Source organism: Pantoea sp. EKM20T, from assembly GCF_011800485.1.
GTDB lineage: Bacteria > Pseudomonadota > Gammaproteobacteria > Enterobacterales > Enterobacteriaceae > Pantoea > Pantoea agglomerans.
On sequence record NZ_JAALFW010000006.1, the window covers coordinates 57,672 to 114,417 of the forward strand.

54 protein-coding genes, 1 other RNA gene and 1 pseudogene (2 of these 56 only partly in view) are annotated in these 56,746 nt (G+C 55.6%); 23 read left to right on the forward strand and 33 right to left on the reverse strand.

Annotated features, from left to right (window positions below; genetic code table 11):
* From zapA to HFD94_RS12365, 3 genes are all read left to right on the forward strand, one after another.
* Position 1, forward strand: partial view of a cell division protein ZapA gene (zapA, locus tag HFD94_RS12355; RefSeq protein ID WP_008925677.1) — a 1-nt sliver only. The gene continues 329 nt to the left of window position 1, outside the view; only 1 of the gene's 330 nt is visible here; the start codon falls outside the window, past its left edge; its stop codon straddles the left edge of the window (only 1 of its three bases is visible, at position 1).
* Positions 2-40: 39 nt separating this feature from the next.
* Positions 41-223: non-coding RNA, 6S RNA (ssrS, locus tag HFD94_RS12360), on the forward strand.
* A gap of 92 nt (positions 224-315) precedes the next feature.
* Positions 316-909: a 5-formyltetrahydrofolate cyclo-ligase gene (locus HFD94_RS12365; RefSeq protein WP_010671060.1), complete on the forward strand. Its 594-nt coding sequence runs from the start codon at positions 316-318 to the stop codon at positions 907-909.
* Positions 910-1,253: 344 nt separating this feature from the next.
* Here the strand turns inward: HFD94_RS12365 and serA are convergent, their stop codons facing one another.
* Together serA and rpiA are read right to left on the reverse strand one after the other, a co-directional pair.
* Entirely contained in the window at positions 1,254-2,492 is a 1,239-nt protein-coding gene (gene serA / locus HFD94_RS12370; RefSeq protein WP_010248817.1) for a phosphoglycerate dehydrogenase, read from the reverse strand.
* A 279-nt stretch (positions 2,493-2,771) separates the two neighbouring features.
* Positions 2,772-3,431 carry a ribose-5-phosphate isomerase RpiA gene (rpiA, locus tag HFD94_RS12375; RefSeq protein WP_010248819.1) on the reverse strand — a complete coding sequence of 220 codons (660 nt, stop codon included), beginning with the start codon at positions 3,429-3,431 and terminating at the stop codon, positions 2,772-2,774.
* Positions 3,432-3,613: 182 nt separating this feature from the next.
* Here rpiA and HFD94_RS12380 point away from each other — a divergent pair, with 182 nt between their 5' ends.
* Complete coding sequence (locus tag HFD94_RS12380) at positions 3,614-4,519, forward strand: LysR family transcriptional regulator ArgP (protein WP_010248822.1); 906 nt, start codon at positions 3,614-3,616, stop codon at positions 4,517-4,519.
* A gap of 256 nt (positions 4,520-4,775) precedes the next feature.
* Here the strand turns inward: HFD94_RS12380 and HFD94_RS12385 are convergent, their stop codons facing one another.
* From HFD94_RS12385 to tkt, 7 genes are all read right to left on the reverse strand, one after another.
* Positions 4,776-5,498: an oxidative stress defense protein gene (locus tag HFD94_RS12385; RefSeq protein ID WP_010248826.1), complete on the reverse strand. Its 723-nt coding sequence runs from the start codon at positions 5,496-5,498 to the stop codon at positions 4,776-4,778.
* Between the two features lie 143 nt (positions 5,499-5,641).
* Complete coding sequence (gene argO, locus HFD94_RS12390) at positions 5,642-6,265, reverse strand: arginine exporter ArgO (protein ID WP_010671062.1); 624 nt, start codon at positions 6,263-6,265, stop codon at positions 5,642-5,644.
* 124 nt (positions 6,266-6,389) lie between these two features.
* Positions 6,390-7,271, reverse strand: a complete 882-nt coding sequence (mscS, locus tag HFD94_RS12395; RefSeq protein ID WP_010248833.1) for a small-conductance mechanosensitive channel MscS — start codon at positions 7,269-7,271, stop codon at positions 6,390-6,392.
* Between the two features lie 190 nt (positions 7,272-7,461).
* A complete protein-coding gene (gene fbaA / locus HFD94_RS12400; protein WP_010248835.1) occupies positions 7,462-8,541 on the reverse strand; it encodes a class II fructose-bisphosphate aldolase in 1,080 nt (359 codons plus the stop codon).
* Between the two features lie 105 nt (positions 8,542-8,646).
* Positions 8,647-9,810, reverse strand: coding sequence for a phosphoglycerate kinase (gene pgk, locus HFD94_RS12405; protein WP_010248837.1), 1,164 nt, complete (start codon positions 9,808-9,810; stop codon positions 8,647-8,649).
* A 51-nt stretch (positions 9,811-9,861) separates the two neighbouring features.
* Positions 9,862-10,881, reverse strand: a complete 1,020-nt coding sequence (gene epd, locus HFD94_RS12410) for an erythrose-4-phosphate dehydrogenase (RefSeq protein ID WP_122889641.1) — start codon at positions 10,879-10,881, stop codon at positions 9,862-9,864.
* Between the two features lie 314 nt (positions 10,882-11,195).
* Positions 11,196-13,190, reverse strand: a complete 1,995-nt coding sequence (tkt, locus tag HFD94_RS12415) for a transketolase (RefSeq protein WP_033785631.1) — start codon at positions 13,188-13,190, stop codon at positions 11,196-11,198.
* 271 nt (positions 13,191-13,461) lie between these two features.
* Between tkt and HFD94_RS12420 the strand changes: the two genes are divergently transcribed.
* Positions 13,462-14,217 carry a M48 family metallopeptidase gene (locus tag HFD94_RS12420; RefSeq protein ID WP_031592558.1) on the forward strand — a complete coding sequence of 252 codons (756 nt, stop codon included), beginning with the start codon at positions 13,462-13,464 and terminating at the stop codon, positions 14,215-14,217.
* 55 nt (positions 14,218-14,272) lie between these two features.
* Here HFD94_RS12420 and HFD94_RS12425 read toward each other — a convergent pair whose 3' ends face one another.
* The 3 genes from HFD94_RS12425 to speA form a co-directional block, all read right to left on the reverse strand.
* Positions 14,273-14,683: a YidB family protein gene (locus HFD94_RS12425; protein ID WP_010248845.1), complete on the reverse strand. Its 411-nt coding sequence runs from the start codon at positions 14,681-14,683 to the stop codon at positions 14,273-14,275.
* A gap of 197 nt (positions 14,684-14,880) precedes the next feature.
* Entirely contained in the window at positions 14,881-15,801 is a 921-nt protein-coding gene (speB, locus tag HFD94_RS12430; RefSeq protein ID WP_167433177.1) for an agmatinase, read from the reverse strand.
* 169 nt (positions 15,802-15,970) lie between these two features.
* The gene (gene speA / locus HFD94_RS12435; RefSeq protein ID WP_010248849.1) at positions 15,971-17,947 is read right to left on the reverse strand and encodes a biosynthetic arginine decarboxylase; all 1,977 of its coding nucleotides are present in this window, start codon (positions 17,945-17,947) and stop codon (positions 15,971-15,973) included.
* A gap of 843 nt (positions 17,948-18,790) precedes the next feature.
* Between speA and metK the strand changes: the two genes are divergently transcribed.
* Together metK and HFD94_RS12445 are read left to right on the forward strand one after the other, a co-directional pair.
* Positions 18,791-19,942 (forward strand): methionine adenosyltransferase, encoded by a 1,152-nt coding sequence (gene metK / locus HFD94_RS12440; RefSeq protein ID WP_010248851.1) that lies wholly within the window; start codon positions 18,791-18,793, stop codon positions 19,940-19,942.
* A 535-nt stretch (positions 19,943-20,477) separates the two neighbouring features.
* Positions 20,478-21,875 carry a sugar porter family MFS transporter gene (locus HFD94_RS12445; protein ID WP_010248855.1) on the forward strand — a complete coding sequence of 466 codons (1,398 nt, stop codon included), beginning with the start codon at positions 20,478-20,480 and terminating at the stop codon, positions 21,873-21,875.
* Between the two features lie 81 nt (positions 21,876-21,956).
* Here HFD94_RS12445 and HFD94_RS12450 read toward each other — a convergent pair whose 3' ends face one another.
* Both HFD94_RS12450 and HFD94_RS12455 read right to left on the reverse strand, forming a co-directional pair.
* Positions 21,957-23,189, reverse strand: coding sequence for an O-antigen ligase (locus HFD94_RS12450; protein ID WP_082204009.1), 1,233 nt, complete (start codon positions 23,187-23,189; stop codon positions 21,957-21,959).
* Between the two features lie 25 nt (positions 23,190-23,214).
* Complete coding sequence (locus HFD94_RS12455; protein ID WP_122889639.1) at positions 23,215-24,363, reverse strand: glycosyltransferase; 1,149 nt, start codon at positions 24,361-24,363, stop codon at positions 23,215-23,217.
* A gap of 141 nt (positions 24,364-24,504) precedes the next feature.
* Here HFD94_RS12455 and HFD94_RS12460 point away from each other — a divergent pair, with 141 nt between their 5' ends.
* The 6 genes from HFD94_RS12460 to ruvX all read left to right on the forward strand — a co-directional run bounded on the left by HFD94_RS12460 (position 24,505) and on the right by ruvX (position 28,721).
* A complete protein-coding gene (locus HFD94_RS12460; protein WP_010671067.1) occupies positions 24,505-25,017 on the forward strand; it encodes a SprT family zinc-dependent metalloprotease in 513 nt (170 codons plus the stop codon).
* A gap of 76 nt (positions 25,018-25,093) precedes the next feature.
* A complete protein-coding gene (gene endA / locus HFD94_RS12465; RefSeq protein WP_010671068.1) occupies positions 25,094-25,798 on the forward strand; it encodes a deoxyribonuclease I in 705 nt (234 codons plus the stop codon).
* A 70-nt stretch (positions 25,799-25,868) separates the two neighbouring features.
* Positions 25,869-26,600 carry a 16S rRNA (uracil(1498)-N(3))-methyltransferase gene (gene rsmE, locus HFD94_RS12470; protein ID WP_010248866.1) on the forward strand — a complete coding sequence of 244 codons (732 nt, stop codon included), beginning with the start codon at positions 25,869-25,871 and terminating at the stop codon, positions 26,598-26,600.
* A 106-nt stretch (positions 26,601-26,706) separates the two neighbouring features.
* Positions 26,707-27,651 (forward strand): glutathione synthase, encoded by a 945-nt coding sequence (gene gshB, locus HFD94_RS12475; protein ID WP_010248868.1) that lies wholly within the window; start codon positions 26,707-26,709, stop codon positions 27,649-27,651.
* 87 nt (positions 27,652-27,738) lie between these two features.
* Entirely contained in the window at positions 27,739-28,302 is a 564-nt protein-coding gene (locus HFD94_RS12480) for a YqgE/AlgH family protein (RefSeq protein WP_010248870.1), read from the forward strand.
* Positions 28,302-28,721: a Holliday junction resolvase RuvX gene (gene ruvX, locus HFD94_RS12485; protein ID WP_003853387.1), complete on the forward strand. Its 420-nt coding sequence runs from the start codon at positions 28,302-28,304 to the stop codon at positions 28,719-28,721. The genes HFD94_RS12480 and ruvX overlap by 1 nt, the downstream gene beginning before the upstream one ends.
* A 5-nt stretch (positions 28,722-28,726) precedes the next feature.
* Here ruvX and HFD94_RS12490 read toward each other — a convergent pair whose 3' ends face one another.
* The gene (locus HFD94_RS12490; protein WP_167433178.1) at positions 28,727-29,722 is read right to left on the reverse strand and encodes a type IV pilus twitching motility protein PilT; all 996 of its coding nucleotides are present in this window, start codon (positions 29,720-29,722) and stop codon (positions 28,727-28,729) included.
* Between the two features lie 14 nt (positions 29,723-29,736).
* Here HFD94_RS12490 and HFD94_RS12495 point away from each other — a divergent pair, with 14 nt between their 5' ends.
* Genes HFD94_RS12495 through hemW form a run of 4 tightly spaced genes read left to right on the forward strand, consistent with a single transcriptional unit; the run spans position 29,737 to position 32,758 of the window.
* Positions 29,737-30,444, forward strand: coding sequence for a YggS family pyridoxal phosphate-dependent enzyme (locus HFD94_RS12495; RefSeq protein ID WP_010671071.1), 708 nt, complete (start codon positions 29,737-29,739; stop codon positions 30,442-30,444).
* Positions 30,445-30,456: 12 nt separating this feature from the next.
* Entirely contained in the window at positions 30,457-31,011 is a 555-nt protein-coding gene (locus HFD94_RS12500) for a YggT family protein (protein WP_010248879.1), read from the forward strand.
* Between the two features lie 21 nt (positions 31,012-31,032).
* Positions 31,033-31,626, forward strand: coding sequence for an XTP/dITP diphosphatase (locus HFD94_RS12505; RefSeq protein WP_122889638.1), 594 nt, complete (start codon positions 31,033-31,035; stop codon positions 31,624-31,626).
* On the forward strand, positions 31,619-32,758 hold the full coding sequence (gene hemW / locus HFD94_RS12510) for a radical SAM family heme chaperone HemW (protein ID WP_122889637.1): 1,140 nt from the start codon (positions 31,619-31,621) through the stop codon (positions 32,756-32,758). Before HFD94_RS12505 ends, hemW begins: the two co-directional genes overlap by 8 nt.
* Before the next feature lie 36 nt (positions 32,759-32,794).
* On the opposite strand, the gene HFD94_RS12515 is transcribed toward hemW, so the two are convergent.
* The 3 genes from HFD94_RS12515 to trmB all read right to left on the reverse strand — a co-directional run bounded on the left by HFD94_RS12515 (position 32,795) and on the right by trmB (position 34,622).
* Entirely contained in the window at positions 32,795-33,511 is a 717-nt protein-coding gene (locus HFD94_RS12515) for a DUF2884 domain-containing protein (RefSeq protein ID WP_010248885.1), read from the reverse strand.
* Positions 33,512-33,576: 65 nt separating this feature from the next.
* Entirely contained in the window at positions 33,577-33,903 is a 327-nt protein-coding gene (locus tag HFD94_RS12520) for a YggL family protein (RefSeq protein WP_003853403.1), read from the reverse strand.
* Complete coding sequence (gene trmB, locus HFD94_RS12525) at positions 33,903-34,622, reverse strand: tRNA (guanosine(46)-N7)-methyltransferase TrmB (RefSeq protein WP_010248887.1); 720 nt, start codon at positions 34,620-34,622, stop codon at positions 33,903-33,905. Before trmB ends, HFD94_RS12520 begins: the two co-directional genes overlap by 1 nt.
* Before the next feature lie 154 nt (positions 34,623-34,776).
* Here trmB and mutY point away from each other — a divergent pair, with 154 nt between their 5' ends.
* From mutY to mltC, 3 genes are read left to right on the forward strand one after another with little or no spacing between them, the layout of a single operon-like run.
* Positions 34,777-35,862, forward strand: a complete 1,086-nt coding sequence (gene mutY, locus HFD94_RS12530; protein WP_033780716.1) for an A/G-specific adenine glycosylase — start codon at positions 34,777-34,779, stop codon at positions 35,860-35,862.
* Positions 35,862-36,134 carry an oxidative damage protection protein gene (locus HFD94_RS12535; protein ID WP_003853409.1) on the forward strand — a complete coding sequence of 91 codons (273 nt, stop codon included), beginning with the start codon at positions 35,862-35,864 and terminating at the stop codon, positions 36,132-36,134. The genes mutY and HFD94_RS12535 overlap by 1 nt, the downstream gene beginning before the upstream one ends.
* Positions 36,135-36,188: 54 nt before the next feature.
* On the forward strand, positions 36,189-37,268 hold the full coding sequence (gene mltC / locus HFD94_RS12540) for a membrane-bound lytic murein transglycosylase MltC (RefSeq protein ID WP_010248892.1): 1,080 nt from the start codon (positions 36,189-36,191) through the stop codon (positions 37,266-37,268).
* A 1,153-nt stretch (positions 37,269-38,421) separates the two neighbouring features.
* Here the strand turns inward: mltC and HFD94_RS12545 are convergent.
* Entirely contained in the window at positions 38,422-40,575 is a 2,154-nt protein-coding gene (locus tag HFD94_RS12545) for an ornithine decarboxylase (RefSeq protein WP_022623848.1), read from the reverse strand.
* Between the two features lie 565 nt (positions 40,576-41,140).
* On the opposite strand from HFD94_RS12545, the gene HFD94_RS12550 reads away from it, so the two are divergent.
* Positions 41,141-42,124: an MDR family oxidoreductase gene (locus tag HFD94_RS12550; protein ID WP_122889635.1), complete on the forward strand. Its 984-nt coding sequence runs from the start codon at positions 41,141-41,143 to the stop codon at positions 42,122-42,124.
* A 27-nt stretch (positions 42,125-42,151) separates the two neighbouring features.
* Here HFD94_RS12550 and HFD94_RS12555 read toward each other — a convergent pair whose 3' ends face one another.
* The 6 genes and pseudogenes from HFD94_RS12555 to HFD94_RS12580 form a co-directional block, all read right to left on the reverse strand.
* The gene (locus HFD94_RS12555; RefSeq protein WP_010671076.1) at positions 42,152-42,649 is read right to left on the reverse strand and encodes a CinA family protein; all 498 of its coding nucleotides are present in this window, start codon (positions 42,647-42,649) and stop codon (positions 42,152-42,154) included.
* A 91-nt stretch (positions 42,650-42,740) separates the two neighbouring features.
* A complete protein-coding gene (locus HFD94_RS12560) occupies positions 42,741-43,517 on the reverse strand; it encodes a heme ABC transporter ATP-binding protein (protein WP_122889634.1) in 777 nt (258 codons plus the stop codon).
* Positions 43,517-44,515 (reverse strand): iron ABC transporter permease, encoded by a 999-nt coding sequence (locus tag HFD94_RS12565; RefSeq protein WP_167433180.1) that lies wholly within the window; start codon positions 44,513-44,515, stop codon positions 43,517-43,519. The genes HFD94_RS12560 and HFD94_RS12565 overlap by 1 nt, the downstream gene beginning before the upstream one ends.
* Positions 44,508-45,329, reverse strand: a complete 822-nt coding sequence (locus tag HFD94_RS12570) for a hemin ABC transporter substrate-binding protein (RefSeq protein WP_122889632.1) — start codon at positions 45,327-45,329, stop codon at positions 44,508-44,510. Before HFD94_RS12570 ends, HFD94_RS12565 begins: the two co-directional genes overlap by 8 nt.
* Positions 45,326-46,346: pseudogene (locus HFD94_RS12575) on the reverse strand (hemin-degrading factor). The gene HFD94_RS12570 and the pseudogene HFD94_RS12575 overlap by 4 nt, the downstream one beginning before the upstream one ends.
* Positions 46,347-46,395: 49 nt before the next feature.
* The gene (locus tag HFD94_RS12580) at positions 46,396-48,768 is read right to left on the reverse strand and encodes a TonB-dependent receptor domain-containing protein (RefSeq protein WP_167433181.1); all 2,373 of its coding nucleotides are present in this window, start codon (positions 48,766-48,768) and stop codon (positions 46,396-46,398) included.
* Positions 48,769-49,007: 239 nt separating this feature from the next.
* On the opposite strand from HFD94_RS12580, the gene HFD94_RS12585 reads away from it, so the two are divergent.
* Positions 49,008-49,304: a SelT/SelW/SelH family protein gene (locus HFD94_RS12585; protein WP_010248912.1), complete on the forward strand. Its 297-nt coding sequence runs from the start codon at positions 49,008-49,010 to the stop codon at positions 49,302-49,304.
* Between the two features lie 8 nt (positions 49,305-49,312).
* Here the strand turns inward: HFD94_RS12585 and HFD94_RS12590 are convergent, their stop codons facing one another.
* The 8 genes from HFD94_RS12590 to HFD94_RS12625 all read right to left on the reverse strand — a co-directional run bounded on the left by HFD94_RS12590 (position 49,313) and on the right by HFD94_RS12625 (position 56,288).
* On the reverse strand, positions 49,313-49,852 hold the full coding sequence (locus HFD94_RS12590; RefSeq protein ID WP_122889629.1) for a PadR family transcriptional regulator: 540 nt from the start codon (positions 49,850-49,852) through the stop codon (positions 49,313-49,315).
* 72 nt (positions 49,853-49,924) lie between these two features.
* On the reverse strand, positions 49,925-50,707 hold the full coding sequence (locus HFD94_RS12595; protein WP_122889628.1) for a siderophore-interacting protein: 783 nt from the start codon (positions 50,705-50,707) through the stop codon (positions 49,925-49,927).
* Positions 50,708-51,037: 330 nt separating this feature from the next.
* A complete protein-coding gene (locus tag HFD94_RS12600; RefSeq protein WP_010671084.1) occupies positions 51,038-51,232 on the reverse strand; it encodes a hypothetical protein in 195 nt (64 codons plus the stop codon).
* A 218-nt stretch (positions 51,233-51,450) separates the two neighbouring features.
* Positions 51,451-52,320 (reverse strand): helix-turn-helix domain-containing protein, encoded by an 870-nt coding sequence (locus HFD94_RS12605; RefSeq protein WP_122889627.1) that lies wholly within the window; start codon positions 52,318-52,320, stop codon positions 51,451-51,453.
* Between the two features lie 218 nt (positions 52,321-52,538).
* Entirely contained in the window at positions 52,539-52,706 is a 168-nt protein-coding gene (locus HFD94_RS12610; protein WP_122889626.1) for a DUF2474 domain-containing protein, read from the reverse strand.
* A 1-nt stretch (position 52,707) separates the two neighbouring features.
* Positions 52,708-53,712, reverse strand: coding sequence for a cytochrome d ubiquinol oxidase subunit II (cydB, locus tag HFD94_RS12615; RefSeq protein WP_010248926.1), 1,005 nt, complete (start codon positions 53,710-53,712; stop codon positions 52,708-52,710).
* 1 nt (position 53,713) lies between these two features.
* Positions 53,714-55,126, reverse strand: coding sequence for a cytochrome ubiquinol oxidase subunit I (locus tag HFD94_RS12620; protein ID WP_010671087.1), 1,413 nt, complete (start codon positions 55,124-55,126; stop codon positions 53,714-53,716).
* 781 nt (positions 55,127-55,907) lie between these two features.
* Positions 55,908-56,288 carry a helix-turn-helix domain-containing protein gene (locus tag HFD94_RS12625; protein WP_010248931.1) on the reverse strand — a complete coding sequence of 127 codons (381 nt, stop codon included), beginning with the start codon at positions 56,286-56,288 and terminating at the stop codon, positions 55,908-55,910.
* A gap of 98 nt (positions 56,289-56,386) precedes the next feature.
* Here HFD94_RS12625 and HFD94_RS12630 point away from each other — a divergent pair, with 98 nt between their 5' ends.
* Positions 56,387-56,746: the 5' end (the start) of an SDR family oxidoreductase gene (locus HFD94_RS12630; RefSeq protein ID WP_022623861.1), read on the forward strand. Its footprint extends 498 nt past the window's final position; 360 of the gene's 858 nt are visible here — the first part of the coding sequence; it begins with the start codon at positions 56,387-56,389; its stop codon lies beyond the right edge, outside the window.

Consider the following 56,746-nt stretch of genomic DNA (forward strand, 5'->3'; position numbering starts at 1 on the left):
AAACTTCATGGTTGCTATACTTAAGTAACGGTGAGGTAAATTTTCTCTGAGATGTTTGCATGTGGGCCAGTCCCCTGAGCCGATATTTCGAAAAAACAGAATGTGACGCTCGTAACCTGTGTGCATGCTCGGTTCGTCCGAGAAGCCTGATGGTTATGACGGCATGTTCACCTTGAACCAAGGGTTCAAGGGTTACAGCCTACGGCGGCATCTCGGAGATCTCTCTTCCTGTAGTCCTGCTTTTTTCCCCTGACTGACATGTTATAGTCGCTCAACAGCGACTTATCCGGCGGGGAAATCATGTCTGAACCTTCCATGTCTGAACCTTCAATGACCCAGCGTCAGGCGATTCGCCAGCATGTGCGACATCTGCGACGGGCACTTACCGATGAGCAGCAAACGCAGGCCGCTGAGCAGCTTGCTGAACATGCGCTCAACTACGCCCCGGTGACTGAAGCGCGCAATATCGCCCTGTTTCTGTCGGTGGATGGCGAACTGAATACCCGTCCGCTGATTGCCCGCCTCTGGCATCTGAAGAAAACGGTCTGTCTGCCGGTTTTACACCCCTTCTCCCCCGGTAATTTGTTGTTTCTGCGCTATTCGCCCGATACCCCATTGCTCAAAAATAAGCTGCGCATTCCTGAACCGCCGCTGGATATCCGGCAGGTGATCACCCTTGATCAACTGGATCTGATGATGGTGCCGCTGGTGGCGTTTGATCAGCATGGACAGCGTCTGGGGATGGGCGGCGGCTTTTATGATCGCACCCTGCAGAACTGGCGGCAGCACGGTTTTTTGCCGGTGGGCCTGGCACACGATTGTCAGCAGGTCGATAGCCTGCCGGTGGCAGAATGGGATGTGCCGTTGCCGGCGGTAATGACGCCATCAAAACTCTGGCAGTGGGAGTAGAAGAGTCGCTTTTGCAGACAAGTGAAAACCCATACCTGGGCGCATCTGGCAGCAATAAAATAGCTTAACGCGCAGGGAACATGGTCAGAAGAGGAAAGCGTCCCGCCGCCCGGATAAAAACGCCGGGAGCGTTTTTAAACAACGCAACGCGTTGGCCCGGTTACGGGCGCACCTCAGGGATGAGGTGCGTAATCGCGCGGGCCGGGCATGCCATGGATGGCGGCTTTTGCATCTTTCCGATCTGACCGTGTTCTCTTCGCAGTCTCGGTCTTACAGCAAATCGGGAGAGCCTGTATTAACTACCTGAAGAGACGCGACTAAGCGCCTGTTCAGGTTGGTAGCGCTTAGTAAAGCAGACGGGCGCGAATGGTACCCGGAATCGCCTTCATCAGTTGCAGCGCGTTCTCAGCCACTTCCGGCTCTGCATCAATGTCGATCACCACATAGCCCATAAACGGCGAGGTTTGCAGATACTGGGCGGCGATGTTGATGCCCTGCTCGGCAAAAATCTGGTTGATGGCCGTCAGCACGCCAGGGCGGTTCTCATGGATGTGCAGCAGACGACTGGCGCTGATACCGTGAATCGGCAGTGACACTTCGGGGAAGTTAACAGCCGAAAGAGTCGAGCCGTTATCGGAGTATTTCGCCAGCTTGCCCGCCACTTCAATGCCGATGTTCTCCTGCGCTTCTTCCGTCGAGCCGCCAATGTGCGGCGTCAGGATCACGTTGTCGAACTCACTCAGTGGAGAGATAAACGGCTCGCTGTTGGTAGCTGGCTCGCTCGGGAAGACGTCGATGGCTGCGCCACCCACATGCTTGCTGGCCAGCGCATCGCACAGCGCCGGGATATCCACCACCGTGCCGCGTGAGGCGTTAATCAGCAGCGCGCCAGGCTTCATCTGCGCCAGCTGCTCTGCACCAATCATATCCTGTGTAGAGACGGTTTCCGGCACGTGCAGGCTGACCACATCGCTCATGTTGAGGAGATCGGCCAGATGGCGTACCTGCGTGGCATTACCCAGCGGCAGCTTGTTTTCAATGTCGTAGAAGAAAACATGCATACCCAGGCTTTCTGCCAGCACGCCCAGCTGCATTCCGATGTGGCCGTAACCGATAATACCCAGTTTTTTGCCACGCGCTTCAAATGAGCCTTTGGCAATCTTATTCCAGATGCCACGGTGTGCTTTCGCATTCGCTTCCGGGATGCCACGCAGCATCAGCAGCATCTCACCAATCACCAGCTCCGCAACCGAGCGGGTATTTGAGAACGGCGCATTGAACACGGGAATACCCCGGCTGGCAGCCGCCTGCAGATCAACCTGGTTGGTGCCGATACAGAAACAGCCAACGGCGACCAGCTTTTCAGCCGCCGCAAAAATCTCTTCAGTGAGCTGGGAGCGGGAACGGATACCAATAAAGTGTGCATCACGGATCGATGCTTTTAACGCGTCGGAGTCCAGTGCGCCCTTATGGAATTCGATGTTGGTATAGCCTGCAGCCCGCAGGTTCTCCAGCGCGCTCTGATGGACACCTTCCACCAGCAGGAACTTAATCTTATCTTTTTCCAGTGATACCTTTGCCATTTCCCGATCCTATTCAGCATTCAATGAGGACTACCATAAGCCAGCCTTCTGTCAAAATATCAAAAAAATCGCGTCGGGCAATACAAACGATTGCCCGGCCGCCAGCACGGCAGCGGCTGACGGCAGCACATTGCCGGACAAAATAAGGAGGTCGGACTGGAAGAGAGAACGAACCCACTGCCGATGACGGTTATGTGACATAAGTCACCAAATTTCACCGCAGCGAGAAAAGATGATTTGCAGGCAGAAATAACCGACGCCGCATCGACGCCGGACAGATCATTTTTTGATGGTTTTCACGCCATCAGGCCCGCCAATCAGTGCAATATCGGCACCACGCGCGGCAAAAAGGCCCACGGTAACGACGCCAGGCAAGGCGTTGATGGTTTTTTCCAGCTCAATGGGATCGAGAATGCGCAGATTATGCACATCGAGAATAATGTTGCCGTTATCGGTGACCACGTTCTGACGATACTCAGGCAAGCCGCCCATTTTCACCAACTGACGCGCCACATAACTGCGCGCCATCGGGATCACCTCGACCGGCAGCGGGAAACGGCCCAGCACATCGACCTCTTTTGAAGCGTCAGCGATACAGATAAAGGTTTCAGCCACGGCGGCCACGATCTTTTCGCGCGTCAGCGCCGCGCCGCCGCCTTTGATCATCTGCATCTGTGGGTTGATCTCATCCGCGCCATCTACGTACACCGACAGCAGGTCAATCTCGTTCAGGTCGAACACCTGAATACCCAGGCTCTTCAGCTTCTGGGTTGAGGCATCCGAGCTGGAGACGGCACCTTCAATCTGATGCCTGACCGTGGCAAGCGCATCGATAAAGTGGGCAGCGGTGGATCCGGTGCCCACACCAACAACGGTGCCCGGCTGCACGTACTCAAGTGCAGCCCAGCCAACGGCTTTTTTCAGTTCATCCTGGGTCATGGTATGTTTAAAACCTGTGCGACAACGAAGTGCGCGTAGTATAAAACAAGGCTTGCTGAAAATGCTCGGCTGACCGACGCGGATTTATCGCTTTGGAAGCCAGCCCACAAAAAACAAGAGAGCCATCACAGGTGATACTTTTGTGGCATAGTGACATCCATCCTGAAGGAGAGAGAAGAATAATGAAACGCCCGGATTATCGAACGCTTCAGGCGCTGGATTCAGTGATCCGCGAACGCGGATTTGAGCGTGCCGCTCAAAAATTATGTATCACCCAGTCAGCGGTTTCACAGCGTATCAAGCAGCTGGAGAATCTGTTTGGTCAGCCGCTGCTGGTGCGCACGGTGCCACCACGTCCGACCGAACAGGGTCAGAAACTGCTGGCGTTGCTGCACCAGGTGGAACTGCTGGAAGAGGAGTGGCTGGGCGATGAGAACAGTGGCACCACGCCGCTGCTGCTGTCGCTGGCGGTCAATGCCGACAGTCTGGCGACCTGGCTGCTGCCTGCGCTGAAGGATGTGCTGGCAGATTCACCCGTACGCCTGAATCTGCAGGTCGAAGATGAAACCCGCACCCAGGAGCGTCTGCGTCGTGGTGAAGTGGTGGGTGCGGTGAGTATTCAGCCGCAGCCGCTGCCCAGTTGCCTGGTGGATCAGCTCGGTGCGCTCGACTACCTGTTTGTGGCATCGCGCGACTTTGCCGATCGCTTCTTCCCCAACGGCGTCACCCGCTCTGCCCTGCTGAAAGCGCCTGCGGTGGCGTTTGACCATCTTGATGATATGCATCAGGCCTTCCTGCAACAGAACTTTGATCTCTCACCGGGCAGTGTGCCCTGCCACATCGTGAACTCCTCTGAAGCCTTTGTGCAGATGGCGCGACAGGGTTCAACCTGCTGTATGATCCCGCATCTGCAGATTGAGCGTGAGCTGGCGAGCGGTGAGTTAATAGATCTGACGCCAGGCTTGTGTCAGCGCCGGATGCTCTACTGGCATCGTTTTGCGCCGGAAAGCCGGTTAATGCGTCGGGTGACCGATGCGCTGATTGCGCATGGACATCGGGTGCTGCGTCAGGATGACGTCGCAGCCTGAAAACAAAAACGGGGCGAAAGCCCCGTTTTTACTGCTGACAAATTATGCCCCGAACGGCTGTAAGGATGGATTGGCTCAGGGAACAAGGTCAGATCGGAAAGGCGCTTAAGCCAATCCCTGGCCGCTCGGCCCGCGCCGTCCATGGCGCGGGACGCTTTCCTCCTCTGACCATGTTCCCTTCGCTTTGAATTTATTCATTGCGGTCAGATCCTGAGATTCATCGGCAGTCTTAACGGGGCATCAGCCCCGTTTTGCACTATGGCGTATTGGGCTTGATCTCAAACACCACATCAACCTGATCGTCAAAGTTAATGCTCTGCTGATCGTAGGTCTCCTGCGCCGAGGTATCTGCCGCTGCAGCCGCTTTATACATACGGTTCATCGGCATCGGCTGATAGTTAGCGACCTGATAACGAATGCTGTAGATCGATCCCAGCTTCGCGTTAAAGCCTTCAGCCAGCTGTGATGCCTGCTGAGTCGCATTTTTAATCGCTGCTTTACGCGCCTGCTCTTTGTAACTCTCCGGATTTGCCACGCCTAACTCGACGCTACGCACCTCATTCAGACCGGACTTCAGCGCCCCGTCCAGCAGATCATTCAGCTTGTCCAGCTGACGCAGGGTTACCTGCACCTGACGCACCGCACGGTAGCCTTTCAGGACGGATTTACCCTCTTTGGTGTAATCGTACTCAGGCTGGGTGCTCAGGTTTGCCGCATCAATATCTTTCTTCTCAATGCCGTTTTTTTGCAGAAAATCGAAATATTGTGCAACCCGGCTATCCGCCTGCTTTTTCGCATCTGCGGCATCTTTTGACGACACGTTCACAACGATAGAGAGCGTGGCGATATCGGGACGGGCATCGACCGTTGCCTTGCCTGAGGTCACCACGTGTGGCCCGTTCGGTAACTCATCAGCGTGTACGCCAGGCAATGCCCCGGCGCTCATGATTGCGGCCAGAGCCAATGCTTTCAGTTTCATGAAAGTCCTCCTTGAAAAGGTACTATGACGGCTTCCAACCGGCGAAGCCCAACAGCGCATCGGTATGCGCCATGCTTTGAGTGGTCATTATGGCAAAAGTTCGGCCTCCGCGCGGCAATAACCGCACCGGATCGACGTTGGGATCAAAATCCGGCAATGCCCTGGCGCGCCAGTTGCAGGGCGATAAACCACATCACCGCGCCTACCAGCAGGTTAATGATGCGCTGGGCTTTGGCGGTGCGCAGGCGTGGTGACAGCCAGGCGGCCAGCAGCGCCAGACCAAAGAACCACAGGATCGACGCACTAATGGTGCCCAGCGCAAACCACTGACGCGCGGTGGTGGTCGGCAACTGACCGCCAAGACTGCCCAGCACCACAAAGGTATCGAGATAGACGTGCGGATTGAGCCAGGTCACTGCCAGCAGCGTCGCGATAATGCGTCCCCTGCTCTGCTTTAATGGCTCACCGTCCGCCAGATCGGCGTCGCCGCGAAAAGCGCTACGCAGTGCGCCCCAGCCATACCACAACAGAAAGGCTACGCCCGCCCAGGTGATCACCATCAGCAGCAGTGGAGACTGGCTCAGCAAGGCACTGCCGCCAAAGATCCCACCGCAGATCAGCAGAATATCACTCAGCGAGCAGAGGGCCGCCGTCATCAGATGATACTGACGCTTCACGCCCTGATTCATCACAAAAGCGTTCTGTGGTCCCAGCGGCAGAATCAGCGCGGCGCCCAGGGCAAGCCCCTGAAAATAGAGAGATAACACAGGATTATTTCCTCACATCGTTAGAGGAGGAGAAGTATAAAGAGAGAGGATGATTAGCGGAAATTGAAAGAATTAATCTGCGATTAGCAAAATGAATGGGCGACAGACGCCGCCCACTGAAAGATTACTGTGGCTGAACCTGGGTTGCTTCTGCTTCAGGCGCCGGCTTCTGATGCAGATGCACATCCATCTGCGGATAAGGAATACCAATCCCTTTTCCATCCAGCGCTCGCTTAAAGTTCTTCAGCAGATCCCAGTAAACGTCCTGCAGGTCGCCGCTGTTGCTCCAGCAACGCACCACAAAGTTCATAGAGGAGGCTGCCAGTTCGTTAAGACCGATCTGGATACCTTTATCTTTCAGCACGCGGCTATCCGCTTCAACAACCTGTTGCAGTAAGGCGATCACTTCATCCACATCCGCCTCGTAAGCCACGCCAATGATAAATTCATTACGGCGAACCGGTTCACGCGAGAAGTTGACGATGTTCCCGCTGATGATCTTGCCGTTTGGCACCACCACGATTTTGCCGTCTGCCGTTCTCAGCGTGGTGGAGAAAATCTGCACATGCAGCACGGTTCCCATAACGCCGCCCAGATCGACGAACTCGCCGGTGCGAAACGGACGGAAGGTGACCAGCAGAACGCCTGCAGCAAGGTTAGAGAGTGACCCCTGCAGCGCCAGACCCACGGCCAGACCCGCAGCACCCAGCACGGCAATCACCGAGGCGGTCTGCACACCGATGCGTCCCAGCGCTGCGATAACGGTGAAGGCGATAACCCCATAGCGCACCAATGCGGAGAGGAAGTCCGCCACGGTAGCGTCTATGTGACGGGCGCGCAGCAGGCGATTTACGGCATTAGAAATGATACGGGCGATAATCATCCCGATAATAATGATGGCAATAGCTGCAACGATATTTACGGCATAGCTGATGATCAGCGCCTGATTGCGAACCAGCCAGTTACCTGCGTTGTTTAAGCCGTCGACGACGTGTAACTCTTCCATTAATAAGCCCTGTTGTTAGATTCCCACCGGGAATGAAAAAACTGCCAGATGACATCCGACACCCTGCCATCAAGGGTAATCAATTATCTCCTTAAGCGCCAAACCGACCGGCGTTTAACCCTGTTTTTCCAGAAATTGTGCATAAAAAAAGGCCCTTTCGGGCCTTTTTTGTACGGTAACGACTCGTCAGTTACAGCACGTCGACAGCGTTAAGCTCTTTGAAAGCCTGTTCCAGACGCACCACCATAGAGGCCTGGGCTGAACGCAGCCAGACGCGTGGGTCGTAGTATTTTTTGTTTGGCTTGTCAGCGCCTTCCGGGTTACCCAGCTGCGACTGCAGATAGCCTTCGTTCTTTTTGTAGTACTGCAGGATGCCGTCCCAGGTTGCCCATTGGGTATCGGTATCGATGTTCATCTTGATCACGCCGTAGCTGATAGACTCTTCGATTTCTGCAGCAGAAGAACCTGAACCGCCGTGGAAAACGAAGTCCAGCGCGTTGTGCGGCAGGCCATGTTTTTCACACACATATTTCTGCGAATCGCGCAGAATGGTTGGGGTCAGTTTCACGTTACCTGGCTTGTAAACGCCGTGAACGTTACCGAATGATGCCGCAATGGTGAAGCGCGGGCTGATAGCATTCAGTTTTTCGTACGCGTAGTTCACATCTTCTGGCTGGGTGTACAGTGCAGATGCGTCCATGTGGCTGTTATCAACGCCATCTTCTTCACCACCGGTGCAGCCCAGTTCGATTTCCAGCGTCATGTCGAGTTTCGCCATGCGCGCCAGATATTTGCTGCTGATCTCGATGTTCTCTTCCAGTGACTCTTCTGACAGGTCGATCATGTGAGAAGAGAAGAGTGGCTTACCGTTTTTCTGGAAGTACTCTTCACCTGCGTCCAGCAGACCGTCGATCCATGGCAGCAGTTTCTTGGCACAGTGGTCAGTGTGCAGGATAACCGGCACGCCATACTGCTCAGCCATCAGGTGGACATGGTGCGCACCCGCGATAGCGCCGAAAATTGCCGCGCCCTGTGGTTTGTCAGTTTTGAAGCCTTTACCCGCGATAAATGCAGCACCGCCGTTAGAGAACTGGATGATGATTGGCGCTTTAACTTTCGCCGCTGCTTCCAGTGCCGCATTGATGGAGTCGGTGCCGACGCAGTTTACGGCTGGCAGTGCGAATTTGTTCTCTTTCGCAACTTTGAAGATCTTCTGTACGTCATCACCAGTGACAACGCCGGGTTTTACGAAATCAAAAATTTTAGACATGATTGTGTCCTGTTTCGTGACCGTTGTTCCCCTTGAGGAACGTCGATTTAAACGCCCAGACGGGCAAGACTTCAGGCGATGCCGCCAGGCATCGCCCCCAAAGGATTACTGCTTCGCACGCTCTTCCAGCATGGCAACTGCAGGCAGTTTTTTGCCTTCCACGAACTCAAGGAACGCGCCGCCGCCGGTAGAGATGTAGGAAATTTTGTCTTCGATGCCGAACAGGTCGATAGCCGCTAAGGTATCGCCGCCGCCTGCAACAGAGAAGGCATCGCTGTCTGCAATGGCGTTAGCCACGATCTCGGTGCCTTTACGGAAATTAGGGAACTCAAACACGCCCACCGGGCCGTTCCACAGGATGGTTTTAGCATCCTTCAGGATGGCAGCCATCGCCTGTGCGGTTTCATCACCAAAGTCCATAATCTCTTCGTTATCCGCAACTTCAGAAACCTTTTTCACGGTAGCGGTCGCAGTTTCAGAGAATTCTGTGCCGACACGTGAGTCAGTTGGAACCGGAATACCGTGCTGATCGCGCAGGCCTTTAGCCGCTTCAACGAAGTCTGGCTCATACAGAGATTTGCCGACGTTGTTGTCGATAGCGACGAAGGTGTTGGCAATGCCGCCGCCCACAATCACGGTGTCCGCGATTTTGACCAGAGATTGCAGCACATCAAATTTGGTAGAGACTTTAGAACCCCCTACCACAGCCACCAGCGGACGCTCCGGATTGCTCATGACTTTACCCAGCGCTTCCAGTTCTGCAGAGAGCAGCGGGCCAGCACAGGCGATAGGGGCAAATTTGCCGACGCCGTGGGTAGAAGCCTGTGCGCGGTGCGCGGTACCAAAGGCGTCCATCACAAAGACGTCGCACAGAGCAGCATATTTTTTAGACAGTGCTTCGTCATCTTTCTTTTCGCCTTTGTTAAAGCGAACGTTTTCCAGCACAACCAGTTCGCCAGCGCCGACTTCAACGCCATCGAGGTAATCTTTTGCCAGGGTCACGGTGGTGCCGCTAAGCTTGTCTTTCAGGTAGTTAACTACCGGCAGCAGCGAGAACTCTTCATTGTATTCACCTTCGGTCGGACGACCCAGGTGAGAGGTAACCATTACTTTCGCGCCCTGTTTCAACGCCGCTTCAATGGTTGGCAGAGAAGCACGGATACGTGCATCAGACGTCACTTTACCTTCTTTAACCGGTACGTTCAGATCGGCACGGATCAGAACGCGTTTACCAGCCAGATCCAGATCGGTCATCTTAATTACAGACATGGTGAATCCTCTCGTTGATTCTCATAAGTTTTGCCAGACGCATACCGCGTCTTACCTGAAACCGCTTGCGGCCATCGCTAACGTCGTGTCGAGCATTCGGTTAGCAAAGCCCCATTCGTTGTCACACCAGACCAGGGTCTTGATAAGGTGTTGACCGCTGACCCGCGTTTGTGTTCCGTCCACAATGGCACTGTGCGGATCATGGTTAAAATCTACTGAGACTAACGGTAATTCCGTATAGTCAACTATACCACGAAATGTCCCTTCTGCCGCGCTTCGCAACAGGGTGTTAACTTCACACGCCGTCACCGCCTGATGCACAGAAACGCTGAGATCAATGGCCGTCACGTTAATCGTCGGAACGCGAACGGCTATCGCCTCGAAGCGATCGTTGAATTTCGGAAAAATACGGGTAATGCCTGCCGCCAGGCGAGTGTCCACCGGGATGATCGACTGACTGGCTGCACGCGTACGGCGCAGATCGCTGTGATAGGCGTCGATCACCTGCTGATCGTGCATCGCCGAGTGGATCGTGGTGACGGTGCCGGATTCGATACCAAACGCATCATCCAGCAGTTTGATCACCGGGATAATGCAGTTAGTGGTACAGGAAGCGTTGGAGACGATGCGGTCACTGGCGGTGAGTGACTGCTGGTTAACGCCATACACCACTGTGGCGTCGAGATCGTTTCCGCCGGGATGAGAGAACAGCACTTTTTTGGCGCCAGCCTGAAGATGCGCTTCGCCATCAGCGCGTGAGCCATAGACGCCGGTGCAGTCCAGCACCACATCCACGTCGAGTTCACGCCACGGCAGATCGGCAATGGCTGCACGGTGCAAAATGCGCAGGGTATCGCCACCCACCCACATTACATCGCGCTCCTGGCGGACATCGAAAGCAAAACGGCCATGGCTGGTATCGTATTTCAGCAGATGCGCCATACCGGTGGCTTCTGCCAGCTCGTTAATCGCGACCACGGTGATCTCTGCACGTCGGCCCGTTTCATACAGCGCGCGCAGGACGTTGCGTCCAATCCGGCCAAAACCATTTATCGCTATCCGTACCGTCATTTCTCTCCTGCCACGTCAGACTGAAAAAAACGTGCCGTTAGCCTGAGCGTTTCACTGCATTTTGTACAGGAGATTCTTACCCGGCATTGTCCGAAACCAGGGCGATTTGCCTGGCGACTGAAACGGTTCAGCTACAATAATAGAAGGAAGGAATAACAGGAATGATTGTGATCAATCTGGCTGCTTAAATTTGGATCTGCGTCACAAATTAAGGCAAGAGGCGGTTATTACTGCAGGAATAAAAAATAAAAGGGGACGAAAATTTCGTCCCTCTGTTTTTACAGTCGGGCGGGAACAGGCCCGCCTGACCGGTTTTACGCCAGCAGCGCTTTCGCTTTCGCGACGACGTTGTCGACGGTAAAGCCAAACAGTTCGAACAGCTGATCGGCAGGTGCAGATTCGCCGAAGCTGGTCATGCCCACGATAGCGCCGTTCAGGCCGGTGTATTTGAACCAGTAATCAGCGATGCCCGCTTCGATTGCGACGCGTGCGCTGACCGCTTTTGGCAGCACGGATTCACGGTACTCATCACTCTGCTTGTCGAAGGCATCCGTTGATGGCATAGAGACCACGCGCACTTTGCGGCCTTCGCTGGTGAGTTTGTCCCAGGCACCGACAGCCAGTTCAACTTCGGAACCGGTGGCGATCAGGATCAGCTCAGGCGTGCCATCGCAATCTTTCAGCACGTAACCGCCGCGCGCTACGTTAGCCAGCTGTGCCGTGTCACGATCCTGCTGCGCCAGGTTCTGACGGGAGAAGATCAGCGCAGTCGGGCCATCTTTACGCTCAATGGCATATTTCCACGCCACCGCGGATTCAACCTGGTCACATGGACGCCACAGGCTCATGTTTGGCGTGGTGCGCAGGCTCGCCATCTGTTCAACCGGCTGGTGCGTCGGGCCATCTTCGCCCAGACCGATAGAGTCGTGGGTGTAGACCATGATCTGACGGATCTTCATCAGTGCCGCCATACGCGCTGCGTTACGCGCATATTCAACAAACATCAGGAAGGTCGCGGTGTAAGGCAGGAAGCCGCCGTGCAGCGCCAGGCCATTGGCGATTGCGGTCATACCGAACTCACGCACGCCGTAGTGGATGTAGTTACCCGCAGCATCTTCGTTGATCGGCTTAGAGCCAGACCAGATTGTCAGGTTGCTGGGTGCCAGATCGGCTGAGCCGCCCAGGTATTCCGGCAGAATTTTACCGAAAGCTTCAATAGCATTCTGTGAGGCTTTACGGCTGGCGATCTTCGCCGGGTTCGCCTGCAGCTGCTCAACGAACTTCTGCGACTCTTCCTGCCAGTTAGCTGGCAGTTCGTTGCTGACGCGGCGTTTAAACTCGGCAGCCAGTTCAGGATGAGCCTGTGCGTAAGCGGCGAATTTCTCATTCCATGCAGACTCTTTCGCCTGGCCTGCTTCTTTCGCGTCCCACTCAGCGTAGATATCAGAAGGAATAACGAACGGCGCGTGGTTCCAGCCCAGCTGTTTGCGGGTCAGTGCCACTTCATCATCACCCAGCGGTGCGCCGTGTGAATCATGGGTACCGGCTTTGTTCGGTGAACCAAAACCGATAACGGTTTTGCACATCAGCAGGGAAGGCTTGTCGCTGACGCTTTTCGCTTCCTCGATCGCTTTCGCAATCGCATCCGCATCGTGACCATCGACGCCGCGCACCACGTGCCAGCCATAAGCTTCAAAGCGCTTAGCGGTGTCGTCGGTGAACCAGCCATCAATGTGACCGTCGATAGAGATACCGTTGTCATCATAAAACGCCACCAGTTTGCCCAGCTTCAGCGTACCGGCCAGTGAGCAGACTTCGTGCGAGATACCTTCCATCATGCAGCCATCACCCATGAAGACATAGGTGTTGTGGTCTACGATGTCATGACCCGGACGGTTGAACTGTGCTGCCAGCGTGCGCTCAGCAATGGCAAAACCTACTGCGTTAGCGATGCCCTGCCCCAGCGGGCCGGTAGTGGTTTCAACGCCCACGGTGTAGCCATATTCCGGGTGACCTGGAGTTTTTGAGTGCAGCTGACGGAAGTTTTCCAGTTCGCTCAGGGGCAGATCGTAGCCGGTCAGGTGCAACAGGCTATAGATCAGCATTGAGCCGTGACCGTTAGAGAGCACGAAACGGTCGCGGTCAGCCCACAGCGGGTTGGTTGGGTTGTGGTTCAGGTAGCCGCGCCAGAGTACTTCAGCGATGTCCGCCATGCCCATTGGGGCACCCGGATGTCCCGATTTCGCTTTCTGTACTGCATCCATACTTAACGCACGAATGGCGTTGGCAAGCTCTTTACGAGAGGGCATTTTCTACTCCAGGTCGGATTAATGCTTCGCACCTTAACTTATTGTTATTAATGAGTTACCGGGCAAAACAAGGAAAAAGTTGCCCATCAATGTACATGAGAAACGGGGCAAAAGTACATGCTGTAAAACGCTAAATGCAGCCGCTTCGTATGGCTTTTCCAGCCATATCTGCTAGCAAAGTGCAGACTGGCACGCTATAACCAAATCGTTTATTCACCTGTCTGAGTTTCAGGTGTTTGTTTTTCTTACCTTGTTATGAATGGGATACAGCATGAAAATCAAAAAAATGGTGTTAGCGCTTGGACTGACGACGCTGCTCAGTGGCTGTCAGGGTTTAGACAATAATGCGCTGATGCAGTCGGGCGCGCAGGCGTATCAGGCTTATACCCTCAGCGACGATCAGGTAAAACAGCTGAGCGATAAATCCTGTGAGCAGATGGACAAAGATAATCAGATTGCGCCTGCTAACAGTGATTATCAGCAGCGTCTGAACAAGATCGCCGCGGCGCTGGGCGATAACATCAACGGCGTACCGGCTAACTACAAGGTTTATCAGACCAAAGATGTCAACGCCTGGGCGATGGCAAATGGCTGTATTCGTGTTTACAGCGGTCTGATGGATATGATGACTGACAATGAAGTGGAAGGCGTGCTGGGTCATGAGATGGGTCACGTCGCGTTAGGCCATACGCGCAAGGCGATGCAGCTGGCGTATGCCACAACCGCGGCCCGCACCGCAGCCGCCTCGGTTGGCGGCGTGATTGGTTCACTGTCGCAGTCGCAGCTGGGTGAAATGGGTGAAAAACTGGTGAATGCGCAGTTCTCCCAGACGCAGGAGTCACAGGCGGATGACTACTCCTACGACCTGATGAAGAAGCGCAATATCGATCCAATGGGCCTGGCCACCAGCTTTGAAAAGCTGGCGAAGATGGAACAGGGACGTCAGAGTTCGATGTTTGACTCGCATCCCGCCTCTGAAGCGCGCGCAGCGCATATTCGTGAGCGAATTGCTGCCGACAGCAAGTAATCCTGCCTCTGAGCGCGCATGCATCCGGCGTGCGCGCTTAGCCGTGCGAAGTCCGCTAGCGCTTAAATATCTGATCCACCATCGAGCCCAGATCCAGCTTATTGTCATGCAGCGCCTGTTCATCCATGTGTCCCTGCGGCGACATTTTATCAATCAGCTGCGGCAATAGCGCGGCCAGCGTACCCGATGCCCCTTTCACATCGGTGCCGAGTTTGTCGGCCAGTGACTGCAGTTCATCCTGACCAAAAGCAGACTGAATCTCACTGTGGCCAACCGGATGGTTATCGCCGGTGCCGATCCAGGAACCAAACACCTCACCCAGCCCGCCCTGCTGGAATTTTTGCAGCAGCACTTCAATACCGCCCTGCTCCTGCACCCAATGCCAGACAGCCTGTAACTGTCCCGGCGGATGCCCTTCACTCTGGTTGCCATCCAGTGCGCCAGCCAGTTCATCAAGAAAGCCCATGATTATCTCCACTACGCCATTTTTACGCTGTAAGTTTAGTTGCAGATAGGGGTTCGCGCCTGACGGTTACCCGTCGGGGTCAGAAGGGAATCGATCGGATCATGGCAAAGAGAGGAAGATCACAGCAGCGGCGTCTGCCCGATGGACAGGACGCCGCGTTCAGCGCCTGCCGGACTGAAGCCGACAGGCAGCAGGCATCAGCCTTTGTTTACAGCCTGAACATGCAGCATATCCAGCGCCAGCGTAGCCGCTGCCAGTGCCGTCAGATCAGCATGATCGTAACCCGGTGCGACTTCCACCAGATCCATGCCGACAACGTTCATGCCCTGCAGGCCACGGATCAGCTTGGTCGCTTTATCGGTGGTCAGGCCGCCAATCACCGGCGTGCCGGTGCCAGGCGCATGCGCCGGATCCAGACAGTCGATATCGAAGGTCAGATAGACCGGCAGATCGCCGACGGTGCGTTTCACTTCGGCGAGGATATCGTCAACGCTGCGGTCATTGACCTGCGCCGCATCCAGCACGTTGAAGCCCAGGCTCTTGTCGAATTCGGTGCGGATACCAATCTGCACTGAGTGCTGCGGATCGATCAGACCCTCTTTCGGCGCGGTAAAGAACATGGTGCCGTGGTCAAAGGTCGGGCCGTTGGAGTAGGTGTCGGTATGCGCATCAAAGTGCACCAGCGCCATCTTGCCGAAGTGTTTTGCATGCGCGCGCAGCAGTGGCAGTGTGACGTAGTGGTCGCCGCCAAAGGTCATCATGCGCTTGCCATTGGCCAGCAGTTTTTCAGCATGGGCCTGCAATTTGTCGGAGAGATCCTGCGAATCACCGAAGGCGTAAACCAGATCGCCGCAATCGACGACGTTCAGACGCTGACGCAGGTCGAAATCCCACGGCCAGCGGCAGCCTTCCCAGGCCAGATTGGTGGAGATCTGGCGAATCGCACCCGGACCCAGGCGGCTGCCCGGACGACCCGAGGTCGCGGCATCAAACGGCACGCCGGTGATAACCCACTCGGCGTCGCTGTCGTAAGGCTGAAAATTCAGCGGAAAACGCATGAAACCAAAGGCGTTAGAAACCAGGGAGTTGTCGTACTGATTGCCAAGCGTGTTATGCATAATTGCTCTCTCTATGTGCGTAAGTCGGGCCAGCCCGCAAACCATTAAGGTTGAGATGAAAAAAATCCCCTCCGCGTCGTTAGGCCCGACGAGGAAGGGATTGAGTGAGTCAGATTATCGACATAGTTAACGGCAACTGCAATATGCGATTACCGGTCGCCAGGATCGATTATTCATCTTCTAAATAGGTATAGCCGTAGAGGCCGCTCTCGAACTCTTCCAGGAACTGCGCGCGCAGCTCTTCGTCGAGATCGGATGCCTGAACCTGATTGCGGAACAGCGCCATCAGCTCGTTGGGATCAAGCTGCACGTAACGCAGCATGTCCGCCACGGTGTCGCCTTCATCGGAGAGCTGCACTTCCACATCGCCATTTTCGCGTGCGTAGACATCCACCGCTTCGGTGTCACCAAACAGGTTATGCATGTTGCCCAGAATTTCCTGATAAGCGCCCACCATAAAGAAGCCCAGCATGGGTGGGTTATCAAGGTCATATTCCGGCATCGGCATGGTCGTCGCGATACCGTCGCCATCCACGTAGTGATCGATGGTGCCATCGGAGTCACAGGTGATGTCGAGCAGCACGGCACGGCGCTCCGGCTTCTTGTTCAGGCCTTCCAGCGGCAGTACCGGGAACAGCTGATCGATACCCCACGCATCCGGCATTGACTGGAACAGCGAGAAGTTAACGTAGATCTTATCCGCCATCCGCTCCTGCAGTTCGTCGATGATTGGACGGTGTGCACGGTTGCTCGGATCGAGATGCTGCTGAATATAGTGGCAGATGCTCAGGTAGAGCTGCTCAGCCCATGAACGCTGCTTGAGATCGTAGGTGCCTGATGAGTAGCCGGTATGGATATCAAACAGATCCATCTGGCTGTCATGCAGCCATTCACGCAGCGAACGGCGGGTACTTGGCTCGTGCATCTCCTGCCAGGTTTCCCACATGCTGAGGATCGGGCGCGGCGCATCCGCATCCGGCGTTTCAGGTTCGCTGAACTCGTTGCGCTCCACCCCAATGATGTTGGAGACCAGCACCGTGTGGTGCGCGGTTACGGCACGGCCCGACTCGGTGATCACCGTCGGATGCTCCAGACCGTGCTCATCACAGGCAGCACCAATCGCCCAGATTACGTTGTTGGCATACTCATTCAGGCCGTAGTTGACCGAGCAGTCAGACTGCGAGCGCGTTCCTTCGTAATCGACGCCCAGACCGCCGCCGACGTCGAAACATTTGATGTTGACGCCCAGCTTGGCCAGTTCGACATAGAAGCGCGCCGACTCACGCACGCCGGTAGCGATGTCGCGGATGTTGGACATCTGCGAGCCCAGATGGAAATGCAGCAGCTGCAGGCTGTCGATGCGACCCGCTTCGCGCATGATCTCAACCAGTTTCAGCACCTGGGTGGCTGACAGGCCAAACTTCGACTTTTCGCCGCCGCTCGACTGCCATTTACCGGAGCCCTGCGAAGCCAGACGCGCACGGATACCAAGACGCGGCACCACATTCAGACGCTCTGCTTCTTCCAGTACCAGCCGCACTTCGGTCATCTTCTCCAGCACCAGATAGACCTTATGGCCCATCTTCTCGCCGATCAGCGCCAGACGAATATATTCGCGATCTTTATAGCCGTTACAGACGATCACTGAACGGGTCTGACCGGCGTGCGCCAGCACCGCCATCAGCTCGGCTTTTGAGCCCGCTTCCAGTCCCAGCGGTTCGCCGGAGTGGATCAGTGACTCAATCACGCGTTTGTGCTGGTTAACTTTAATCGGGTAAACCAGGAAGTAGTCGCCTTTGTAACCGTAAGATTCACGCGCACGTTTAAAGGCGGCGTTAATGGAACGCAGACGGTGTTGCAGGATCTGCGGGAAGCAGAATAAAGCAGGCAGACGCTGGCCCTGCGCTTCGCGCTCTTTGACCAGACGAGCTAAATCGACGCGCACGTCAGGACGATCCGGATCGGGACAGACACTGATGTGGCCCAGTTCGTTAACGTCGTAATAGTTGTTGCCCCACCAGGCGATGTTGTACGTACGCAACATTTTGCTCGCATCCTGATCGTTCATTGCAACCTCCTGCATGGAGCGGAGTGTACCCTGTTCGCCAGCTGACGAACCTTTGATATTCTTCATGTCGTCAGACATCGCGAACCTCAATTTTCCGTTGAAAGATGAAACTGTTAACCGGCTTTATGGCCGCTAATCTGAAAACCTGTTGCCACATTAAACGCAATGTCCTGTTCACCTGACGTTGCCGTCAGCGCGATTCACGCATGAGAGTTAAGTGTAAAACACCCGGGCCATCTCCGTTTAAACAGAGAACATTTAACTGATCTGTATTGACCATGGATAACCTGCGTCGTTCCGCTGCGCGTGCGCAGAGAAGAGACAAAACCGATCGAGCAGAGATAAAGATTAGCCTGCGCCTGTGTCGGTAAAATTACCGCATCGGACATCGCGTCGGCAGGAAAGAGAAACAGATGGGAGGCAGGAGAGAGCCAGCGCAGCGCCGCAGCGCAGAGAACCGGAAGAAGAAAAAGCGTGGTTCATTACTTGTATCACCTCCGCATATGCCAGGGGCACATGGAAAACAACCTGGGTGAAAGCCAGACCAGAGTCTGACAGGCGCGACGCAAACAGTGGCGTCATCCTTGCTGCTGCTATCAAAGCAGCGGCGTTTTATACAGTTTACAGCCCTAAAATGCAAAAATATTATCGGGGAATTGCGTGTAGCGTCAGCAAATTATGCCGATAACAGAGACAGGTTAAAGGCTGAAACAGAAAAAGGGCTGGTAATTGGTTTACCCTCTATCCTAAAATAGCCGTCCAGATGGTTTTCCATCTAAACAGGTTACTATCCAGGCGGTGTTGGCCTGCTGTGCTGACACAACCTCACTGCTCGCGGCTTTGCCTGAAGGGGCGTCAGGTCAGACCACCTCACTGGCGCTATGCAGTCGTACTCAAACCATATTTAAGGTAAAGAACAGAATGGCTAAACACCTTTTTACGTCCGAGTCTGTATCAGAAGGACATCCCGATAAAATCGCCGACCAGATCTCCGATGCTGTGCTGGATGCGATCCTTGAACAGGATCCTAAAGCGCGCGTGGCCTGCGAAACCTACGTTAAAACAGGTATGGTGCTGGTTGGCGGTGAAATCACCACCAGCGCCTGGGTTGATATCGAAGAAATCACCCGTAAAACCGTACGTGAAATCGGCTATGTCCATTCCGATATGGGCTTTGACGCCAACTCCTGCGCGGTATTAAGCGCGATTGGTAAACAGTCTCAGGATATCAATCAGGGCGTTGACCGTACCGATCCGCTGGAACAGGGCGCGGGCGACCAGGGCCTGATGTTCGGCTATGCCACTAATGAAACAGACGTGCTGATGCCTGCGCCGGTGACCTATGCGCACCGTCTGGTACAGCGTCAGGCTGAAGTGCGTAAAAATGGCACCCTGCCGTGGCTGCGCCCGGATGCCAAGAGCCAGGTCACTTTCCAGTATGACGATGGCAAAATCGTGGGCATCGATGCAGTTGTGCTCTCTACCCAGCACGCTGAATCCATCAGCCAGAAAGATCTGCAGGAAGCGGTGATGGAAGAGATCATCAAGCCGGTTCTGCCCGCAGAGTGGCTGAGCGCCTCGACCAAATACCACATCAACCCAACCGGTCGCTTTGTGATCGGCGGCCCGATGGGCGATTGCGGTCTGACCGGTCGTAAAATCATCGTAGACACCTACGGCGGCATGGCGCGTCATGGTGGCGGTGCGTTCTCGGGTAAAGATCCATCTAAAGTTGACCGCTCTGCAGCCTATGCGGCACGTTACGTGGCGAAAAACATCGTAGCGGCCGGCCTGGCTGACCGTTGTGAAATCCAGGTCTCCTACGCTATCGGCGTGGCTGAACCCACTTCTATCATGGTGGAAACCTTCGGCACAGAGAAAATCTCTACCGAACAGCTGACGCTGCTGGTGCGCGAGTTCTTCGACCTGCGTCCATATGGTCTGATCCAGATGCTGGATCTGCTGCACCCAATCTATAAAGAGACCGCAGCTTACGGTCACTTTGGTCGTGAACATTTCCCATGGGAAAAAACCGACAAAGCTGCCCTGCTGCGTGAAGCAGCTGGCCTGTAAGGTTACCGGCTGCTGATAAAAAACCCTGCCACTGCGGCAGGGTTTTTTATTGCCTTTTCAGCCCCATTGCTAACCGGAGCAATTTTGCTCCCGCTACCCTTCTGAACGACAGGCCAGCGCAATTTCTGGTGAGCGCGTGACGACAAAAAAAACGCATCTGCCCGACATCTTCTTCTCTCTGCAGCAAATTTTCAGTTCTCAGCTACACTTCTTTTCGCTTTTTCTGACGACTAAATGTTAACGATTACAAATTGAAATGCTTTGTTTATCCGATATTTAGGAATTAACGCACGTAGTTATTCTGCTGAAAATGCGTTATTTTCAGCGTCGTCTGATAGCCAGTAAATAGAGCATTGTCAGAAACTTAATGAGTGCTATACCTCACTGGTTAATTAATCTTTCCGGGAAAAATATGCTGAATTTCAGGGTTTCAGCGTGTGTAAGCGATTACACTGATGTGATCAGGCTCACTTTTTTCCCGCAAAAGGTTTTTTAACATTGATAAAAACAATGATGGATAAACCTGGAGGCTAAAATGCCTGGCAATACACACAAAAGCAGAACTTCAAATAAGGCGATGACCTTATTTGTCTGCTTTCTGGCGGCCCTTGCGGGTCTGCTGTTCGGTCTGGATATCGGCGTTATCGCCGGTGCTCTGCCGTTTATCGCAAAGGACTTTAACGTCACCCCTCATCAGCAGGAGTGGATCGTCAGTTCCATGATGTTTGGTGCGGCGGTCGGTGCTATCGGCAGCGGCTGGATGTCATCCCGCCTGGGCCGTAAAAAAAGCCTGATGGCCGGTGCGATTCTGTTCGTTATCGGTTCACTCTGGTCGGCGATGTCGCCAAACCCGGAAATGCTGATCAGCGCCCGCGTTCTGCTGGGTCTGGCAGTCGGTATCGCCTCTTATACTGCCCCGCTTTATCTTTCTGAGATCGCTCCGGAAAAAATTCGCGGCAGTATGATTTCGCTTTATCAGCTGATGATCACCATCGGTATTCTTGGTGCTTACCTGTCCGATACGGCGTTCAGCTTTACCGGTAACTGGCGCTGGATGCTGGGCATCATCACTATTCCGGCACTGTTGCTGCTGGTCGGCGTTTTCTTCCTGCCAAACAGCCCACGCTGGCTGGCGGCACGAGGCAACTTCCGCGATGCACAACGCGTACTGGATCGTCTGCGTGACACCAGCGAGCAGGCAAAACGTGAGCTGGAAGAGATCCGTGAAAGCCTGAAGATCAAACAGTCTGGCTGGGGTCTGTTCACCAGCAGCAGCCACTTCCGTCGTGCGGTCTATCTCGGCATCCTGCTGCAGGTAATGCAGCAGTTTACCGGCATGAACGTCATCATGTACTACGCGCCAAAAATCTTTGAAATCGCGGGCTTCACCAACACCACCCAGCAGATGTGGGGCACGGTGATTGTGGGTCTGGTTAACGTACTGGCGACCTTTATTGCCATTGGCCTGGTGGATCGCTGGGGTCGTAAACCTACTCTGATTCTGGGCTTTATGGTGATGGCAGCCGGTATGGGCGTTCTGGGTACGATGCTGCACTTCGGCATTCACTCGCCGGGCGCACAGTACTTTGCGGTAGGTATGCTGCTGATGTTCATCATCGGTTTTGCGATGTCAGCCGGTCCGTTGATCTGGGTACTCTGTTCCGAAATTCAGCCGCTGAAAGGCCGCGATTTCGGTATCACTGTCTCCACCACCACCAACTGGATCGCGAACATGATCGTAGGTGCGACCTTCCTGACGATGCTGAATACGCTGGGCAATGCGAACACCTTCTGGGTCTACGCACTGCTTAACCTGTTCTTCATTCTGCTGACGGTGATGCTGATCCCTGAGACCAAAAACGTCTCGCTGGAACACATCGAACGTAACCTGATGGCAGGTAAAAAACTGCGCGACATCGGTTCACGCGACTAACTTTACCCGGTAAAAAACGCGGTAAAAAAAACGGCGGGGTTTCCAGAGAAACCCCGCCGTTTTTATTTGTTCAACGCCCCACTACGCTGTGGTTACCCGCGTTACCGGCAGGGGCCGCCGTATGCAGCAGAGCGCCAGTGCCATAATGAAAATGGTCGCGGTCTGATTATAGGGCAGCACCGAATCGGTCAGTCCGGTGGTAAATAGCGCCACCATCGGCAGCGCCACGCCGCGCAGATCACACTTCTTCATCCAGCCCGCCAGCACAGTCAGATAGAGCAGCGCCAGCGACGCCGTACCCAGCCAGCCCTGCAATGACGTCACCTCGAGGAACTCGTTGTGCATGTTGTATTTAACGTTGGTGAAGCCTTCAACATTGAGAGGATAGTGCGCAGTGATGAACTGACGCGCCTCAGTGGTGCGCGCATCCGGCGTCGCAAAACCGCCATGGTGCTCAATAAAGTTGACCGCCCCGCCCCAGATGGCGACACGTGCGCCCAGCGAGGTCGAACTGTTTGAACCAAAGTTCTCAATATCCTGCACCCCCTCCACCCAGCGGTTGCTGGTCATCAGAATCAGTACCGCCATTACGCCCACCAGCAGAGCGCTAATCCGCCAGTTGGTCAGCAGCGACAGCCGGTAGGTCTGCACCAGGAACAGCAGCCCCACGGCAATCAGCGCAATCAGGGTCACACGGGTGCCGCACAGGTAGAGCAAGGCAAAGGTCACTGCCAGCACAGCGATATCGGCAACCTTCCAGTAAGCGTGCGTCTCATAGCGGCTTAGCCACAGCCAGGCACAGTAGATAAACAGAATCATGTAAGAAGACATGGAGGCGGCTTCGGTGGTGAGCTTGATGCGGATATTCTCAGTGTAGAGATGCTCGTGGATACCAAAGCCCAGCGTAATCAGCAGGCCAAGAAGGATGAGCCCTTTTCCGACGCGTAGCGTAGTCAGGGAGACACGATCCCCATAAACAGCCAGACTGAGCAGCACAAAGGCACCCATCAACAGCCGCTTCGCGCCCAGCAGATAGTTGCCCATATTAGTGATGGCATCGCCTGAGGGCGCGGTTTCGATCCCCTTCACGTGAATCGCCCAGAACAGTCGAATCAGGGCAAAGATAATCAGCACAGCAAACAGGGCGATATAAAAACCGTTCTCTTTAAAGTCCACCCGCCTGCGCACCAGGCCATACAGCACGGACGCGACAGAGAGATAAGAGACCAGATAAAATATTTTTTGCGGCAGGCCAGTAACAAACATATTCAGTGACAGCGCCAGGCAGAGCGCAATAACTGAAAAATTAACCATTAACGTTAATCCATTGCGACTGATTTTATTCGTCATGCTTAACCTCAGTAAGGCGGTTAAACACACTCATCAGGTGCTTCATATAATTTTCCTCATAAAAACCGGTGATGCTCGCTTTAATAGCCTGATGATCGGGGAAGTGGAAATCCCCGCTCATAGCGTTGAGAATCGCGGCCAGCGCCATGCTGTCATGGGTGGGATAGAGTTGACCATTAATACCGTTCTGAATAATTTCCGCCGGGCCGCTGATGCAGTCGGATGAAACACAGTAGACGCCGCGCGACATCGCCTCCAGCAGGATCAGCGGGAAGCCTTCGAAGTTAGAGGTCATGACCAGGCAGGTGACCTGTCTGATATGGCGGATGACATACTCCCAGGCATTCTCCTGCCAGCCATGCCAGGTGATGCGATCCTGAATGCCGAGTTGCGTCACGTAGTGCTGACATTGCGTCAGATCTTCCCCGTCACCCACTATCTCCAGCGTCCAGGGCGCATCCAGCTGCTGCAGGGCATCAAACAGATCTTTAAGCTGTTTCTGCCGCTGATAATGGACGCGACCAATATAGAGAAACTTCAGCGCCTGGGGTCTGCCGATTACCGTGTCATTGCGTTTGATCGGGTTATAGATCACGTCAACGTCAGTGGCGCGTGCACCCAGTTCCACCAGCTGCTCTTTAATCTGATTACTGATCGCAAAATGGTGATCGGCCCGCAGCAGATAATGGGGACGATAACGTTCACGCGGAGGCAGGTGCATCCAGCTCGACAATACGATTTTACGTCCTGAAAGCGTGATTGCCCGGCGCGTCATCAGGCAGGGAATGGTGTTGAGGGTCAGGATATGATCGGGCTGATAACGACGAAAGAAGGCGGCCATTCTCAGCGTATGAATAAGATTTTTTATTTTCTTATTCCGCAGCGTGCAGACGCTCTCAGCCAGAACAGCATTGGCGGTCCAGGCGCGGGAGTGGCTCTCCTCTCCGCTGTTGATAATAAACAGCCCTGCTTCGGTACCGGGTTCCGCATTCAAGGCCTTAATCAACTGACCGGTCACATTTTCCATCCCACCACGACCGGCCATCAGATCCGTCACCAGCACAATCCGTTGTTTCCTGACGTTATCATTATTTTTCATTGGTTTATCCATGCCCTGTGCCGTTCGCTTTTCATCCATCCACTCTGCGGTGAATGTCATTAATAGAATATTCTAAAAAAGCCCATAACAATATTTAAACCAGAAATTTTCCCCCAGCCAGAACCACACTTGTCGCTGGCGACGTTGAGTTCCTGCGCGGCGGCGATTATTCTGAGCGCCATGAAAACGCCTCGTCTCCCCATTGCCCTGCAGCAGGCCGTAATGCGCTCGTTGCGCCAGTCGCTTGAACGTGCGAATCAGGCGCTGAAAACCCGTTATCCGGAACCGAAGCTGCTCTACCAGCAGCGTGGTACGGCGGCGGGCACCGCCTGGCTGGCGTCCTGGGAAATTCGCATCAATCCTGTGCTGCTGCTGGAAAACCAGCAGGCATTTATCGATGAAGTGGTGCCGCATGAGCTGGCGCATCTGCTGGTCTGGAAGCAATTTGGTCGCGTTGCGCCGCACGGCAAAGAGTGGAAGTGGATGATGGAGCAGGTGCTGGGCGTTCCGGCACGGCGTACTCACCAGTTTGAGATCGCATCCGTACGCAGCAACACCTTTGCCTACCGCTGTCAGTGTCAGCAGCATCAGCTGACCGTGCGCCGCCACAATCGTATACTGCGCAAAGAGAGTGAATATCGCTGCGTGCACTGTGGCAGCCTGCTGATCGCGGGTGAATTTGTCGCGTCCTGAGAAGAATCCCCATTCCGCCCTATTCCACATTCTGTTACCCTGCCGCCCTTTTTCGTACTGAGTAGAAATCTGGAATATGTCTCGCATACTAAGTCTGGCGGTTGCGCTGCTGTTTGCGCCCGCCGCTGACGCCCTTAACCTGAATAACTATCATCAAAATAACTTTCAGCAGGCCAAAACCTTTGCGGCGGCGATCAACGCCGATGCGCCGGGTTCTTTTTACTGTGGCTGTAAGATTCAGTGGCAGGGAAAAAAGGGGATTCCCGATCTCAACAGCTGTGGCTATCAGGTGCGCAAAAACGCCAATCGCGCCGCACGCATTGAGTGGGAACATGTGATGCCCGCCTGGGAGTTTGGTCATCAGCGCCAGTGCTGGCAGGATGGCGGTCGTAAAAACTGCAGCAAAGATCCCGACTACCGCCGCATCGAAACCGACCTGCACAACCTGCAGCCTGCGGTGGGTGAAGTGAATGGCGACCGTGGCAACTTCGCCTACAGTCAATGGAACGGCAGCGAGCAGCAGTACGGCCAGTGTGAGATGAAGATCGACTTTAAACTCAAACAGGCGGAGCCACCTGCGCGTGCGCGAGGTGCCATTGCCCGCACCTATTTCTATATGCGCGACCAGTATCATCTGCGTATTTCGCGCCAGCAGACGCAGCTGTTTACCGCCTGGAACAAGCTCTATCCCGTGACAAAATGGGAGTGCGAACGCGACCAGCGCATTGCAAAGGTTCAGGGCAATCACAATCCTTATGTGCAGCAGGCTTGCCAGCGCTAAAATCCCTGCCCTACACTAGCTCTTTTTCCAATGACGCCGCTGCAGCGCGGCGTCCGGTCTCAGGAACCTTATGCGCATACCTCGCATCTATCACGCCGGTCCATTAAGCATCGGCAGTGAAATTACCCTGGATGAAGATGCATCCAATCATGTGGGCCGGGTGCTCCGGATGACGGCAGGTCAGCGTCTGGAACTCTTTGATGGCACTAATCTGACTTTTGCAGCAGAGATCACGCATGTAGATAAAAAGCGTGTAAAAGTATCGGTCACAGAGAGCCAGCCGGACGATCGCGAGTCACCGTTACATCTGCATTTAGGTCAGGTGATGTCGCGAGGTGAAAAAATGGAATTCACTATCCAGAAATCGATCGAACTGGGCGTGAATGTCATTACACCCTTGTTTTCCGAGCGCTGTGGCGTAAAGCTTGATGCTGAGCGTCTGGCGAAGAAGATCCAGCAGTGGCAGAAAATTGCTATTGCCGCCTGCGAGCAGTGCGGCCGTAATCGCGTGCCGGAGATTCGTGAAGCGATGACGCTGGAAGCCTGGTGTGCAGAAGCAGATAGCGGACTGAAGCTTAATCTGCATCCGCGCGCCAGCCACAGCATCAACACGCTGCCCCAGCCTGTTGAGCGGGTAAGGTTGCTGATTGGCCCTGAAGGCGGTTTGTCTGCGGACGAGATTGCGATGACGGCGCAGCACGATTTTACTGACATTCTGCTTGGCCCACGGGTATTGCGTACCGAAACTACCGCGCTGACGGCCATTACGGCACTTCAGGTGAGGTTTGGCGACCTGGGTTAAGCGATACTTTCAGCGGAAAGAGAGCAGGCATGATGTCCTGACCGATCGGCCCACTGCAGACCGAACCAGACGAGGCGGTAAATGCCGCCTCACCGAGGAGATAATAATGATTAAACTTGGCATCGTGATGGACCCTATTTCGTCCATCAATATTAAAAAAGACTCCAGCTTCGCTATGCTGCTGGAAGCACAGCGCCGTGGTTATGAAATTCACTACATGGAGATGCACGATCTCTCACTGCGCGGTGGCGTGGCCTCGGCCCGCACCCGCCTGCTGACCGTCGAGCAGAACCCTGAGAACTGGTATCAGTTCGGTAGCGAGCAGGTGATCCCGCTGGCTGACCTGAATGTGGTGCTGATGCGCAAAGATCCGCCATTCGATACCGAGTTCATCTATGCGACCTATATTCTGGAGCGCGCTGAAGAGCTGGGTACGCTGATCGTGAACAAACCGCAGAGCCTGCGTGACTGTAACGAAAAGCTCTACACCGCCTGGTTTGCCGAGTTTACGCCTGACACCCTGGTGACCCGCAGCAAAGCGCAGCTGCGCGCTTTCTGGCAGGAGCATGGCGACATCATCATGAAGCCGCTGGATGGCATGGGTGGTGCGTCGATTTTCCGCGTGAAGAAAGATGATCCTAACTTTGGCGTGATTACCGAAACCCTGACCGAGCATGAGAGCCGTTTCTGCATGGCGCAGAATTATATTGCGGCGATCACCGAGGGTGACAAACGCGTGCTGGTCGTCGATGGCGAGCCGGTGCCTTACTGCCTGGCGCGTATCCCGCAGGGCGGTGAAACGCGTGGCAACCTCGCCGCCGGTGGTCGCGGTGAAGCGCGTCCGCTGAGCGAAAGCGACTGGGAAATCGCGCGCCGTGTTGGCCCGACGCTGAAAGCAAAAGGGCTGATTTTTGTCGGTCTGGACATCATCGGTGATAAACTGACTGAAGTTAACGTGACCAGCCCAACCTGCATTCGTGAAATTGAGGCTGCGTTCCCGATCTCCATCACCGGCATGTTGATGGATGCCATTGAGAAGCGCCTGGGCTGAGCATGACGCCGGGGCGAAGCTCCGTGATCAACCCAATACCGGTGCGGCCGTCGCGTGCCGGTTATTTTTTTGGTACATCGTGTGAGAATGAATTTACAACATCACTTTTTGATTGCCATGCCTTCATTGCAGGATCCTTTCTTCAAACGTTCCGTGGTCTATCTCTGCGAACATAACGAAGAGGGTGCAATGGGACTGATCATCAATAAACCCATGGAAAACCTGACGGTTGAAGGCATTCTGAAGAAGCTCAAAATCTCTGCTGACGATCGCGATCCGGCGATCAAGCTGGATAAACCGGTGTTTACCGGCGGCCCGCTGGCGGAAGATCGTGGCTTTATCCTGCACTCCGCGCAACGCACCTTTACCTCCAGTATTCGTGTTTCAGATAACACGATCATCACCACGTCCCGTGACGTGCTGGAGTCGATCGGTACGGCGTCTCAGCCCACTAACGTGCTGGTAGCGCTGGGTTACTGCGCCTGGGAAAAAGATCAGCTGGAGAATGAGCTGATGGAAAATGCCTGGCTGACCACGCCCGCTAACAGCAACATCCTGTTCCAGACGCCGATTTCAGAGCGCTGGCGCGAAGCGGCGCGCAGTATTGGCGTCGATATTCACAACATGGCCAGCGACGCCGGACACGCCTGATGTCAACTCAAACTCTGTTAGGATTCGACTTCGGCACCAAAAGTATTGGTGTCGCCGTAGGTCAGCAACTCACTGGCAGCGCCCGTCCGCTGACCGCCCTGAAAGCGCAGGATGGCATCCCGGACTGGCTGGTAATTGAAAAACTGCTGAAAGAGTGGCAGCCCGATTTTGTGGTGGTGGGATTACCGCTGAATATGGATGGCACCGAGCAGCCGCTGACCGATCGCGCACGTAAATTTGCCAACCGCCTGCACGGGCGCTTTGGCATCCGCGTGGAGCTGCAGGATGAACGACTCAGCACGGTAGAAGCGCGTGCTGGCCTGTTTGAACGCGGCGGCTATCGTGCGCTCAATAAAGGATCGGTCGACTCACAGTCTGCTGCCATCATTTTGCAGGACTGGTTCGAAAACCATTACTGACATCCTCACTCAATCAGTCCGGCAGCCTGACGCGCCAGCCTGCTCTGCTCAAACGTCTGCATACCGGCCTGTGCGCCGGTTTGTAACAGCGCAGGGATCTGGTGCATCTTGCCTTCTCTGATCAGATTGGTGATGCCCGGTGTGGCGATCAGTACCTCAAACAGTCCGATGCGCGAACCGGCAACTGATGGCACCAGCCGCTGTGCAATTACCGCTTTCAGGCTGCCCGCCAGCTGAGTACGCACCAGCTGTTTCTCCTCTGCCGGAAAGACATCAACCAGCCGATCCACCGCCTGCGCTGCGCCACGGGTGTGCAGCGTCGCCAGCACCAGATGGCCGGTCTCCGCAGCAGTCAGCGCCTGACGAATAGTGTCGCTGTCGCGCAGTTCGCCCAGCAGGATGACGTCGGGATCTTCACGCAGTGCTGCCTTTACCCCCAGCGAGAACGAACCGCAGTGCAGGCCGATTTCACGCTGCTGTATCAGCGACTGCTGGCTGTGATGGATAAATTTAATCGGATCTTCCAGCGTGATGATATGCCGCGCCTGCTGGCGGTTCAGCGCATCGACCAGCGCCGCCAGCGTGGTTGATTTACCGCTGCCGGTCGCACCCGTCACCAGAATCAGCCCATCCTGCTGCTCCAGCAGCGTCGGGACAATGGCGGGCAGTTGCAGGCTCGCAAGCGTCGGACATGCCGTGGCGATGATGCGCAGTGCCAGTGACAGGCCGTTGCGCTGCATAAAGAGATTGGCGCGCAGACGCTGACCATCGGCCAGGCTCAGGGCGAAATCGAGCTGCCCTGCGCGCTCCAGCTCCTGACGCTGCGGGTCACTGAGCCAGCGGGCCATAAACTGCGCCATCCATGCACCAGAAAGCGGGCACTGCTGCGGCATCGCCTCCAGCCTTCCCTGACGCCGCCAGTAGGGCAAATGTCCGCTGCAAAGGTGCAGATCGGCGGCATTATGCTTTACACTAAGCCCCACCATTTCATCCAGATTCATAATTTCTCCTGACTATGACCTCAATCCAGCAGAACCTACAGCAAGTGCGGCAGCGAATCGCTGCTGCTGCCGCGAGTTGCGGCCGCGCACCAGAAGAAATTACCCTGCTTGCAGTCAGTAAAACCAAACCTGCGAGCGCGGTCGAAGAAGCCTTTGCCGCTGGCCAGATTGCCTTTGGTGAAAATTACGTTCAGGAAGGGGTTGAAAAGGTCCAGGCACTGGCCGCACATCCTGAGCTGGAGTGGCACTTCATCGGCCCGCTGCAGTCCAATAAAAGCCGTCTGGTGGCGGAACATTTCGCCTGGTGTCACACCATTGACCGCCAGCGCATCGCGCAGCGGCTCAACGATCAGCGGCCTGCTTCGCTGCCACCGCTGAATGTGTTAATTCAGGTAAATATCAGTGACGAGAACAGCAAATCTGGCATCATGCTGGAGGCCGTTTCCGGGCTGGCGGAGCAGATCGCTGCCCTGCCGCAACTGCGGCTGCGCGGATTAATGGCGATTCCGGCAGCAGAGAGTGATTACGCGCGGCAGCTGGCGGTGTGTCAGCAGATGGCGGAAGCCTTCCGGCAGCTGCAACAGCACTATCCGCATGCAGACACGCTTTCGCTGGGAATGAGCGATGACATGGAGGCGGCAATCGCCGCAGGCAGTACGATGGTGCGTATCGGCACCGCCATTTTTGGCGCACGAGATTATGCGCACAACTCACAACAATAACAGAGGAACTTCATGTTAACACTGACGTTTTTAGTAAAAACGCTGATCGATCTCTACGTCATGGTGCTGCTGTTACGCATCTGGATGCAGTGGTCCCGCTGCGATTTTTACAATCCAGTGGCGCAGTTTGTCGTAAAAGTGACACAGCCGATTGTTAAGCCGCTGCGCCGTATACTGCCGGCACTGGGACCGATAGATACCGCCTCGCTGCTGCTGGCATTTGTGCTGACTACGCTGAAATACCCGATTTTATTGCTGATTCAGGTGGGCGTCTTCTCAGTCGACCCAACCAATCTGCTGGTCGGCCTGCTGTCGCTGGTTAAATCCGCCGGCTATCTGGTCTTCTGGGTGATTATTATTCGCTCCCTGATGAGCTGGATCAGCCAGGGCCGGGGTCCTGTCGACTATCTGCTGGTGCAGTTAACCGAGCCGATGATGGCACCTGTTCGCCGTATTCTGCCTGCGATGGGCGGCATCGACTTCTCAGCGATGATCGTCATCCTGGTGCTGTATGCCCTGAACTTTCTCGGCATGGACCTGTTCCCGGGTCTCTGGTATCTGCTGTAAATGAATCAAACTGGAACTGTTATGCAAAAAGTTGTCCTCGCAACCGGCAATCCCGGCAAAGTGCGTGAGCTGGCGGAGTTACTCTCCGCCTTTGGTCTGGATATCGTCGCACAGACCGACCTTGGGGTTGAATCGGCGGAAGAGACCGGCCTGACCTTTATTGAGAACGCGATTCTCAAGGCGCGTCACGCGGCACAGATCACCGGATTACCGGCTATTGCCGATGATTCCGGCCTGGCCGTAGATGCGCTGGGCGGCGCGCCCGGCATCTACTCGGCGCGCTACGCCGGTGAAGAGGCCAGCGATCAACAGAACCTGGAGAAGCTGCTGCAGGCGCTGGAAAACGTGCCGGACGGTCAGCGCCAGGCACAATTTCACTGCGTGCTGGTCTATCTGCGTCATGCGGAAGATCCGACCCCGCTGGTGTTCCATGGCAGCTGGCAGGGTGAGATCACCCGCGCCACCGCTGGTGCCGGTGGTTTTGGTTACGACCCGATTTTCTTTGTCCCGGCACTGGGTAAAACCGCGGCCGAACTGAGTAAAGCGGAAAAAGGTGCAGTTTCTCACCGGGGTAAAGCATTGACGCTGTTGCTGGAAGCGATGCGTAATGCCTAATCTGCCGCCGTTAAGTCTCTATATCCACATTCCGTGGTGCGTACAGAAATGTCCTTACTGTGATTTTAATTCCCACGCGCTGAAAGATGAGGTGCCGCACGTTGAATACGTGCAGCACCTGCTGCGCGATCTGGAGATCGATTTACCGCTGATCAATGGCCGGGAAGTGCGCACGATCTTCATCGGTGGCGGCACGCCCAGCCTGCTGAGCAGCAGCGCGATGCAGATGCTGATGGATGGTGTGCGGGAGCGTCTGACGCTCTCGCCCGATGCGGAAGTGACCATGGAAGCCAATCCGGGCACCGTGGAAGCGGACCGGTTCAGCGCCTATCAGCGCGCCGGTATCAACCGTATTTCGATTGGCGTACAGAGTTTCAGTCCGCAAAAGCTGCAGCGTCTTGGCCGCATTCACGGCCCGGAAGAGGCGGTCCGCGCCGCTGAACTGGCCGAGTCGCTCTCGCTGCGCAGTTTTAACCTTGACCTGATGCATGGCCTGCCCGATCAGTCGCTGGAAGAGGCGCTCGATGATTTACGTCGGGCGATTGCGCTTAATCCACCGCATCTCTCCTGGTATCAGCTCACGATTGAACCCAACACCCTGTTTGGCTCACGCCCGCCGGTGCTGCCGGATGATGATGCGCTATGGGATATTTTCGAACAGGGCGATCAGCTGCTGCAGGCTGCCGGTTATCAGCAGTATGAGACCTCTGCCTACGCGAAGCCGGGTTATCGCTGTGAGCACAACCTCAACTACTGGCGCTTTGGCGACTATCTGGGGATTGGGTGTGGCGCACACGGCAAGCTGACGCAACCGGATGGCCGCATAGTCCGCACGGTGAAAACCCGTCATCCGCGTGGATTTATGCAGGGGAACTACCGCGAAAAACAGTATGACGTTGCCGATAGCGACAAGCCGTTTGAATATTTCATGAACCGCTTTCGCCTGCTGGAAGCCGCGCCGCGCGACGAGTTCAGCCGCTATACCGGTTTGTCAGAGCAGGTGATCCGTCCGCAGATGGATGCCGCGATTGCCGCGGGTTACGTGACTGAAACCGCGGAGCAGTGGCAGATTACGGAGAAAGGGAAGCTGTTCCTGAATTCGCTGCTGGAGCTGTTCTTAGCGGAAGAGTAACAAAAGCGCCTCAGCCCGACAGGCTGAGGCGTTGACCTATTTTTTCAGTGCGCCGGTAAGCTGTTTACGCTGATCTTCCAACGAAATAACGCGATTACACACCTCGTGACCGAAGTTCTGGAAATCCTGCTCCTGCTTGCTCCACTCAGCCTGAATCGACTGCTGCAAACCGCCCAGATTACCCATAATCGCCTGCAGCGGATTACTGCCGCCGCTGCCCTGCTTACTGCCCATCTCGTTCAGGCTATCCTGCATCACGCCGCCCAGTGTCGACTGCACCAGCCTTTCACCTTCGGCGCGAACCTGATCAATCGCCTGATGGTGGAACGTCAGCCCATCTTCACGGTGTTCAATGATGCGGTTCATCTGCTGTTTCAGCTGACCATTCAGCGTGGTCAGGCGATTACGCACGTTGCTGTCGGTGCCCAGTTTTTCAACGATGACCTGATCCAGTGCCGCACGCCCTTTCTCCAGACGTGATGTCGCCCCGCTGTCGATCCACGGCAGATCGCGACGCAGCGCGTTCTGATAGTCGATCGCTTTCTGGCGTCCGGCCGTATCGAGCGTGACCTTCTGTCCATTGAACTGCACGTCGCCCTGCGGCGAGATTTCCATATTGCCGTTGGCACCGACCACCTGCACGCTCTGCGGCTTAATCACCACATCGTCCTGCGGCTTAACGCTGCATTCATAGGCTGCCTGAGCCTGGGTTGCTGCCACCAGCAGCACAGCAAGAAGCGCTTTACGCATCATATCTACTCCCTAAGATCGGGTCTGAAACCCTTTGATCGGGCCTCAGCCCGACACTGTGTGACGACTTAGTCCCACCAGACGTCAAAGAGTTCAGTCATCTGAACGTCCTGCAGCTTGCGATCTTCCAGCCATTTACGAACCAGAGCACGATGCTCATCGGTGCATTTGCCGGTTTTCTGCAGGCAAACCAGACCTTCCCACACCAGGTAACCGCTGCCATCGAAGGCCAGGCCGTTAGGGTCGATCGCTTCATTGATGAACTGGTTCAGCGTCTCATCAATTTCGCTTTCGCTGGTGCCTTCCGGGAAGCGCCAGGCAACCGAGAAGCCCAGTTCCTGGAACTCATCGATGTGCAGTTTTTTACGTAAACGGCGGCTGCGTTGTGTGGCCATTATTTCACCCTCTCAAACATTAAATCCCATACGCCGTGGCCTAAACGCTGCCCGCGCTGCTCAAACTTGGTCAGTGGACGCGTCTCAGGACGCGGCACATAATTCTGTTGTTCTGACTGGTTGCGGTAACCATCGATGCTGTTCATCACTTCCAGCATATGCTCCGCGTAGGCTTCCCAGTCGGTCGCCATGTGGAAAACGCCGCCCAGCTTCAGTTTACGCATCACCAGCTCGGCAAAAGGCACCTGGACGATACGGCGTTTATTGTGACGCGCTTTATGCCACGGATCGGGGAAGAAGAGCTGAACCATGCGCAGCGAGTTATCCGGAATCATCTTCTCCAGCACTTCCACCGCGTCATGGCACATCACCCGAAGGTTCTGCACATCGGCTTCTTTGGCGGCGGCCAGACAGGCACCCACGCCCGGCGCATGCACTTCAATACCCAGGAAGTTCTGATGCGGCGTGTTCTGCGCCATCGTTACCAGCGAAGCGCCCATGCCAAAGCCAATTTCCAGCGTCACCGGGGCTTCGCGGCCAAACAGCGCGGGCAGATCGACAGGCTCCGGCTGATATTCCACCCCCATGACCGGCCACAGGGTGTCCAGCGCCTGCTGCTGGCCTTTGGTTAAGCGGCCCTGGCGGCGCACAAAGCTGCGGATCCGGCGTAATGGCCGCCCGTTCTCATCAAATTCTGGGGTGATGACGTCATTAATCATGTAAAAGCCTGCTGGTTAGCCTGTTCCGGGAAACGGGCATTATGCAAAGTTCATAAGCAGAAGCAAGCCTTTGCAATCTTCCGGTTTACACCCAGGTGCGCATGTGCTGGAATTCCTGCCTGAGTGTAGAGTAAACACGGAAAATTTCCTTCTTATGATGCAAGCGCCGCAGTTCGCGCAACAGGTGCTGGACTGGTATCAGCGCTTTGGTCGCAAAACCCTGCCGTGGCAGCTGGAGAAAACGCCTTACAAGGTGTGGCTCTCCGAAGTGATGCTACAGCAAACCCAGGTTGCCACGGTTATTCCCTATTTTGAACGCTTTATGGCGCGCTTCCCCACGGTTACCGATCTGGCTGCGGCTCCGCTGGATGAGGTGTTACATCTCTGGACCGGCCTCGGCTACTACGCCCGTGCGCGTAATCTGCATAAAGCCGCAAAGCAGATTGTCGAGGTTCATCAGGGCGAGTTCCCGCGTAATTTCGATGATGTCTCTGCCCTGCCCGGCGTAGGCCGCTCCACGGCGGGCGCGATCCTGTCGCTGTCACTGGGGCAGCATTTCCCGATTCTGGATGGCAACGTCAAGCGCGTGCTGGCCCGTTGCTATGCTGTCAGCGGCTGGCCGGGTAAGAAAGAGGTCGAAAAGCGGCTCTGGCAGATCAGCGAAGAGGTCACACCCGCCGAGGGCGTCAGCCAGTTTAATCAGGCGATGATGGATCTGGGTGCTATCGTCTGTACCCGATCGAAGCCGAAGTGCGAAATCTGCCCGCTGAACAGCGGTTGTGAGGCGTATGCCAGCAGCAGCTGGGCGAGCTATCCCGGTAAGAAGCCTAAGCAGGTGCTGCCAGAGCGCAGCGGCTGGTTCCTGATGATGCAGGATGGTGATGATGTCTGGCTGGAGCAGCGCCCGCCTGTGGGCTTGTGGGGCGGCCTGTTCTGCTTCCCGCAGTTCACAACGGAAGCGGCGATGACAGACTGGCTGGCGGCCCGCGGCATCCATGCAAAACCGCAGCAGCTTACTGCGTTTCGTCACACCTTCAGCCATTTCCATCTCGATATCGTGCCAATGTGGCTGACGTGGCCTTCTGTCGGGGCGGCGATGGATGAAGCAGGCGGTCTCTGGTATAACTTAGCGCTGCCACCATCTGTGGGATTAGCCGCACCCGTTGAGCGCCTGTTACACGAGCTGCGCCATCCCCGACAACTGGCTTTGAACAGTTGTGAGATTAATGAGGAAGAATAATGAGCCGCACTATTTTTTGTACTTTTTTACAGCGCGACGCGGAAGGACAGGATTTTCAGCTCTACCCGGGCGATCTGGGTAAGCGCATTTACAATGACATTTCCAAAGAAGCCTGGCAGAAGTGGATGGCGAAACAGACCATGTTGATCAACGAGAAGAAGCTCAACATGATGAATCCCGAAGATCGTAAAGTGCTGGAGAAGGAGATGATCAATTTCCTGTTCGAAGGTAAAGACGTTCATATCGAAGGCTATACACCGCCAGAAGCGTAAACATTCCGGGCCTCATCGCTGAGGCCGGTTATCCAGGTCAGGCTTGCATTCCCAATGAATAAAAAATTAATCGCCCTGCTGGTGATAGCACCACTTTTGGTTTCCTGTTCCGGGTCAAAGAAACAGCAGTCCCACGAGGAGTGGGTAAAAGATACCAACGCCTTTGATATTCTGATGGGGCAGTTTGCTCATAATATTGAGAATATCTGGGGTATCAATGAGGTCCTGATCGCCGGACCCAAAGATTACGTCAAATATAGCGACAACTATTACACCCGCAGCCACATTAACTTTGAAAGCGGTAAGCTGACCATCGAGACGATTTCTGGCACCGATCCTATGGCCAGCCTGCGTCAGGCAATCGTGACCACCCTGTTGATTGGCGAAGATCCGGGTAATGTCGATCTCTACTCTGACGCCAACGATATTGAAATCAGTAAAGAGCCGCTGCTGTATGGGCAGGTGCTGGATAATACCGGTCAGCCGATTCGCTGGCAGGGTCGCGCGGAAGCTTTTGCTGACTATCTGATTCAGAATAAATTGCAGCGCCGCACCTCGGGTCTGCATGTGATTTACACCATTTCAATTCCGATGGTGCCGAACCACCTGGATAAGCGTGCGCACAAATACCTGCCGATGGTGCGTAAAGCCGCCGATCAGTATGGTGTCGATGCCTCGTTGATTCTGGCGATTATGCAGACCGAGTCGAGCTTTAACCCCTACGCCGTGAGCCATTCTGATGCGCTGGGTCTGATGCAGGTGGTGCAGCATACTGCCGGTGTTGACGTGTTCCGCATGAAGGGTAAATGGGGCAAGCCGAGCCGCAGCTATCTGCTGGATCCGGAGAACAATATTGATGCGGGTACCGCTTATCTGTCGCTGTTGCAGCGTAGCTATCTGGGCGGCATTCAGGATCCGGTGTCACGTCGTTATGCGGTGATCACCGCCTATAACGGCGGCGCAGGCAGCGTGCTGCGCGTCTTCTCCAGCGATAAAGATCGGGCGTTTTCGATGATTAACGGCATGTCACCGAGCAAAGTTTATTCGACCCTGGCGAACCAGCATCCGTCGGCGGAATCGCGTCGTTATCTTTATAAGGTGAGTACCGCGCAGAAGAGTTATCGGGGATTCTGATTGGCTCAGCGCTAAAGCCGGGGGGAGTGTTCGCTGCGCGAACGGGCTTAGGTGCAGCGCCTGAAGCTGGGATTGTTCGCTGCGCGAACAGGCTATGAGAAGGTTTCGTTCGCTTAGCCGCGGGTATGCACTGAGCGGGTTCCGCCCGCCAGGCGATCAGGAGTGCAGCGCCTGAAGCTGGGAGTGTTCGCTGCGCGAACGGGCTATGAGAAGGTTTCGTTCGCCTGATTAGCCGGGCAGTTTCAGATTCGCCTCTGCAGGCGACCGACAAGGGGGCGCCAGTCGCCGCGCCCCCTTGACCCCGGGCTCCGGCCTGCTTCACCGCCGCTTCGCGGTTCCTTCGCCTCTTCAGGATTTCTCACGGAACGGCGGGACGCGCCATCCATGGCGCGAACCCGCCTCTTCGCGACATCCCTGTCGCTCGTCCTGAAATCCCTCATCCGCTCAGCGGCTCTGACGGCCTCCCCACCCCCTCGCTGTTATCTCTTCTTTTTATGTTGGGTTCGCTGCCGCTGTGAGTTTGGGATTGCCTCTGACTTTCGGCTCAGCACACAGAATGGCATTCAACCCTACCCGCTGTTATCTCGTTTTCAGGTAACTAAGATTGTTGCGGTGAACTTCAGGAATTGAGACTGGCTTTCAGACCACAAGGCAACTGTGCACCAAAGAAAACATAAAGAAATCACAGGCGGGGGTTTCCCAGAGGCGTCCGAAGCGCTGAGGAACAACCGCAGGCCAGGATGAGCCGACAGGACGTCGGCGAAAGGACGGCACGAGCCAGGGATGGCGAGTCCGGACGGTCCGTCGGCCGCAGGGCGTGACGAAGGCACCCCGCACAGCGGGGCGCGGAGGCAGCCGGACGCCGGGATTGTTAAGGGGCGGGCGTCCGCCCCTTGACGCGTCCGCCTGCTCAGGCAACCTGAAACTCCCCATCGCCTGGCGGGCGGAACCCGCTCAGTGTTAGCCCGCGGCTAAGCGAACGAAAACCTCTCATAGCCCGTTCGCGCAGCGAACAGGGCCTGCCGGGCGAAAACCCATTAAGTGCCAGCTCGCTGCAAAGCGTACACCTCCGCCAGGCGAAACCTTCTCAGCCCCGTTCGCGCAGCGAACAAAAAGGCAGGCGGGCCGCTACCCGCCTCTGCCCACGCTCAGATCAGCGCCCCACTATCATATTGGCCACCAGATACTTCCGTCCCTGGTCATCCTCTTCGGTGTAAACGCCCTGCAGCTCTGGCGAGAAGCCAGGCAGCAGATTAAGCCCCTCTTCCAGCGCCAGGAAGTAACGCTGCACCGCGCCGCCCCAGACTTCCCCAGGGACTACGCACAGCACACCCGGTGGATAAGGCAGTGCACCTTCTGCGGCAACCCGGCCTTGCGCTTCGGCTATCGGCACCAGCTCCACTTCGCCGCGAATATAAGCCTGATGCGCATCCTGCGGATTCACCCTGACCGGCGGGAACTCCGCGGCGCGGAACATCAGGCGCTGCAGATCCTTGACGTTGTGACTGACGTAAAGGTCGTGCATCTCCTGACAGAGGCGACGCAGGGTATACCCGGCATAGCGTTCGGCATTTTTGCGGTAAATGGTCGGCAGCACTTCGGCCAGCGGCGCATCCTCTTTGACGTGCTGTTCGAACTGCGCCAGCATCGCCACCAGATTGGCCATCTTCTCCGGACTCTCTGCCGGGGTCAGCAGGAACAGGATTGAGTTGAGATCGCACTTCTCCGGCACAATGCCGTTTTCGCGCAGATAGTTCGCCAGAATGGTCGCCGGAATCCCGAAATCACTATACTCACCGCTGGCCGCATCAATCCCCGGCGTGGTCAGCAGCAGCTTGCAGGGATCCACCCGATACTGATCGCGCGCATAACCCGCGAAACCGTGCCACTTCGCCTGCGGTTCAAAGCTGAAGTAGCGCAGATCGCGGGCGATCGTCTCAGTGGGCGCATCCTGCCAGCGCTGGCCATCTACCGTCTCCGGCACAAACGGCAGGATCATCTCACAGCGATCCAGGATCGCTTTACGCGCCTCAATACCCAGCGTGACGCACTCATCCCACATGCGACGCCCCGCTTCGCCCTGATGCATTCTGGCGTTGATATCCAGTGCGGCAAACAGCGGATAAAACGGACTGGTTGATGCGTGCAGCATAAAGGCGTTATTCAGTCGCTTATGCGGGCAGAAGCGGCGCTGTCCGCGAATATGATTATCTTTTTTATGGATCTGCGAAGTCTGCGAAAAACCTGCCAGCTGCTTATGCACTGACTGCGTGACAAAAATGCCGGGATCGTTCTCATTCAGTTGCAGGGTCAGCGGCGAACAGCCTTCCATCAGTGGAATGAACTGCTCATAGCCGAGCCACGCGGAATCAAACAGGATGTAATCACACAGATGGCCGATGCGATCCACCACCTGACGCGCGTTGTAGACCGTGCCGTCGTAGGTGCCCAGCTGGATGATCGCCAGACGGAAAGGCCGCTCTTCAGCCGCGCGCTGCGGAGCCACGGCCGCGATCTGCTCGCGCAGATAAGCCTCATCAAAACAGTGCGCGTCAATGCCGCCAATAAAGCCGAAAGGATTGCGCGTCGCTTCAAGATAAACCGGGGTCGCGCCCGCCTGAATCAGCGCGCCATGATGGTTCGACTTGTGATTGTTGCGGTCGAACAGCACCAGATCGCCACGCGTCAGCAGCGCATTGGTCACCACTTTGTTGGCACTTGAGGTGCCGTTGAGCACAAAGTAGGTTTTATCGGCGTTAAACACCTTTGCCGCATACTTCTGCGCATCTTTAGCCGAGCCTTCGTGGATCAGCAGATCGCCCAGTTTGACGTCGGCATTGCACATATCAGAGCGGAAAACATTCTCGCCGTAGAAGTCATAAAACTGTTTGCCCGCCGGATGCTTTTTAAAGAACGCACCGCCCTGATGTCCGGGACAGGCAAAGGTGCTGTTCTGCATATCGACATAGCGGGTCAGCGTCTCGAAGAAAGGGGGCAGCAGCGCAGCTTCATACGCCTGCGCAGCCGCTTCCAGCGCGATCCACTCCTGTGGATCGCCATTCAGCTCACCGCTGACGCCGGGCAGGTGCATCACCTCTTCTTCAAACGCGTTAGCGACAAACACCGGCAGATTAAAGCCGGTATGACGCAGCAGCGCCAGCACGCCGCTACGGGTATCCGCCAGCGAGACGACAACCGCCGCCACATCGGTGAAGTCGGTGTTATCCAGCGTCACCACGTCTCGCGCAGTGTTCAGGGTCAGACTGGGCGCCACAGCGGCGCTGGCAGCAATTTTCAGTGGAGTCATAACAGAATCCCTAACGTCAGGGAGGAAGTGCCAGAGGCACAATTATGGGGACAGTGCCCCGGCGAATACTTAACAGTCAGAAGGCGTTACGCAGCCCGTGGAGAGCAGATCCATAGCCGCTGCCTGGCTGGCCTCACCGCATGGTGAATAACGGAGATATCGGAAAAGAGGATAACCCGGTGAGCGCCGGAAAAAGCGAACGGTAATCCGGGCGGATGCGCGGTGAACCGGACATGGCGACATCCTCTGTGGCAAAGAAGCAGGGTCAAAAAGTGGCGGTCATAATGTCATCTTTTTCAGGCATGGACAACCCGAACCAGGTAATTATTCAGTCACCCTCTTCGCATGTAACAACATGATTTTTATAGTCTATTTATCATAAAAAATTCACAATACGACTAATTATCTGAATTATATGCAGATTTATGCACTTAACTCACTGCCGCTGTCAGCCTGTTTTTCCGCTCGTGTCGTCTTCATTGCCGGGAGACGGGGCCATTGCCCTACCGCATTGCATCTGCCAGGCGTAAACTGATCTTCTCTTTCCCACTCTGCCGGAGGCTGCATGTTCAAGGCACTGGTCATTGAAAATGACGAACAAGGTTACCGTTCCCTGCTGAAAGATCTCCCCGAATCTCAACTGCCCGACCACGATGTCACGCTCGACGTCAGCTACTCATCCCTGAACTACAAAGATGCCCTGGCTATCTGTAACAAAGGCCCGATTGTGCGCCACTTCCCGATGGTGCCAGGTATCGATTTTGTTGGCCGGGTGACGGCCAGCCGCCATCCCGACTGGAAAGAGGATGATGTGGCACTGCTGACGGGCTGGGGCGTGGGCGAAAAACAGTGGGGCGGCCTGGCACAGAAAGCCAGCGTCAGTGGCGACTGGCTGGTGCGCCCGCCCGCCACGCTGAGTCCGCTGCAAACCATGGCAATCGGTACGGCGGGACTGACCGCAATGCTCTGCGTGATGGCGCTGGAAAAACAGGGCATTACACCTGAACAGGGGCCGGTACTGGTAACCGGTGCCAGTGGCGGCGTCGGCAGCTATAGCGTCAGCCTGCTGGCGCGTCTGGGTTATCAGGTGATCGCTTCCAGCGGGCGCACCAGCGACCATACCTATCTGATCGAAACGCTGGGCGCGGCATCGGTCATTGACCGTGAAGAACTCTCCCGGCCCGGGAAGCCACTGGCAAAAGAGCGCTGGGCCGCCGCGATAGACAGCGTCGGCAGTCACACCCTGGCGAATGTGCTGGCCGCCACCCAGCGGGACGGCGCGGTTGCCGCCTGTGGTATGGCGCAGGGACTCGACCTGCCAGCCAGCGTCGCACCCTTTATTTTGCGTGGCGTTACGCTGGCCGGTGTCGATAGCGTGATGTGTCCGAAGCCGCTTCGTCAGCAGGCGTGGCAACGACTCGGTGAGCTGATGGATAGCGAACGGCTCAGTAAGCTGAGCCGGGTGATCCCGCTAAGTGAAGCCAGAGAAGGTGCGCAGGCATTGCTGGATGGCAAAGTGCAGGGACGTCTGATTGTCGACTGCCGCTAAGCCTGTTTAAAGGCGCGTTTTGCGCCTTTAACGATCGGCTCGCTGCAGCCGTTTTATGAGTCCTTCCAGCGCGAACTGTGTCCCCTGCTCCATCACCGATTTCGGATCGCCGCTGAACTGATGGCACTCCGCTTCGTCTCTGCCGTCGGGCAATACCCAGCCAAACCAGATGGTGCCCGCCGGTGTACCATCTTCGCCGCCATCCGGTCCGGCATAGCCGGTAATGGATAATCCGACCGGTTCGCCGGAGCGGGCACACGCGCCCTGCACCATCTCCCGCGCCGTCTGTTCGCTCACCGCCGTATGCTGTTTCAGCGTGTCAGGGCGCACCCCCAGCAGACGGATTTTGGCATTTTCGCTGTAGGTCACAAAGCCGCTGGTATAAAAGTCTCCACTGTTTTCCACCGCGGCCAGCGTCATGCTGATCAGCCCGGCGGTACAGGATTCGGCGGTCGCCAGATGAAGTCCGGAAGAGAGTAAAATATTACCCAGTTGCTCAGCGGTCTGATCTAATGATTTTGCCATTATGGTCTCCTTGAATCTGTCCGGAACTCCAGGTATAGCGCAAAATCAGCGAATAAAACCGCGCAAGGTGATGTTTTTAAAGCGAAACGGTCTAGATACGCAGCTGGATATGCGGCTGTCCACTCCCGGCATGCGCCACTACCTGCAGATCGGCCTGGTACCAGCGCGTCAGCGTCGATTCCGTCATCACCGTCTGCGGTGAGCCTTGTGCCACCAGTCGGCCTGCGTGCAGCAGCAGTATGCGATCGGCCCATAAGGAGGCCTGATTAAGGTCATGTAATACAGTGCAGACGGTGAGATCTCCGGCGCGCGTCAGCTGGCGTAGTAAACGCAGGGTTTGCTGCTGCCAGAAGAGATCCAGCGCCGAAGTCGGCTCATCCAGAAACAGCCAGCCGCGTGGTCTTCCCTCCTGCCAGAGCTGTGTCAGCACCCGTGCCAGCTGAACCCGTTGTTGTTCACCGCCAGAGAGCTGGCGGTAATCGCGCTGCGCCAGCCCTTCACAACCGGTCAGCCGCATGACCTCAGCCACAATCTGCGACGTCTGCGCCTCCGGCCAGGGCGCACGGCCCATCGCCACGACCGACTGCGCAGACTGTGCAAAGGTCAGGTTGTTCTGCTGGCGCATCACTGCCCGGCGTCGTGCCAGCTGCTCACGCGGCCATGCCGTCAGCCGTCGATCGCCCAGCCAGCACTCACCCCGATCGGGCGACAGAAATCCCGTCAGCATCCGCAGTAGCGTCGATTTACCCGCGCCGTTGGGGCCAATCAGCGCCACCAGCTCGCCACCTGACAGCGTAACATCGAGATTATCGATAACGGTTTTGCCGCCGCGCGCGAGACACAATCCCCTGGCCTGTAAAATGTCCATCACTCCAGCCCTCGCTGTTGACGCAGAATCAGCCAGAGAAACCACGGACCACCAATCAGGCTGGTCAGCAGCCCCACCGGTATCTCGGCCGGAACCACCAGAGTGCGCGCCAGCGTATCGGCCAGCAGCAGCAGAATCGCCCCCGCCAGCGCTGAGCCGGGCAGCAGCCAGCGGTGATCGCCGCCAAGGCAAAAACGCATCACGTGTGGCACCACCAGTCCGACGAAGCCGATCACGCCGCTGACCGAGACCGCCGTACCGACCAGCAACGCACTGAGGATCAGCAACTGATGCTGAGTACGCTTCACATCAACTCCCATGTAGTGCGCATCCTCTTCACCCGACTGCAGCAGGTTAAGGTGGCGGGCACGGGTCTGTAACAGCAGCAAGGCTGGCAGAATCAGCAGCAGGCAGATCAGCAGTGCAGGCCACTGTGCCTGGCTGAGGCTTCCCATGCCCCACAGCGACAGCTGGCGCAGCTGCTGGTCGTTGCTCAGCCATGACAGCACGCCTACCGCCGCCCCGCACAACGCATTAATCACAATGCCGACCAGCAACAGCCGCGAAAGATTGCCGCGCGCCAGCCGACTGAAACTGAAGATCAGCAGTGTAACCAGCAGACTGCCGATAAACGCGGCGATCATCGGTAGCCACAATGCCAGCGGTGCCGGCAACGTCAGCGGAATAATGATTGCCAGCGCCACCGCCAGTCCCGCCCCGCTGCTGATCCCCAGCAGACCGGGATCGGCCAGTGGGTTACGAAAAACACCCTGCATCACTGCGCCAGAGACTGCCAGCGCCATGCCCATCACCACCGCCAGCAGCACGCGCGGCAGACGGATATCCAGCCAGATCTGCCAGATAAGATCGCTGAGCGGTGCCTGCCACAGCGCCCGCACTGAAAGCGACATCGCCCCCAGATTTGCCGCCAGCACCATCGCCACCAGCAGGAAGATCAGCATCAGCACCAGGCCACGCAGCGCATTATCCTTAATCATGGTTCAGCGATTCCGCCGCCTGACGCAATTTCACGATTGCCCGCGGCGTATCAAGACCAAACCCCAGCAGTGCCATGGTGTCGATCACCAGCAGACGATGCTGCTGCCCGGCAGGCGTCAGCGCCAGACCCGGTAACTGCCACAGCTGCGCTTCGCCGCCCAGGGTTTTCAGGCCATCCTCGCCTATTACCACCAGATCCGGCGCGGCGGCGATCACCCCTTCCTGCGACAGTGCCTGATAGTGCGGCACCGAGCCCATAGCATTCTCCAGCCCGGCGCTGCGAATGGCGCCATCGGCCGCAGTCTGATTTCCCGCCGCCATCGACTTCATGCCGCTGTTCGCCATGATATAGAGCACTTTTACCGGCAGCGGTTGCTGCGGCAACTGGCGAATCTGCTGCGTCATTTGCTGCGCCAGTGCCTGAGCTTCGCTTTCACGCTGCAGCGCCTGGCCCACAGTGATAATTTTCTGCGGAATCGCCTGCAGGCTGCTGTCGCCGCTGATCGTGACCACCCTGACGCCCGCGCGGGCAATCTGTTGCAGCACCAGCGACGGTTGCGCCTGCGCGCTGGCGATCACCAGCGTCGGTTTCAGTGCCAGAATGCCTTCGGCGTTGAGCTGGCGCATATAACCCACGTCCGGCAGTCGGGCGGCTTGCGCCGGACGCAGACTGGTGCTGTCGCGCGCCACCAGCTGTGACTGGGCATCCAGCGCATAGATAATCTGAGTGACGTCACCGCCAATCGACACCACCCGCTCCGCCGCCAGTGATGGCAGCGTCATCAGCAGCCATAACAGCATCGCTCTTTTCATGCCGCCGCTCCCGGCGTGCGGAGTGCGCCAATCTGCTCGCGCCAGCGTGACTGCTCTGGCGTACCTTCCGTGCGCTGACCGTAGAGCTGGGCGATCTGCGTGCCGTCGGCGGCGAACAGTTCCAGGCTGGTAACAAAGCCATCACCCGTTGGCTTGCGTGTTACCCAGCTTTCGCAGATCTGATCAGCCATCAGATGCAGGGTGAACTTCGGATTGAAGATGTTGAGCCAGTTTTCCACTGGCTGCAGCTTCTCTACCCTTCCGGTGAAAATCTGAGTACAGCCACGGTTGCCGACAAAAATCATAATTTCATTGCCCGCCTGCTGTGCCATCTGTAGCAGGCGCTCAAGTGCGTCGTTGCCGGTCTGCTAGGCGAGATCCTCACCCACCGCGCGAAACGCCTGCGGCCGTGACACCTGGTGGCGCTTCAGCAACGCGAAAAACTGATGAACATCGGTCATGGCGCGCCATTCACGGTCGATGGCGGTGGCATCAATCGCCTCCGTCAGGGGAGCAGCGGCAACCGGCTCAACCACGAGCGGCGTCGGTAAAGTCGGCGATCAGCGTCTGCCACGCTGCCATGCTGGTCTGCTCCGTGGCGTAAACTTTCAGTACCGCATCGCCATGACGATCAAAAATCTGAATGCTGTGACGAACGCCCTGCCCGGTCGGCTCCTGCAGAGCAAAGGCGCTGCACCACTGACCGACGAACAGGCGCAGATCGAGCGCACGGGGATTAAGCACCAGGCCACCATGCGCGCCAATCTGTACATTGTGGTATTCACCCAGGTGTTCATGTACCGCATAAGCGTTACGGGTAATGTTTTTGGTTTCGCCGACTGCGCCCAGTGCCTTCAGCAACGCCGGAAAATCGCGTTTCAGCGCCACGGCATCAACGCCGATGCGCGCTTCACACAATTCCGCTTCGCTGATGCCGATCAGCGCGGCCAGGTCGCGGGCATATTTCTTCGGTTGTTCACCTTTAAGGACAAGATAGTGCTGATAAATCGGGTTCATGACTCAGGCTCTCTTAGTAATGCCCTGCATCAGCGCAGGGCGACGGCTATCAAAAATCGACGTTAACACCTAACTGGAAAGTACGGCCCGGCATCACGGCCAGTGCCTGATCGTTGCGCTCCTGCTGAGTGGCGCTGGTCAGTTCACGGCTGCTGAGGTAATCCCGGTATTTGCGATCGGTTATGTTGTAAAGCCCGCCACTCAGCCTGACGTTGTGCGCGACACGCCAGTAAGCGGTCATATCCACCATGCCATAACCCGGCACCCGCATGTAATCGGTGCTGGAGTCGGCCAGGCTGCTGCCGTTGTTAGCGAAGCTTTCGCGGTTAGTCGCACTGGCTTGCTTACCTTTGACAAAGGTAGCGGTAACGGCGGCACCGTAGCCGCGCGCCTCATCATCCCAGGCGAGTCCGACGATCGCTTTCATCGGGGCAACACTCTCAAGGTCGATGTAGCGGTCACCAAGGTAGCTCGACTTTGCCGCGCCCTGCGTATAACCAAACGCCAGATTGGCGCTCAGACCTTCGACCTCGCTGAACCAGCTGCCGAAGTTCACTTTACTGCTGATTTCAGCCCCGTAGATGTAGGATTTATCGCGGTTCTCCGCCTGATAGGTGGTGTAAATGTTGGCAGGCACATTGACGAACTGACCCGGATTAGCCGCCCGGCTGTAGCGGGTAAAGGCAATAAAGTTTTTATAGTCGTTATAAAAAGCGGCAGCGTTAAGCGTGACGCCTTTTGCCACCTCTCCTTTTACACCCCACTCGTAGTTGTTGCTGGTTTCGGTTTTCAAATCTGCATTACCAATCAGCGCATACTGCGCGGTGCCGGCATAGCTGGAGCCAAGATTCCATGAACCATAAAGCTGCGTATCGTTGGGGAACTGCGCGCCACGGGTATATTGCAGATAAGTCATCAGCTTCGGTGTGAGATCGTACTGGAAGGCGATAGACGGCAATATCTGGGTGTCGCTGTTTGGCGATCCATAGAGCGCTGAAACTTCGCTGGCGTCGAGCACGCTACTGTTCGTGGTCAGCGTCGCCACATCACGCGGTCGGGTGTTCTGATAGGCCACGCGCGCGCCAGGCACGATGGCCGCCCGATGTCCGTCAGCATCGAAGCTGATGGTATCCTGCAGATAACCACCCACGGTGTAGCTGCGACTGTTAGCCTGCGGCTGCATGATCGCAGTAAAAGCACTGGCTGGCGGTGACTGACGGAAAGGTCGCTCAGTATCCACCAGGCGCGCATTCAGCCCGGCACTCAGTTCATGTCGCCCGACGCTTTTAAGCCCGCGGGTGTCAAAACCGAAGCTGTCGCTGTTGTAATCGGAATAGACGGTTTGCCTGGCGGTGGCACTCGACGGCATCCGGGTGTTGTCATGCGCCTGGGTCTGCTGCCAGTAAACGCGGGTCGTCAGGCTGTCGACCAGGTCATTGTAAGGGGTGTACTCATCCGCCAGGCTGATGCCCCAGCGGCGGGTATCACTCTGCTGCTGTGCCGTCCCCCAGACTGTATTGCCTGAAGTGCTCCAGCTGTCGTAATGGCTGTGGTGGGTTTTGTGATAGTAATCGACCGTCGCGCTGAGCTTGTGAGCATCATTGGGCTGCCAGATGCCGGAGGTCATAAAGGCGTCGGAGTGCCAGTTAGCGGGATACGCATCCAGCGTGCCGCTGTTGTTACGGGTCTGCTGTCCGTCACGGCGACTGTAAACAAAGATGCCGCGCAGTTCATCGTCACCGGCAGCGGCGGTGATGCCGTTATGCCAGCTGCGACTGGATGAGTCATAGTCGCTCTGATAACTGAACGCGGTCGCTTTTCCGGGATGCAGGTAATCGTCGGGAGACTTATTACGGAACGAGACGTTGCCGCCAATCGAGGTGTTCGGCTGTTCCACTGCTGTGGCGCCCTTCTCAATCTCAATACGGCCAAACATATAAGGATCGATGTAATCGCGGCCAATGCCAAAGCTGTCGAGACCTGCGCGTCCTACATAGCTGCGGCCAGTGGCCTGCGGCAACGGAATACCGTCCACATCCAGACCGACGCGGTTGCTCTCGAGGCCACGAATGTTGTAGCCGGTATAACCGGCCCGATCAAAACCGCTCTTACCGGCTGATGAACCGCCACGGGTACCGGTAGCACTGATCAGCGGTTCATAGCGCATGATCGATCCGAAGTCAGTGGCACCACGCTGTTGCAGATCGCTGGCAGAGAGCGAGGTTTTACTGCCTGCCGTTTTTTTGATTTCCGGTGCTGTCACCGTCATTACCGGTTCGGCACTGCTGCCATAGCGATCAGAAAGGGTTAGCGTGGCAGATTCACTGCCCGCAGCATAAGTGCAGGTGGTATTGATGAAGGTGGCGAGCAACGCCAGTTGAGTCAGACGCGGTTGCGTCAATCTCCGAAAACGTGGTGACATAGGCGCGAATTACCTGATTAATTGTTAGTATTCGCTCACTTGCTTGCTGGCAACAGTAAAACGGCTCCGCATAAAAGCCGTGAAAAGTCAGAACGTCATGCTGGTGTAGTAATTATCGCCCGGAATTTAATGCAACTGATAATCATTATCAATATTATTTACATTTAGATATAAACCACAGCGCACAAATTGTTAACCCGAATGCATTGGCATTTATCAACACGTAAAGGAATAGAGTTATGGCGCAAAAACCTGTGGTTGTTATTCACTACTGTATGCAATGCAACTGGCTGATGCGGTCAGCGTGGATGGCACAGGAACTTCTGCATACGTTCGCTGAGGATCTGGCGGAGGTGACGCTGAAACCGGGCACCGGCGGTATCTTTGAGATTACGCTGGATGAGCATCTGCTGTGGGAACGTAAGCGGGATGGTGGCTTCCCGGATGCGACCACGCTGAAACAGCGTGTGCGGGACATCTGCTTCCCGGATCGTACGCTGGGCCACATCGACAAACACAAAACTGAAGTCAGCTAACTCCGCGATTAGCTGAGGGTGATTTTTTCTGCCGCGTCGTGCAGCGCCTTAATCAGCGTCTGCAGCGCGGCTTCTGAGATATCTTCCTGCGCAAGCCGCCGGTTCAGCGCGACCTTCAGCCCATGAATCGCCTGCTCAACAGCAGGAATGCTGCGGTTATTGACCAGAATTGCCAGCGTAGAGAGCCGTGTAATCAGGCTGGTGACCGTTTCACGATTCTCTGCCAGCTGCGCTTCTCCCGATGCCGTCAGGCGGTAGGCTTTACGCGTTGCCTGCGCATCCACCACCTGAATCGCCTCCATCTCTTCCAGCAGCGTCAGGTTGGGGTAAATGATCCCCGGACTGGGCGAGTACTCTCCCTTTGACAACTCCTCAACAGACTTGATCAGCTCATAGCCGTGCGCGGCATTGTGCGCCAGGAAATGGAGCATCAGCAGGCGAATCTCACTTGCTTCCAGCATCTTTTCACGTCGCTTGCGCCGTCCGCTGCAACTGCCTGCGCGCGCAGTCTGATCCTCAGATGAAGTGGAAGTCGGATGCTGTTTCATGGCCTGCCCTGCTGCGAAAAAGTGGGATTGATGGTAGTGCGCCGCCTGGCAAAACTCAATTGCCTTAGCGGCTTACTTCTGGTGCCAGTAGGCCACCGCCCGTACGAAGTCACTGTTGAGGCCGCGCTGCACCGTGAAGTAGTCACACAGCGCTTTTACAAACTCACCTTCGCCGGTCAGCCAGACAAAGTAATCTTCCGTCGGGATAGTGATCTGATCCAGCCGGGCAATCAGCTGGCTGAGCTGCGCTTTCTGCATCTGGCCGCTGCCGAGCCAGTTTGTCGTCACATCAGCCGTATCAGATAAATAGTCGCGGCCCGTCGCTTCATCGGTAAAAGCATAGAGATGCAGCGCCTGCGCCCGGGCGTCACGCTGACGGCGCGCAAAAGCCGGCAGCCCGGTTTCATCACAGACATAGAGCTGGAATGCGTAATCGGTCGGCACCACCAGCGAGCCGCGTGGCCCGCCGACAATCAACCGATCGCCAGGCTGCGCCTGAGTTGCCCAGTCACTGGCTACGCCCTGCTGATGAATATAGAAATCGAGGGTCAGTGAAGATTCACCATCGAATTCCAGCGGTGTGTAATCGCGCGCCTGCGGACGCAGCCCTTCGGGCCAGATAATCCCCGCATCGGTAATTTGTGGCAGAGCCAGTGTGGCCCCTTCAGCGGAAGGGAAGAAAACCTTAATGTGGTCATCAAAGCCTGGCGACGTAAAGCCCGCCAGATCGCTACCGCTGAACCGGATGCGCCAGAATTTACCGGCAATGTTAGTTTTACTCGCGACCTGAATATGACGGAAACGCAATTCATTACGGACGCGCTGTGGTACACGCTGATCGGCTGATACAGGCAAAATTTCTCTCCTGAAACGGGATGGATGCCCGTGACTCAAAGGCATGCTGATAATAATGGAATAACAATCATTCTCATCTGAAGTGCCAAGATTAGCTATGATATATCTTCACTACAAGAACGAAAAATGCGATCCAGCGGCTTAAGATATATTTTATGCCTGTACGGGTGTGCGTAGTGCAGACGAAGAGCGGCCCTGATAAGAGCGTTCAGAGAGAGGTAAGCAGCAGGTGCGGCGTGTTTACGGGGCAGGCAGAGAAGGCGGAAACTGTCCGGCTCCTGACGAGCCGGGCATGATGTTGCGCCGCACATTCTGGCAGCGCGTGACCACTTACAGTGTGTCGTTGAATCCTGAGAGGGAAGGATTGCTGCTGGTGTGTTCCGGCAGCTCACCATCACCCAGAATTTCATGCTGGGTGGCCTGAGAGTGCGGATGCAGTCCGGCAGGAGGTGAAAAAGGTTCAGCCTGTTGTGCCATCGCCATGACAGGCAATGCCAGGATCAGTGAAATCATTAAGCGTCGCATAGTTGTCTTCGTTTGTTTTTTTGACCAGAAAAGGCCTGAAATGCAGGTAAATATTCCAGCCCTGGCACAGATGCACGATGATTCAGGCATGGCAGGGTTTCGGGAGAGGATTTTACGCCAGAACGGCGAGTTATTTTATAAAATCGTGCGGTTTGTCACGGTTTACCGCACGAATTATGCATTAACAGGGTCGGGAGCCACACACCCTGCCCTGCTGGCTAAGCCTGCATCACCGGAATAGAAAAAACGCCGCTCAGCCAGTCGGGCTTACAGTGCGCAAAATCGAGACGCAGCAGATCTTTACCCGGACGACGTGACACACCCAGTGCTGGCAGATGCTGATAGTAGATATCCTCGATAAAGCGTGTCAGCTGCTCCGGGCTGCCGCTCCAGCGGATCGACGCATAGAGTCCACTAACCTCGCTCCAGCTGGCGGTGTTGTCACCCAGCAGCCCGGCATGTTGCGGCTCCAGCGCCTGAAACAGGCTGATATTTTGCTGATCAGCAGAGCTATGGCCCGGGCCATACTGAAAGCCTAACCAGCCATGCGACACGCGGCCGCCCGCCAGCGCCACCAGTTGCCGCGCCTGTTCAGCAACCCGGTGATCGCGATCGGCAATGTAATCGCCAAACTTACACTCCCACTCCAGCGTTTCTCCGCACAGATGCAGCTCTTCCTCACGCTCCACCAGCGTTGCACGCTCTGCCAGCGATCGCACCAGAATGCGGCCATGGAAGTTTTTAACCGGCAAATGGGGAATACGGCGAAACGCGCCAGGCGTCAGCGAAAAGTGACCTTTGAATACCCGGGTAAAATTTTGCTGGTTATCAAAACCAAAACGTACGGCGATATCGATCAGCGTCATGCGGGTCAGACGCAGCGCCATAGCGGCCATCGTCAGACGCCGTTTACGGGTGTAAGCCGCCAGGGTCTGTCCGGTCATCTCCTTAAACATGCGCTGCATGTGCCATTTGGAATAACCTGACTTGAGGGTAATCTGATCGATATTAAGATCGTCGGTGAGATTGGCTTCAATCCACTCGACCAGATCGTTGATGTGCTGTTTTTTAATGGCCTGACTGAGCATGATGGCGATTTACGACGCGGGTTAGGACTGGGGTTTCAGTTACAAAAGGATAACAAAAATCGCAAATCGGTGTAAGGAAAGGGTAAGCATTGCGCGCCCGTTCTGGGCGTTTCCGCATTAATTGCTTAGGTTACTAACTAAAAAAGGCTGACTTACGTCAGCCTTCTGATTATTGATAAAAACTGCGCCGGATAGCTGTAAGATGGAGCCTGCGACAACTAATGACTGCGCATTCCGGCCGCTGTCATCATCATGCGGAACAGCGAGGCGACAACGCCCAGCGCCAGTACGCTGGCGGCATAGATAAACACCAGCCACATCACACGCTTCCACCATGGCGCTTTCGTTTCTTGATTGTGGTCTTTCATGCTGCTGAGGCTTTTCATATCAATGATATCCTGCGTCTGCTTTGATTTTTCCACGGAACACGTAGTAGCTCCAGAAGGTGTAGCCCAGGATCATCGGGATAATCAGCAGGCTACCCACCAGCATAAAGGCCTGGCTCTGCGGCGGTGAGGCGGCAGCCCAGATGGTCACTGATGGCGGAATAATGTTTGGCCAGATACTGATGCCCAGCCCGGAGAAGCCCAGGAAGATCAGCGCCAGCGTCAGCAGGAACGGTGAATAGTGCGCCTCGCGTTTAATGGCGCGCACAATGCCCCACGAACAGAGCAGCACCAATACCGGAACCGGCAGGAACAGGAACAGGTTGGGTTTGCTGAACCAGCGATGCGCGATATCCGCATGCGCAAACGGTGTCCACAGGCTGATGATGCCGATAATCACTAACAGCGCAATCACCAGCGGCGTAGCCAGCGCAGACATTTTACGGTGCAGCTCATTCTCGGTCTTCATGATAAGCCAGGTGCAGCCCAGCAACGCGTAGGCAACAACCAGTCCCACGCCGCAGAACAGCGGGAACGGTGCCAGCCAGTCCATTGCGGAACCGGCAAAACGGCGTCCCTCAACCGGAATGCCATCCAGCAACGCACCCACGGCCACACCCTGACTGAAGGTGGCGATGACTGAACCGGCAATAAACGACTTGTCCCAGAAGGCCCGATGGCCTTCTACCGCCTTGAAACGGAACTCAAAGGCGACTCCACGGAAAATCAGGCCAATCAGCATAGCGGTCAGCGGAATCGACAGCGCATCGGCAATCACCGCATAGGCCAGCGGGAACGCGCCAAACAGGCCAGCACCCCCCAGAACCAGCCAGGTTTCATTTCCGTCCCAGACCGGCGCGACGGTGTTAACCATCATGTCGCGCTCGCCAGCATCTTTATTGAACGGGAACAGCAGACCAATACCCAGGTCGAAGCCATCCATCACGATATACATCAGGGTTGCGAAAACGATAATCGCAAACCAGATAACGGAATAATCGATCATCTTAGTGGTCTCCATCCTTAAAGGTGGCAGCGGAAAGCGGACGCGCCGGGGTTTTCTTCTGACCAGGACCACCCTCTTCGGTGATATGGCCTTCGCCGGTAACCGGTCCCTGCTTAATCAGACGCATCATGTAGTGATACCCCACGCCGAACACCGAGCTGTAGACCAGAATAAAGGCCAGCAGGCTGATGCTCATGTGCATATCCCCATGTGCCGAGACCGCATCAATCGTGCGCTGCACGCCATAGACCACCCACGGCTGACGACCGATTTCAGTGGTAAACCAGCCTGCCAGAATCGCAATCAGACCCGATGGCCCCATCAACAGCGCAAACCACAGGAAAGGACGCGACTCATAAAGACGCCCTTTGAAACGCAGCCACAGGCTGACCACGCCCAGCGTAATCATCAGCAGGCCCAGCGCCACCATCACGCGGAAGGACCAGAAGATGACCGTTGAATTAGGCCGGTCCTCTTTCGGGAAGGACTTCAGCGCCGGGACCTGCTTGTCCAGGCTATGCGTCAGAATCAGGCTGCCAAGATAAGGCACCTCCAGCGCATATTTGGTACGTTCCTGCTCCATGTCGGGGATCCCGAACAGGATCAGCGGTGTGGCTTCACCCGGTGGGTTTTCCCAGTGCCCTTCAATCGCCGCGATTTTGGCAGGCTGATGTTCCAGCGTATTCAGACCATGAGCATCACCAATCATCGCCTGAATCGGCGCGACAATCAGCGCCATCCACAACGCCATTGAGAACATCTTGCGGATTGCGGGATTGTTATTCCCCTTCAGCAGATGCCAGGCCGCCGACGATCCCACAAAGAAAGCACTCGCCAGGAACGCCGCTACGGACATATGGAACAAGCGATAAGGGAATGAGGGGTTAAAGACGATTTTGAACCAGTCCTGCGGAACCACGATGCCATTCTGGATGATGTAGCCCTGAGGCGTATGCATCCAGCTGTTAGAGGCCAGGATCCAGAAGGTGGAAATCAGCGTACCGAGGGCGACCATGCAGGTGGCAAAGAAGTGCAGCCCGGGACCCACGCGATTCCAGCCAAACAGCATCACGCCCAGGAAGCCCGCTTCCAGGAAGAACGCCGTCAGTACTTCATAGGTCAGCAGCGGACCGGTGATACTGCCAGCAAACTCCGAGAAGCCGCTCCAGTTCGTCCCGAACTGATAAGCCATGACCAGTCCTGATACCACACCCATGCCGAAGTTAACGGCAAAGATTTTCGACCAGAAGTGGTAGAGATCGCGATAGGTGTGATCGCGGGTTTTGAGCCACATACCTTCGAGCACGGCCAGAAAACTGGCGAGACCGATGGTGATGGCGGGAAAGATAATATGGAAGGAAACAGTAAATGCGAACTGAATCCTGGCCAGATGAAAGGCATCTAATCCGAACATTGCTTACCTCTTTGCCACATAGAACACCATGTATTTACTTATAATTAACAACTTAAGCCTGATGCGCCTGGTTCTCTGCGCTTATTGAAATTCCCGCCGCAAATTTAAAACTATTCGCGGCGAGGAAATAGAAACAGTGGGGTTAATGAAAACTATAACAGTCTTTATTGATTCTGATCATTGTTTTTGACGGGAATTATTTATTTAAAAATAAGGCCTAAAGGTTAATCAGAGCGTGTTTATGTGTCGTTAATGTTACGGTAATTTGTACTTTAAAAATCGATCGCGCTAAAGCGAACCTTGCCTGAAAAATGCCTTCAACAGGCTGTTTTCAGGCACTATTTTGTTATAAACCCTGATTCAGTAAAGGTCAAATTTTAGAGCCTTCAAATTAAATACCCTTATTTTTTAACAGGTTAAAAGTGTAAATAGTTACCTCTGCCGCTTTGTTTGATTTTTTGCTTTTGCCTGGCTAATGCAGCTATAACTTCTGACAGAAAAAACGCAGAACGGCGCTTTTAAGCGCCATCAGAGATGTTAATAAAATGAGTCAAAAAGAAGGTATGAATTAACAGCGCGCTGCGGGTAGTCGATTATTCCGGGCCAGAGATTCATAAAACGATTTAATAACCAGCAACCGTGCGAAAAGACCGACTGGATTATTTTCGCTGCCGTTACGTTATCGCGCTTTCAGGAAGTGAGATGACAGACAAATGGGGTCAGAAATTTTGCAGTGAGTATACCCATGCCGTCACGTTATGACGGCTGATACAGGGTGATTTTACTCTGCCGCAGATTTTTCGCGCTGTGCCAGAATCCGGCTCAGGTTCAGCTCCAGCCAGTCAGCCAGCCCCACAACCTGTTCACCGACTTCGCGTCCAAGCGGGGTTAAGCGATATTCCACGTGCGGTGGCACCACATCGTAGGCGATACGCTGCACGAAGCCATCTTCTTCCAGGTAGCGCAGATTCTGCGCCAGCATCCGCTCGCTGACGCCACCGACCGTCCGGCGCAACGCGCTGAAGCGCAGCGTCTGGTCCTGCAGGGCCAGCAGAATTAATACGCTCCAGCGGCTGGTTACGCGTTTCAGCACGTCACGTGACGGGCAGTTGACGTTGAGCAATTCGCCGCGGATAAATTTTTCACTCATTTTTTCAGACATTTAACTTATCCACCTCAAACTAACAATTCTGTAAGTACTTACTAAAAATTAGTTTATACACTAGTCTGAATTTCACCAACAGCCACAGGAGTATTAACATGATTGCAGTTACAGGTGCCACCGGCCAGCTGGGCCGTTTCGTGATTGATGCATTACTGAAAAAAGTCCCGGCGGGAGAAATTGTTGCCGCCGTCCGTACGCCTGCCAAAGCGGCCGATCTCGCAGCGCTGGGCGTCATTGTCCGTCAGGCCGATTATGGTCAGCCAGAGACGCTGGAGGCCGCTTTTGCAGGCGTGGATAAGCTGCTACTGATCTCCGGTAGTGAAGTGGGCCAGCGTGAAGCGCAGCATAAAGCCGTCATTGAGGCTGCTCGGGCGGCGGGCGTGGGCTTTATCGCTTACACCAGCCTGCTGCATGCGGATACCTCGCCGCTGGGCCTGGGCGTTGAACACCGTGCA

Bases quoted from the DNA above. Each gene is read 5' to 3' on its own strand.
- HFD94_RS12505 (WP_122889638.1), top strand. From the start codon at position 31,033: ATGCAAAAAGTTGTCCTCGCAACCGGCAATCCCGGCAAAGTGCGTGAG.
- rsmE (WP_010248866.1), top strand. From the start codon at position 25,869: ATGCGCATACCTCGCATCTATCACGCCGGTCCATTAAGCATCGGCAGT.
- HFD94_RS12565 (WP_167433180.1), bottom strand. From the start codon at position 44,515: ATGATTAAGGATAATGCGCTGCGTGGCCTGGTGCTGATGCTGATCTTC.
- mltC (WP_010248892.1), top strand. From the start codon at position 36,189: ATGAATAAAAAATTAATCGCCCTGCTGGTGATAGCACCACTTTTGGTT.
- HFD94_RS12555 (WP_010671076.1), bottom strand. From the start codon at position 42,649: ATGGCAAAATCATTAGATCAGACCGCTGAGCAACTGGGTAATATTTTA.
- HFD94_RS12585 (WP_010248912.1), top strand. From the start codon at position 49,008: ATGGCGCAAAAACCTGTGGTTGTTATTCACTACTGTATGCAATGCAAC.
- HFD94_RS12600 (WP_010671084.1), bottom strand. From the start codon at position 51,232: ATGCGACGCTTAATGATTTCACTGATCCTGGCATTGCCTGTCATGGCG.
- HFD94_RS12380 (WP_010248822.1), top strand. From the start codon at position 3,614: ATGAAACGCCCGGATTATCGAACGCTTCAGGCGCTGGATTCAGTGATC.
- HFD94_RS12560 (WP_122889634.1), bottom strand. From the start codon at position 43,517: ATGGACATTTTACAGGCCAGGGGATTGTGTCTCGCGCGCGGCGGCAAA.
- HFD94_RS12590 (WP_122889629.1), bottom strand. From the start codon at position 49,852: ATGAAACAGCATCCGACTTCCACTTCATCTGAGGATCAGACTGCGCGC.
- ruvX (WP_003853387.1), top strand. From the start codon at position 28,302: ATGTCAACTCAAACTCTGTTAGGATTCGACTTCGGCACCAAAAGTATT.
- HFD94_RS12605 (WP_122889627.1), bottom strand. From the start codon at position 52,320: ATGCTCAGTCAGGCCATTAAAAAACAGCACATCAACGATCTGGTCGAG.
- HFD94_RS12450 (WP_082204009.1), bottom strand. From the start codon at position 23,189: ATGGTTAATTTTTCAGTTATTGCGCTCTGCCTGGCGCTGTCACTGAAT.
- pgk (WP_010248837.1), bottom strand. From the start codon at position 9,810: ATGTCTGTAATTAAGATGACCGATCTGGATCTGGCTGGTAAACGCGTT.
- epd (WP_122889641.1), bottom strand. From the start codon at position 10,881: ATGACGGTACGGATAGCGATAAATGGTTTTGGCCGGATTGGACGCAAC.
- HFD94_RS12495 (WP_010671071.1), top strand. From the start codon at position 29,737: ATGACCTCAATCCAGCAGAACCTACAGCAAGTGCGGCAGCGAATCGCT.
- hemW (WP_122889637.1), top strand. From the start codon at position 31,619: ATGCCTAATCTGCCGCCGTTAAGTCTCTATATCCACATTCCGTGGTGC.
- HFD94_RS12580 (WP_167433181.1), bottom strand. From the start codon at position 48,768: ATGTCACCACGTTTTCGGAGATTGACGCAACCGCGTCTGACTCAACTG.
- endA (WP_010671068.1), top strand. From the start codon at position 25,094: ATGTCTCGCATACTAAGTCTGGCGGTTGCGCTGCTGTTTGCGCCCGCC.
- mutY (WP_033780716.1), top strand. From the start codon at position 34,777: ATGATGCAAGCGCCGCAGTTCGCGCAACAGGTGCTGGACTGGTATCAG.
- HFD94_RS12455 (WP_122889639.1), bottom strand. From the start codon at position 24,363: ATGGATGAAAAGCGAACGGCACAGGGCATGGATAAACCAATGAAAAAT.
- fbaA (WP_010248835.1), bottom strand. From the start codon at position 8,541: ATGTCTAAAATTTTTGATTTCGTAAAACCCGGCGTTGTCACTGGTGAT.
- rpiA (WP_010248819.1), bottom strand. From the start codon at position 3,431: ATGACCCAGGATGAACTGAAAAAAGCCGTTGGCTGGGCTGCACTTGAG.
- HFD94_RS12550 (WP_122889635.1), top strand. From the start codon at position 41,141: ATGTTCAAGGCACTGGTCATTGAAAATGACGAACAAGGTTACCGTTCC.
- HFD94_RS12365 (WP_010671060.1), top strand. From the start codon at position 316: ATGTCTGAACCTTCAATGACCCAGCGTCAGGCGATTCGCCAGCATGTG.
- HFD94_RS12385 (WP_010248826.1), bottom strand. From the start codon at position 5,498: ATGAAACTGAAAGCATTGGCTCTGGCCGCAATCATGAGCGCCGGGGCA.
- HFD94_RS12535 (WP_003853409.1), top strand. From the start codon at position 35,862: ATGAGCCGCACTATTTTTTGTACTTTTTTACAGCGCGACGCGGAAGGA.
- HFD94_RS12620 (WP_010671087.1), bottom strand. From the start codon at position 55,126: ATGTTCGGATTAGATGCCTTTCATCTGGCCAGGATTCAGTTCGCATTT.
- HFD94_RS12570 (WP_122889632.1), bottom strand. From the start codon at position 45,329: ATGAAAAGAGCGATGCTGTTATGGCTGCTGATGACGCTGCCATCACTG.
- trmB (WP_010248887.1), bottom strand. From the start codon at position 34,622: ATGATTAATGACGTCATCACCCCAGAATTTGATGAGAACGGGCGGCCA.
- HFD94_RS12460 (WP_010671067.1), top strand. From the start codon at position 24,505: ATGAAAACGCCTCGTCTCCCCATTGCCCTGCAGCAGGCCGTAATGCGC.
- HFD94_RS12420 (WP_031592558.1), top strand. From the start codon at position 13,462: ATGAAAATCAAAAAAATGGTGTTAGCGCTTGGACTGACGACGCTGCTC.
- speB (WP_167433177.1), bottom strand. From the start codon at position 15,801: ATGCATAACACGCTTGGCAATCAGTACGACAACTCCCTGGTTTCTAAC.
- HFD94_RS12425 (WP_010248845.1), bottom strand. From the start codon at position 14,683: ATGGGCTTTCTTGATGAACTGGCTGGCGCACTGGATGGCAACCAGAGT.
- HFD94_RS12610 (WP_122889626.1), bottom strand. From the start codon at position 52,706: ATGAAAAGCCTCAGCAGCATGAAAGACCACAATCAAGAAACGAAAGCG.
- HFD94_RS12520 (WP_003853403.1), bottom strand. From the start codon at position 33,903: ATGGCCACACAACGCAGCCGCCGTTTACGTAAAAAACTGCACATCGAT.
- serA (WP_010248817.1), bottom strand. From the start codon at position 2,492: ATGGCAAAGGTATCACTGGAAAAAGATAAGATTAAGTTCCTGCTGGTG.
- speA (WP_010248849.1), bottom strand. From the start codon at position 17,947: ATGTCTGACGACATGAAGAATATCAAAGGTTCGTCAGCTGGCGAACAG.
- tkt (WP_033785631.1), bottom strand. From the start codon at position 13,190: ATGCCCTCTCGTAAAGAGCTTGCCAACGCCATTCGTGCGTTAAGTATG.
- metK (WP_010248851.1), top strand. From the start codon at position 18,791: ATGGCTAAACACCTTTTTACGTCCGAGTCTGTATCAGAAGGACATCCC.
- HFD94_RS12625 (WP_010248931.1), bottom strand. From the start codon at position 56,288: ATGTCTGAAAAAATGAGTGAAAAATTTATCCGCGGCGAATTGCTCAAC.
- HFD94_RS12515 (WP_010248885.1), bottom strand. From the start codon at position 33,511: ATGATGCGTAAAGCGCTTCTTGCTGTGCTGCTGGTGGCAGCAACCCAG.
- HFD94_RS12545 (WP_022623848.1), bottom strand. From the start codon at position 40,575: ATGACTCCACTGAAAATTGCTGCCAGCGCCGCTGTGGCGCCCAGTCTG.
- HFD94_RS12490 (WP_167433178.1), bottom strand. From the start codon at position 29,722: ATGAATCTGGATGAAATGGTGGGGCTTAGTGTAAAGCATAATGCCGCC.
- mscS (WP_010248833.1), bottom strand. From the start codon at position 7,271: ATGGAAGAGTTACACGTCGTCGACGGCTTAAACAACGCAGGTAACTGG.
- HFD94_RS12445 (WP_010248855.1), top strand. From the start codon at position 20,478: ATGCCTGGCAATACACACAAAAGCAGAACTTCAAATAAGGCGATGACC.
- gshB (WP_010248868.1), top strand. From the start codon at position 26,707: ATGATTAAACTTGGCATCGTGATGGACCCTATTTCGTCCATCAATATT.
- HFD94_RS12500 (WP_010248879.1), top strand. From the start codon at position 30,457: ATGTTAACACTGACGTTTTTAGTAAAAACGCTGATCGATCTCTACGTC.
- cydB (WP_010248926.1), bottom strand. From the start codon at position 53,712: ATGATCGATTATTCCGTTATCTGGTTTGCGATTATCGTTTTCGCAACC.
- HFD94_RS12480 (WP_010248870.1), top strand. From the start codon at position 27,739: ATGAATTTACAACATCACTTTTTGATTGCCATGCCTTCATTGCAGGAT.